At 60.0% G+C, this 56,370-nt stretch carries 52 protein-coding genes and 2 tRNA genes (1 of these 54 only partly in view); 19 read left to right on the forward strand and 35 right to left on the reverse strand.

Going from position 1 to position 56,370, the window contains the following annotated elements:
• Positions 1-257 precede the first annotated feature (257 nt).
• The 13 genes from BMH52_RS04910 to BMH52_RS04975 form a co-directional block, all read right to left on the reverse strand.
• Positions 258-1,559: an STY4528 family pathogenicity island replication protein gene (locus BMH52_RS04910; protein ID WP_019816979.1), complete on the reverse strand. Its 1,302-nt coding sequence runs from the start codon at positions 1,557-1,559 to the stop codon at positions 258-260.
• A complete protein-coding gene (locus BMH52_RS04915; protein WP_008437329.1) occupies positions 1,556-2,251 on the reverse strand; it encodes a DUF2857 domain-containing protein in 696 nt (231 codons plus the stop codon). The genes BMH52_RS04910 and BMH52_RS04915 overlap by 4 nt, the downstream gene beginning before the upstream one ends.
• Positions 2,252-2,279: 28 nt before the next feature.
• Entirely contained in the window at positions 2,280-4,046 is a 1,767-nt protein-coding gene (locus tag BMH52_RS04920) for a ParB family protein (RefSeq protein WP_008437328.1), read from the reverse strand.
• A complete protein-coding gene (locus BMH52_RS29830; protein WP_008437327.1) occupies positions 4,043-4,279 on the reverse strand; it encodes an Arc family DNA-binding protein in 237 nt (78 codons plus the stop codon). The genes BMH52_RS04920 and BMH52_RS29830 overlap by 4 nt, the downstream gene beginning before the upstream one ends.
• Positions 4,280-4,312: 33 nt before the next feature.
• Positions 4,313-5,314, reverse strand: a complete 1,002-nt coding sequence (gene yejK / locus BMH52_RS04930; RefSeq protein WP_008437326.1) for a nucleoid-associated protein YejK — start codon at positions 5,312-5,314, stop codon at positions 4,313-4,315.
• On the reverse strand, positions 5,314-5,553 hold the full coding sequence (locus tag BMH52_RS29490) for a type II toxin-antitoxin system HicA family toxin (protein WP_008437325.1): 240 nt from the start codon (positions 5,551-5,553) through the stop codon (positions 5,314-5,316). Before BMH52_RS29490 ends, yejK begins: the two co-directional genes overlap by 1 nt.
• Positions 5,550-6,071, reverse strand: a complete 522-nt coding sequence (locus BMH52_RS04940) for a hypothetical protein (RefSeq protein WP_008437321.1) — start codon at positions 6,069-6,071, stop codon at positions 5,550-5,552. The genes BMH52_RS29490 and BMH52_RS04940 overlap by 4 nt, the downstream gene beginning before the upstream one ends.
• Before the next feature lie 180 nt (positions 6,072-6,251).
• The gene (gene dnaB, locus BMH52_RS04950) at positions 6,252-7,601 is read right to left on the reverse strand and encodes a replicative DNA helicase (RefSeq protein WP_008437319.1); all 1,350 of its coding nucleotides are present in this window, start codon (positions 7,599-7,601) and stop codon (positions 6,252-6,254) included.
• Complete coding sequence (locus tag BMH52_RS04955; protein WP_008437317.1) at positions 7,598-7,816, reverse strand: hypothetical protein; 219 nt, start codon at positions 7,814-7,816, stop codon at positions 7,598-7,600. The genes dnaB and BMH52_RS04955 overlap by 4 nt, the downstream gene beginning before the upstream one ends.
• On the reverse strand, positions 7,800-8,519 hold the full coding sequence (locus BMH52_RS04960; RefSeq protein WP_020301295.1) for an HNH endonuclease signature motif containing protein: 720 nt from the start codon (positions 8,517-8,519) through the stop codon (positions 7,800-7,802). Before BMH52_RS04960 ends, BMH52_RS04955 begins: the two co-directional genes overlap by 17 nt.
• Entirely contained in the window at positions 8,516-9,217 is a 702-nt protein-coding gene (locus BMH52_RS04965; RefSeq protein WP_008437315.1) for a DUF2786 domain-containing protein, read from the reverse strand. The genes BMH52_RS04960 and BMH52_RS04965 overlap by 4 nt, the downstream gene beginning before the upstream one ends.
• The gene (locus BMH52_RS04970) at positions 9,214-9,972 is read right to left on the reverse strand and encodes a hypothetical protein (protein WP_008437314.1); all 759 of its coding nucleotides are present in this window, start codon (positions 9,970-9,972) and stop codon (positions 9,214-9,216) included. Before BMH52_RS04970 ends, BMH52_RS04965 begins: the two co-directional genes overlap by 4 nt.
• A gap of 1 nt (position 9,973) precedes the next feature.
• Positions 9,974-10,834 (reverse strand): ParA family protein, encoded by an 861-nt coding sequence (locus BMH52_RS04975; protein WP_073843070.1) that lies wholly within the window; start codon positions 10,832-10,834, stop codon positions 9,974-9,976.
• A 242-nt stretch (positions 10,835-11,076) separates the two neighbouring features.
• On the opposite strand from BMH52_RS04975, the gene BMH52_RS04980 reads away from it, so the two are divergent.
• Positions 11,077-11,153: transfer RNA gene (locus BMH52_RS04980), tRNA-Pro, on the forward strand.
• Between the two features lie 188 nt (positions 11,154-11,341).
• Here the strand turns inward: BMH52_RS04980 and BMH52_RS04985 are convergent.
• The 3 genes from BMH52_RS04985 to BMH52_RS04995 are packed head-to-tail and all read right to left on the reverse strand — an operon-like array spanning position 11,342 to position 13,558.
• Complete coding sequence (locus BMH52_RS04985; protein ID WP_014716868.1) at positions 11,342-12,640, reverse strand: NAD(P)/FAD-dependent oxidoreductase; 1,299 nt, start codon at positions 12,638-12,640, stop codon at positions 11,342-11,344.
• A 60-nt stretch (positions 12,641-12,700) separates the two neighbouring features.
• The gene (locus BMH52_RS04990) at positions 12,701-12,874 is read right to left on the reverse strand and encodes a DUF3094 family protein (RefSeq protein ID WP_014716869.1); all 174 of its coding nucleotides are present in this window, start codon (positions 12,872-12,874) and stop codon (positions 12,701-12,703) included.
• A 54-nt stretch (positions 12,875-12,928) separates the two neighbouring features.
• A complete protein-coding gene (locus BMH52_RS04995) occupies positions 12,929-13,558 on the reverse strand; it encodes a DUF1780 domain-containing protein (RefSeq protein WP_003188431.1) in 630 nt (209 codons plus the stop codon).
• 129 nt (positions 13,559-13,687) lie between these two features.
• On the opposite strand from BMH52_RS04995, the gene BMH52_RS05000 reads away from it, so the two are divergent.
• Both BMH52_RS05000 and BMH52_RS05005 read left to right on the forward strand, forming a co-directional pair.
• Positions 13,688-14,377 carry an energy-coupling factor ABC transporter permease gene (locus BMH52_RS05000; RefSeq protein ID WP_038448869.1) on the forward strand — a complete coding sequence of 230 codons (690 nt, stop codon included), beginning with the start codon at positions 13,688-13,690 and terminating at the stop codon, positions 14,375-14,377.
• A gap of 64 nt (positions 14,378-14,441) precedes the next feature.
• A complete protein-coding gene (locus tag BMH52_RS05005; RefSeq protein ID WP_003171680.1) occupies positions 14,442-14,657 on the forward strand; it encodes a hypothetical protein in 216 nt (71 codons plus the stop codon).
• On the opposite strand, the gene yacG is transcribed toward BMH52_RS05005, so the two are convergent.
• The 4 genes from yacG to BMH52_RS05025 are packed head-to-tail and all read right to left on the reverse strand — an operon-like array spanning position 14,654 to position 17,542.
• Positions 14,654-14,854: a DNA gyrase inhibitor YacG gene (gene yacG, locus BMH52_RS05010; RefSeq protein ID WP_003188437.1), complete on the reverse strand. Its 201-nt coding sequence runs from the start codon at positions 14,852-14,854 to the stop codon at positions 14,654-14,656. The genes BMH52_RS05005 and yacG overlap by 4 nt on opposite strands.
• Positions 14,851-15,474: a dephospho-CoA kinase gene (coaE, locus tag BMH52_RS05015; RefSeq protein WP_032903992.1), complete on the reverse strand. Its 624-nt coding sequence runs from the start codon at positions 15,472-15,474 to the stop codon at positions 14,851-14,853. Before coaE ends, yacG begins: the two co-directional genes overlap by 4 nt.
• The gene (locus tag BMH52_RS05020; RefSeq protein ID WP_020301293.1) at positions 15,471-16,337 is read right to left on the reverse strand and encodes an A24 family peptidase; all 867 of its coding nucleotides are present in this window, start codon (positions 16,335-16,337) and stop codon (positions 15,471-15,473) included. The genes coaE and BMH52_RS05020 overlap by 4 nt, the downstream gene beginning before the upstream one ends.
• Positions 16,334-17,542 (reverse strand): type II secretion system F family protein, encoded by a 1,209-nt coding sequence (locus BMH52_RS05025; RefSeq protein WP_020301292.1) that lies wholly within the window; start codon positions 17,540-17,542, stop codon positions 16,334-16,336. The genes BMH52_RS05020 and BMH52_RS05025 overlap by 4 nt, the downstream gene beginning before the upstream one ends.
• Positions 17,543-17,743: 201 nt before the next feature.
• Between BMH52_RS05025 and BMH52_RS05030 the strand changes: the two genes are divergently transcribed.
• The 3 genes from BMH52_RS05030 (at position 17,744) to BMH52_RS05040 (ending at position 18,752) form a co-directional block, all read left to right on the forward strand.
• On the forward strand, positions 17,744-18,157 hold the full coding sequence (locus BMH52_RS05030; protein WP_014716874.1) for a pilin: 414 nt from the start codon (positions 17,744-17,746) through the stop codon (positions 18,155-18,157).
• A gap of 64 nt (positions 18,158-18,221) precedes the next feature.
• Positions 18,222-18,297 (forward strand) — tRNA-Thr (locus BMH52_RS05035).
• A gap of 149 nt (positions 18,298-18,446) precedes the next feature.
• Positions 18,447-18,752: a DUF6388 family protein gene (locus BMH52_RS05040; protein WP_014716875.1), complete on the forward strand. Its 306-nt coding sequence runs from the start codon at positions 18,447-18,449 to the stop codon at positions 18,750-18,752.
• A gap of 49 nt (positions 18,753-18,801) precedes the next feature.
• Here BMH52_RS05040 and nadC read toward each other — a convergent pair whose 3' ends face one another.
• Positions 18,802-19,650 (reverse strand): carboxylating nicotinate-nucleotide diphosphorylase, encoded by an 849-nt coding sequence (nadC, locus tag BMH52_RS05045; RefSeq protein WP_014716876.1) that lies wholly within the window; start codon positions 19,648-19,650, stop codon positions 18,802-18,804.
• A 245-nt stretch (positions 19,651-19,895) separates the two neighbouring features.
• On the opposite strand from nadC, the gene BMH52_RS05050 reads away from it, so the two are divergent.
• The 5 genes from BMH52_RS05050 (at position 19,896) to BMH52_RS05070 (ending at position 26,237) form a co-directional block, all read left to right on the forward strand.
• Positions 19,896-22,043, forward strand: a complete 2,148-nt coding sequence (locus tag BMH52_RS05050; protein ID WP_073843073.1) for a DUF1631 domain-containing protein — start codon at positions 19,896-19,898, stop codon at positions 22,041-22,043.
• 61 nt (positions 22,044-22,104) lie between these two features.
• A complete protein-coding gene (gene ampD, locus BMH52_RS05055) occupies positions 22,105-22,668 on the forward strand; it encodes a 1,6-anhydro-N-acetylmuramyl-L-alanine amidase AmpD (RefSeq protein ID WP_014716878.1) in 564 nt (187 codons plus the stop codon).
• Positions 22,665-23,501, forward strand: coding sequence for a regulatory signaling modulator protein AmpE (gene ampE, locus BMH52_RS05060; RefSeq protein WP_014716879.1), 837 nt, complete (start codon positions 22,665-22,667; stop codon positions 23,499-23,501). The genes ampD and ampE overlap by 4 nt, the downstream gene beginning before the upstream one ends.
• A gap of 1,477 nt (positions 23,502-24,978) precedes the next feature.
• Positions 24,979-25,683, forward strand: a complete 705-nt coding sequence (locus BMH52_RS29925) for a methyl-accepting chemotaxis protein (protein ID WP_370694795.1) — start codon at positions 24,979-24,981, stop codon at positions 25,681-25,683.
• 125 nt (positions 25,684-25,808) lie between these two features.
• Positions 25,809-26,237: a hypothetical protein gene (locus tag BMH52_RS05070; protein ID WP_019816973.1), complete on the forward strand. Its 429-nt coding sequence runs from the start codon at positions 25,809-25,811 to the stop codon at positions 26,235-26,237.
• Here the strand turns inward: BMH52_RS05070 and BMH52_RS05075 are convergent.
• Both BMH52_RS05075 and cra read right to left on the reverse strand, forming a co-directional pair.
• Complete coding sequence (locus tag BMH52_RS05075) at positions 26,184-26,960, reverse strand: TatD family hydrolase (protein WP_073843075.1); 777 nt, start codon at positions 26,958-26,960, stop codon at positions 26,184-26,186. The two genes, BMH52_RS05070 and BMH52_RS05075, sit on opposite strands and share 54 nt — an antisense overlap.
• A gap of 2 nt (positions 26,961-26,962) precedes the next feature.
• Entirely contained in the window at positions 26,963-27,958 is a 996-nt protein-coding gene (gene cra, locus BMH52_RS05080) for a catabolite repressor/activator (RefSeq protein WP_072434167.1), read from the reverse strand.
• A gap of 284 nt (positions 27,959-28,242) precedes the next feature.
• Here cra and ptsP point away from each other — a divergent pair, with 284 nt between their 5' ends.
• The 4 genes from ptsP to BMH52_RS05100 all read left to right on the forward strand — a co-directional run bounded on the left by ptsP (position 28,243) and on the right by BMH52_RS05100 (position 35,475).
• The gene (gene ptsP, locus BMH52_RS05085; RefSeq protein ID WP_073843077.1) at positions 28,243-31,101 is read left to right on the forward strand and encodes a phosphoenolpyruvate--protein phosphotransferase; all 2,859 of its coding nucleotides are present in this window, start codon (positions 28,243-28,245) and stop codon (positions 31,099-31,101) included.
• A complete protein-coding gene (gene pfkB / locus BMH52_RS05090) occupies positions 31,102-32,022 on the forward strand; it encodes a 1-phosphofructokinase (RefSeq protein ID WP_073843079.1) in 921 nt (306 codons plus the stop codon).
• Between the two features lie 11 nt (positions 32,023-32,033).
• On the forward strand, positions 32,034-33,743 hold the full coding sequence (locus BMH52_RS05095) for a PTS fructose-like transporter subunit IIB (protein WP_073843081.1): 1,710 nt from the start codon (positions 32,034-32,036) through the stop codon (positions 33,741-33,743).
• 190 nt (positions 33,744-33,933) lie between these two features.
• Positions 33,934-35,475, forward strand: a complete 1,542-nt coding sequence (locus BMH52_RS05100; RefSeq protein ID WP_073843083.1) for an alkaline phosphatase — start codon at positions 33,934-33,936, stop codon at positions 35,473-35,475.
• A 117-nt stretch (positions 35,476-35,592) separates the two neighbouring features.
• On the opposite strand, the gene BMH52_RS05105 is transcribed toward BMH52_RS05100, so the two are convergent.
• Together BMH52_RS05105 and BMH52_RS05110 are read right to left on the reverse strand one after the other, a co-directional pair.
• Entirely contained in the window at positions 35,593-38,118 is a 2,526-nt protein-coding gene (locus BMH52_RS05105) for a sulfite reductase flavoprotein subunit alpha (RefSeq protein WP_073843085.1), read from the reverse strand.
• A gap of 123 nt (positions 38,119-38,241) precedes the next feature.
• Positions 38,242-40,527: a TonB-dependent siderophore receptor gene (locus tag BMH52_RS05110; RefSeq protein ID WP_073843087.1), complete on the reverse strand. Its 2,286-nt coding sequence runs from the start codon at positions 40,525-40,527 to the stop codon at positions 38,242-38,244.
• 205 nt (positions 40,528-40,732) lie between these two features.
• Here BMH52_RS05110 and BMH52_RS05115 point away from each other — a divergent pair, with 205 nt between their 5' ends.
• Both BMH52_RS05115 and BMH52_RS05120 read left to right on the forward strand, forming a co-directional pair.
• Entirely contained in the window at positions 40,733-41,413 is a 681-nt protein-coding gene (locus tag BMH52_RS05115) for a Fe2+-dependent dioxygenase (protein WP_003188464.1), read from the forward strand.
• Positions 41,414-41,415: 2 nt separating this feature from the next.
• Complete coding sequence (locus BMH52_RS05120) at positions 41,416-42,159, forward strand: tetratricopeptide repeat protein (RefSeq protein ID WP_032904005.1); 744 nt, start codon at positions 41,416-41,418, stop codon at positions 42,157-42,159.
• Between the two features lie 121 nt (positions 42,160-42,280).
• Here the strand turns inward: BMH52_RS05120 and BMH52_RS05125 are convergent, their stop codons facing one another.
• From BMH52_RS05125 to BMH52_RS05145, 5 genes are all read right to left on the reverse strand, one after another.
• Positions 42,281-43,444, reverse strand: coding sequence for a type III PLP-dependent enzyme (locus BMH52_RS05125; protein WP_014716890.1), 1,164 nt, complete (start codon positions 43,442-43,444; stop codon positions 42,281-42,283).
• 444 nt (positions 43,445-43,888) lie between these two features.
• Positions 43,889-45,046, reverse strand: a complete 1,158-nt coding sequence (locus tag BMH52_RS05130) for a betaine/proline/choline family ABC transporter ATP-binding protein (RefSeq protein WP_014716891.1) — start codon at positions 45,044-45,046, stop codon at positions 43,889-43,891.
• Positions 45,043-45,696: an ABC transporter permease gene (locus tag BMH52_RS05135; protein ID WP_003188473.1), complete on the reverse strand. Its 654-nt coding sequence runs from the start codon at positions 45,694-45,696 to the stop codon at positions 45,043-45,045. Before BMH52_RS05135 ends, BMH52_RS05130 begins: the two co-directional genes overlap by 4 nt.
• 12 nt (positions 45,697-45,708) lie before the next feature.
• Complete coding sequence (locus BMH52_RS05140) at positions 45,709-46,602, reverse strand: glycine betaine ABC transporter substrate-binding protein (RefSeq protein WP_073843089.1); 894 nt, start codon at positions 46,600-46,602, stop codon at positions 45,709-45,711.
• 19 nt (positions 46,603-46,621) lie between these two features.
• Entirely contained in the window at positions 46,622-47,338 is a 717-nt protein-coding gene (locus BMH52_RS05145; protein ID WP_003188475.1) for an ABC transporter permease, read from the reverse strand.
• A 331-nt stretch (positions 47,339-47,669) separates the two neighbouring features.
• On the opposite strand from BMH52_RS05145, the gene BMH52_RS05150 reads away from it, so the two are divergent.
• Together BMH52_RS05150 and BMH52_RS05155 are read left to right on the forward strand one after the other, a co-directional pair.
• Positions 47,670-49,253 carry a peptide chain release factor 3 gene (locus BMH52_RS05150; protein ID WP_003188476.1) on the forward strand — a complete coding sequence of 528 codons (1,584 nt, stop codon included), beginning with the start codon at positions 47,670-47,672 and terminating at the stop codon, positions 49,251-49,253.
• 279 nt (positions 49,254-49,532) lie between these two features.
• Positions 49,533-49,793, forward strand: coding sequence for a hypothetical protein (locus BMH52_RS05155; RefSeq protein WP_032904007.1), 261 nt, complete (start codon positions 49,533-49,535; stop codon positions 49,791-49,793).
• Between the two features lie 73 nt (positions 49,794-49,866).
• Here the strand turns inward: BMH52_RS05155 and BMH52_RS05160 are convergent, their stop codons facing one another.
• From BMH52_RS05160 to BMH52_RS05180, 5 genes are all read right to left on the reverse strand, one after another.
• Complete coding sequence (locus BMH52_RS05160; RefSeq protein ID WP_072434173.1) at positions 49,867-52,125, reverse strand: TonB-dependent siderophore receptor; 2,259 nt, start codon at positions 52,123-52,125, stop codon at positions 49,867-49,869.
• 392 nt (positions 52,126-52,517) lie between these two features.
• Positions 52,518-53,489 (reverse strand): peptide ABC transporter ATP-binding protein, encoded by a 972-nt coding sequence (locus BMH52_RS05165; protein WP_014716895.1) that lies wholly within the window; start codon positions 53,487-53,489, stop codon positions 52,518-52,520.
• A complete protein-coding gene (locus tag BMH52_RS05170) occupies positions 53,489-54,457 on the reverse strand; it encodes an ABC transporter ATP-binding protein (RefSeq protein WP_014716896.1) in 969 nt (322 codons plus the stop codon). The genes BMH52_RS05165 and BMH52_RS05170 overlap by 1 nt, the downstream gene beginning before the upstream one ends.
• A gap of 10 nt (positions 54,458-54,467) precedes the next feature.
• On the reverse strand, positions 54,468-55,379 hold the full coding sequence (locus BMH52_RS05175) for an ABC transporter permease subunit (protein ID WP_003188486.1): 912 nt from the start codon (positions 55,377-55,379) through the stop codon (positions 54,468-54,470).
• Between the two features lie 10 nt (positions 55,380-55,389).
• A protein-coding gene (locus BMH52_RS05180; protein WP_003171721.1) for an ABC transporter permease subunit crosses the window boundary here: on the reverse strand, positions 55,390-56,370 show its 3' portion. 30 nt of this gene lie beyond the right edge of the window; 981 of the gene's 1,011 nt are visible here — the last part of the coding sequence; its start codon lies off the right edge, out of view; the stop codon is at positions 55,390-55,392.

The following is a 56,370-nucleotide window of genomic DNA, read 5'->3' on the forward strand; positions in this document are numbered from 1 at the left end:
ACTTATATGGCGGCCACCTCCGGTGCCGGATGCTGTCAGGGTGTTGTGGGCCACAACACTTGCCGTGTCGCTGGCACGAATGCCGGATCCTGGGCAAGTGATTTGGGCCGAGTCACTTGCGTGGCGGCCGCGGCGTATTTCGGTTCCTGTCAGGGTGTTGCGGGCCGCAACACTTGCTGTGTAGCTGGCACAGATTCCGGTCACGACCGCTTCGCTCTGGGCCGCGTTACCACGATATTCTGGTTGTCCACCTGACATCATGGATGTGTACCCCGATTAGGCTTCAGCAGATGCAGCATTCCGCTGAGTGTGTGTTTTGCGGTTTGTATCGACTCAGGGCTACGCGTCTGCGTTAGCGTCTTCGTCGGCTGCTCTGCGCCCTCTGGCGGGGCTGAAGCGTCTTGACGCTCGGGGCTCGCTTTTGCCTTGTCGTCAGGGTTCCATTGGCTGTTGAAATCGCCGCGAACGGCCATGCCGACGAGCGTCATTAAGTATCCAAGCGGGTTTCGGACCCCTCCCGAGTCACAGCGGTGGACCCATTGTTTGATGAGCGCGGTTTTCAACTCTGCTGGAACCTTTTGCAGCGCCAGGACCGCGTTCTGTTTTTGCTCGACCGGTAGTCGATGCAGTGCACCGAGCAAATCGGCAGCGATGTCGTTTGGTGTGGGCGGTACATGTACAGAGCTTTTACAAACATCTTTGTGTGTATCTGTATACGTACTATATGAGTTCGGATGCCGAACTAAGTCCGAACTCAGTGATTTACGGCTGAGTTCGGCATCCGAACTCTGCTCCAAAGCGATTCGCTCTTCGCCTTTTTCACTGAGTTCGGTATCCGAACTCAGTGGAGATAGAGCTATATTTTGCTGAGTTCGGATTCCGAACTCAGTCGCTTTAAGAACGACTGGAGCCTGCGCTTTGGTCCAGGCCTGGCTATTCATGCGGGATTCGATGATGTCCAGCCTGCTAGGTAAGCGTTGGCCAACATCAGGATCAGCTGCAAATTCCTTCCAGGCAATTTCTGCCACTTCGCGAATCACCTTGGTCTGGTGCTGCATTGACTGCGCGAGTAGCTGCAAGTAGTCCTTGTCGAACTCTATAGCTTCGGCCGGTGTGACCGGTTCGTCGTGAAGCAGGTAGACGTTGCCTTGCACTTGTCCACTCAGATCATTGCGCACCCGTCGCCCCAGGCTAAGCCAACGGGTGAGACGTAAGGTCACTAATGCTTTTGATACAGTTTCACGCGAGGCAGGCCTACCGGGTTGCATACCCAAATATGGCCGCAGTTGGTCATAGGTAGGGAACGCCGTAAGGCCGTCGTCATTGATCAGTAGGCGAAATACCTGCCAGGTGTTTCTTTCAAGCGGGGTTAAGCGATCATCCAAAAGCAATCGGCGAGGAACCGTTTCGTGTGGGTTCCCGCTGAAAATAATTCCGGAGTAGGGGGAAGACCCTTCAATCCCCGGAGGCGCCGACTCTTTTTTCTGAAGCAAATGAGCTTCAAGGTGACCCGAGGCCGAGTCTAAAAGCGTCGACAAGGGAAGCCGAGACAACCTCATAATACAGAGTCACCTTCCACCGATGTCGCTGCAGGCTGTGCAAGTCGTTGAGAAGACACAAGCTGTAGCCTTCTCGGAAGGCCAGGGTTTGCAGGAGGGTAAAGCCCTTCCTTTATCCAGGACTGAATGCGATGCCAGATGATGGCCAGGCTGAGGTTTTCGTGGGTCTCATCTGGGCTAGTATCCTGTGGAGCATTGAGTTCCTCGGCGACCAACATGGCGATGTCCAGCAACGCGAGACTGTCGCCAAGCTCTACCTGATGCTCTTGCATTAGGTGCGTCCATCGGTACCAAAGCTGAGCGTCCATCTCCTCACTGAATTCGCGCCAACGGCCACGACGTGCCGTCACGCCGATCATTAGGCGTTGAAGGGCCACATCCTGCGGAGACAGCCCGAAGAACTGTTGCAGCATTTGAGTGGTCGCGCCAAGTCGCAGCGCACGTTCAATCATGCGCACTTCTTCATCAGAACGCTGCGCGCCTGACAGTAGTTTTTTTACCATGTCCCCATCAATGGTGACGTTGCACCAAGACACGGGAGTGTTAAGCAGCAAGCTCAGTACTGAAGGTTGTTGGAGCTGAGCCAATATCTCTGGCTCCAGGCCCATTTCGATGCAGCGCCGAAGTTGGCCATTACGCATGTGATGAAGCACCTGTGACAGGATTGCTTCATTTATTGGTGTCTTGGACATGACGACTCCCCCTTGTAGAGTCCGTGTGTTAACTGGCTGAATTCGGACCGTTGTTGGCGACTGACTGGATTTCCAGGTCAATCAAACGTCTTGCGAGACGAATAATGCGGAACAGCTTCACTAGAGCGCCGTCGCTGAGACGGCATTCACTTTCAGGGGGCTGATCTTTTGTGTGAGGCTGGCCCAGTAAGATCTGGCCCAGTCCGGCTGCGAACTCAAAGTCAGCCAACGCGTCGATTTGAAGCTTGGGTTGCTGCTGAATCATTTTCAGTACGATGGCCATCGAGCCGCTCAAAGACTGGAGCAGCGTCAAGGTATGTTGGGCTGTGGCAGTAATTTCGACTTCCGCTTCGGGGTGTCGGTAGCTGAACCCGACGCCACCATCGATATCGATAAATTGACCTGGGGCTTTGACCGAGCTGGCTATTTCGCGAGCCAATTGAGCGATGTGCTGACGCAGGGTCGCGGTATTGTCTATTTCGCGTTCGATGTACCAAAGGTCAGAAATGGGATTGAGTCCGCCAGCTTGAACAGGGATGGCCACCAAGGCATTGGAGGCGAAGTCGGGCAAGACCTCACCGTCAAGCGCAGCGAGCTCCCGTTTCATCTTGTCGACTCTGGGAGAAGTCTTCACAGGGCTCGCAACGTGCCCATCGATACGTGCTTGGCGCTCTTGTGGGCTCATTTGCTCCTGCGGAGTTGGGGCCAGTTGCTGTTGCACCCCTTGAGGTGAAGGACTCTCTTTGGAGGGCGTCGTCTTATGTGTGCTGCCCCCCGAAGTAGTAGGGGGTAGTTGTAGAGGGTTCTGATTAGCCTCAATGCCATTGTTCGAAACGTTAAGTTGAGTCCCCCCCTCAAATTGCGATGCAGGGTACTGTGGCAGCTCAAGAACCGGCGTAGACCGGCGCAATTGGTCCTGGTTCTGAGTGATTTCCAACAGTATTTGCTCGTAGCCGAGGTTCAGCGGCTTTTTAAGGTGATCTATCAGTTCGTCCTGAAATCGCTGGAATAGAAATTCTTCAGCGTCGCCCTCAAACTGGGACAGTACATCTTGGAAAAGCGTATCGAAATCAAGGTGCTGCTCCTGCTCTTGATAATTGCGATCCCAGCACTGAAGAGCTGTTTTGCGCAAAGACAGAAGCTTTATGATTCTGTCTACTCCCAGTCCAGAGTACAGCGCGCCTGGAATTGCTGGCAGTAAGTACCGAATGGTGTCGTGCATACGACTCAAGTGAGACGCGGAGACCGGGTAGCCATCCGCTGACAGCCGCCGTGAAAGCTCACGTAATGAGATAGACTCCCCTGCCTCTGTTTCATACAGCGCTCTCGCTTTGTCGACCCCAATAGCCCGCTCAATGAACAGGAGCTGGCCTTGGAGGTCGTTTTCAGCCAAGTGGCCGGTGAGCGAGATGATTTCGCCCCGAACGGCGTCCCAGGGTCGAAATAGGCAGTGAAACTTGAAGTACTTCTCGTCGCCGGTCTCACGATACAACTCGTTTAAAATTGCCAGGCGAGTGTTGCCGCCGTTGCGGATCCGGTACTTATCTTCCCCAGGTTTACGAGTGACGGGAGGTGGCGTATCGAGTCCCCGATTTCGTATCGACTCTTTAATTTCATCGTACTTCGGGTTACGAGTCGTCCTTGGGTTTTCGTCATACGGCAGCGTTTCGTCGAGAGTCAACAGCATGGGGGTATCGACGATGGGGTCGCTCATTCGCGCTGCCACCGGCGACTTCGATTCAAACGCCGGCAGCAACAGCTTATCTTTCATGGTTTGGGCCAAAGACGCTTTCATACTCTGGCTCCTGGCTGCTCATAAGCCGGGCTTGCCGCCAAAAGCTGGTCAATGATTTTCAAAGCACGATCCAGAGCAGCTTCAAGTTCGGCAGTTGTCTCCAGCCGATAAACAATTTCTGAGTTCATCGACCTGGCGTTTTCACGTGCTTCCAACGCGATGCGTTCGCGCATCCCGTCGGGCAGGCGAATAACGAATTTTTCTTCATGCAGACGCTGTGGTTTGTTACTCATGGTGGGCTCCGATGCCTAGGGTAGAAAGTGTGTTCAGCGACGTTTCAACTGATCAGTGAGTTGGGTAGGTAACCCCTTGATGACTAATGAATTGGACGCCTCGTCGTACTCGATCTTGTCCCCTAGCAGATGCGCTTCAAAACTGATGGACAAGCCTTCGGCACGGCCGGTGAACCGACGGAATTGGTTGAGAGTGCGTTTATCCAGGGGGATTTCCGGCGACAGGCCGTAGTCCTTATTGCGGATATGGTCGTAGAACGCCTTGGGGCGATCTTCATCGATCAAGCCTGACAGTTCCTCCAGGCCCATGGGTTCACCGAGCTTGGCCTGGCTGGTGGCGTAGTCCACCAGGGCCTTGGTTTTCTCGCGGGCCGATTCGTCTGGCAGGTCTTCGTTTTCAACGAAGTCGCTGAACGCCTTGAGGAGGGCGCGGGTTTCGCCCGGGCCGTCGACGCCTTCCATGCAGCCAATGAAGTCGCTGAAATACCCCGAGATCTTCTTACCGTTTTTGCCTTTGATGTACGAGATGTACTGCTTGGATTGCTTGTTGTTCTGCCACTCGGACAAGTTGATACGCGCTGCCAGGTGCAACTGGCCAACGTCCAGGTGGCGTGAAGGAGTGACGTCCAGATCGTCAGTAACCACCACGCCTTCACTGTGGTGGAGCAGGGCGACAGTTAGGTAGTCGGTCATGCCTTGCTGGTAATGGGCAAACAGTACGTGGCCACCGGTGGAGAGGTTGGACTCTTCCATCAGCTTTTGCAGATGCTCGACCGCCGTGTGGCTGAAGGCGGTGAAGTCCTGGTCACCTTCAAAGTACTGCTTTAACCAGCCGCTAAACGGGTGCGCGCCGGACTCGGCATGGAAGAAACCCCAGGCCTTGCCTTGTTTGGCGTTATAGCTCTCGTTGAGGTCGGCAAGCATGTTCTCGATGGCGACCGATTCGGATAGCTCCGAATCGCGTGCCTGGAGAACAGCAGGTGTGCCATCGGGTTTTTTGTCGATCAGGTGGACGATGCAATGACGGATAGGCATTAGATTGCCTCCTGCGAGTGTAGGGTTTGAGCTCGATCAGCACGACGAATACGGGCTTTGGCGTTGAGGCCTGAGCGGTAATCGCTTGCGGTTGATGAGGTGTAAATCGATCCAAGGCCAGATTTCGTGAACTTGATATGGCCACCTTGAGTGCGAGACACCGTCCAGCCATTCGCTTCAGCAAACTTCACGAGTACACGAAGGCTCTCGCTTTTTCCGCGTAGGAGATTGGTGGTCATAGCTCTGCATCCCTGTCTGCCAGAACGTTACCGGTCTGGATCGCGATGATTTCAGCCTGATCGCCAGGAAACTTGGTACCGAGCTCATGCAAAAAGTGACGCGTAGCCTCACGTGCTCCAGGCACGCGGAACACCACGCTGCAGTGCTGAACTTCCGCGGGGTGTTGCAGGTGAGACATGACGGCCACTTTCAGCGAGCAGCACTGGAGGTAGCGGGGCACCCAAACCGACCAGAAGTAGCTGGATAGCAAGGCGCCCGCACAGAGCAGTTCAACGGTAATTGTTGCGCTGGGCGTGTTGGTCAGCTCGACGTAGCCGAGCTTCTCAAACTCCAACAGATCCTCACGCATGCTCATTGGGACCACGGTGCTGTGGTCACGAGCAAGGCGGCCGATCGCTTGAGCTAATGCGTCGAGCTCCACCGGGTTGATCCCAGATTTATGGGCATGAGCCACAGCAGAGGCTTCGAACACGGCACCGGCATGGATACTAGGAAATAGCTCGGCGCTACTGTGCATCCGACACCTCCTGAAGCTCCTCGATGTCATAGCTATTGCAAGTAGGGCAAATAAGCTCGTCCACTTCACCGCCGGGTAAGGCTGGAGCGCCACTCACTTGATGTTTCGGGTGGTGGCTATCGCATTGAAGGCACCAGTGAGTGATGCGTACGAGAGTATTCATCGCTGAGGTGTGCTTTTTCATAGTTGAGCCCCTTGCCAGCCGGCGTTGGGACTGAGGTTGGCAAACCGGGTCTGATTGGCGATGAAGGCTGTTCGTACGGTCCCAGTTGGGCCGTTACGCGCCTTGCCGAGAATGATTTCTGCAATGCCTTTGTGTTCGCTCTGAGGGTGGTACACCTCGTCCCGGTAGACGAACATAATCAGGTCCGCGTCCTGTTCAATCGCACCGCTATCACGCAGGTCTGCGTTGATCGGACGCTTATTTGGCCGTCGCTCCAGTTCTCGGTTGAGCTGGGAAAGCGCAACCACCGGGCAATTCATCTCTTTCGCTAGGGCCTTGAGGGACTGGGATATAGCGCTGATCTCGTTGGCCCTGTTTTCCTGACCTGGGCAGCGCATGAGCTGCAGGTAATCGATCAGGATCAAGCTCGGGTGTCCGAAGCGACGAGCTGCTCGACGAGATTTAGCTCTGATTACTGCAGGCGTGAGCGCTGATGAGTCGTCGATGACCAGCCGCTCTCCATAGCCATTAATACGAGAAACCGCTGCAGTCAGCTTCGGCCAATCATCATCATCGAGCTTGCCCTTCAATAGCCTGCCCAGATCGATATGGCCTAGGATGCCCATCAATCGATACATCAGTGCTTTGGCCGGCATTTCCATGCTGAAAACCTGAACTGTACGATCAAGCTTTGCCTGCAGAGCCGTATCTATGAAGTTCAAGGCCAGAGAGGTCTTCCCCATAGACGGGCGCGCGCCGAGGATGATCAGGTCGGCTTCTTGAAAACCCGACGTCAGCTCGTCCAGGTCCTCCAGGCCTGAAGGCAGGCCGGTCACGGTGATATTGCCGTTGAAATGTTCGTCTATTTGTTCGACGACGTTCGTCAGGCATTGGTTGATATTGACGAATTCCGTTGCGCTCTTGCCTTCACCCAGAGCGAACAGTTGCTGTTCAATTGATTCTTGAACATCCTCCGCACTTGCCAACGGGTCTGTCGCCTCGCGAGAGCATTGGTATCCAAGGGACATGAGCTGTCTGAGCCGAGAGCGATTACGCACGATGGATGCGTAATGCTCGATGTTGGCTACAGACGGCGTGTTTTTGGCCAGCTCGCCCAGATAGCTCAGCCCTCCGGCTTCGTCTGGCTCCTCCAACGCGTTGTGGACGGTGACGATGTCGAACGGAATGGACTTGTCAGCAAGGCTTGCCATTGTCCGGAACAGCAACCGATGGTCGTGTCGGAAAAAATCAGAGGCATCCAGTTTGTCTGCGACGAGATCCCAGGTGTTGTTGTCGAGCAGTAGCCCACCTAACACACCTTGTTCAGCCTCTACGGAGTAGGGAGGTGAGAGGTCAAGGTGATTCATTTCCCAGACTCCTGGCCTATCTGAAGAAAACCACTCCCGTTGCGTGCCCCCAGGGCTTTGACCATGTCGACTTCAACCTTCGCTGAATTGATCATGACCTGAGCAACCTCGGCAACCGCTTTGGCCCGTTCGATTTCCATTGGTCTTTCTGGGTCCAGGAGGCTCTCGATCGCGACGAACAGGTGATTACGTAGATCTTCAATCTTGTTCTTCATGTTCAACCTCCCGGATGGTGCGTTTGAGTTTGCCGATAGCGCGTATTGCGGATTTCAGCTCTTCCGGATACCGATGAATGGTGTTCCGACGCATACGTTCTGCTCTCGTCAGCAACTCCAGGTTATTCAGGGCTATATGGGCCTTGTTGCCGTCCTTGAAGCACACGCACATGTTTATAGGGACTGGTCCGTGATGCTCCTCCCAAAGCAGTACATGCACGGCTTTCCAGTCAACGGGTGGGTAACCGGTATCGGTGATTTTCTTCTGCTGATAACCGTCAGGAGTTGTGCGCAGGCTGCCAATAGGCAGCCAGTTCCCCGGTTTATTGCCGGCCTTAAACTGCGTCTGAGTCATACGGCCAGAGGAGGGGAGCCCCTTAAGGCCCTTATTCCATGGGACGGATCCCTTGGGAAAGCGGAATTCTGCGCCCAACTTGCCGTCAAGCCGGCCACAGAGACTACTGCGAAGAAACTCGGCGCTTTTGCTCAAGCCCAGCCGTTTGGCTTTGGCATAGACCTGATAGACGCTGAGCCCCAATTCGGCGGCTAGGACCTGAGTCGGTTCATTGGGATAGCGGGCAATGAGCGAGCGCTCTTCTGCCTCACTCCAAACATGGTGTTTGTGAACCGGGGCAAGCCCAAGTTGGGATCTGGCTTGTTCCAGCGCCGCCATGGCCAAAGGTGAAAGCGAATGAGTTCTCATTGGCTCCCTCCATGCCCAAGGGCTCCTTGTGACTGCTGTCCGACACCACGATGCAGCCTGGCATGCTTGCCCTGGTCCCATCCCGCTTGCAAAGAGCGGGTGTCATGACCTTTGGCTTCGATGGGCTTGATAATGGCTAGCGTTAGTTTTGGATGATGCCATTCCAGGTAGGCTTGGATCTCCAGCGCAGTGTTTTCGTCTATCCCACCTGCAAACTGGTTCACCTTAGAGGCGACGGCATTGAGCCAGCCCTCGGCAAACAGTTGGCCGCGGTGACGTTTGGTTTTCAGTTGGCAGCGCTTCTGCTGGGCAACATGAGCTCGTCGGGCTGCGACAAGCTGGTGATGCAGCGTTGAATAGGTGTGAGCTGCCAGATCGGGTGAAATACCTTTCCCCAAGAACTTGAAGGACCAGCCAAGTAGCGGATTGAAATACGCCAAGTGGCTGCAATCGAAGGCTTGGGAACAGATTGAGGCCAGGTTGTGCAGCCAATCCTGCGGTGCCCGACGGGTTTTGGTACCCACAATGGATTCTTCGATTGTATGGGCAGCGACTTCGGTGTGTTCCAAGTTGTACTGATTCATCAAATGGCGAGCTTGACGAAGTGCAATTTCCACTTCGTTTGGGGCAGCGCCTTGTGACTTGGCCAGCGCCATGAGTTTGGCGACCTTGCTGAGGACTTTTTGCTTGTCCATCATTCACCCCCTTCCTGTTGGAGGCGGGGGGAGAGCGCCTCTGACCACAGGCGAAGTGTTTCTTCCTCATCAGCAGAGAGGTGAGTCCGGGCAAGGCAGTCCGCAACCTTCTGTTTCAGGGCATCAAGGCGGTCTTGAACACTTGACCCATCGTCGTAAGCAATCTCTTGCTCAACAGCTTGCACAACGTCATTACGAAGAGAGAGAACCGTGCTTATCCAAAAAGCACTTGGGCTGGTCCAGCCAATGAGCTTTCGAGTTCTGGCAGGCGACAGGTAATCACGGAGCCTGAGATTGAACTCCCTAGGGGAATAACCATTCCTGAAAACGTCTGCTCGATTAAGCGTCAGCGCTGTTTTAAGAATATCTAGAAGAGGGTCCAAAGCCGTTGGCTCAGGAGCAAAGGGTTCTAAATATGTTTCAGCTACCAGGCGTTTGGCTTCGGCATATCGACTTTGCTGACGGCGTTTGGCTTGGTTTTCGTCGCGGCCGCGCTTTTCCTTCGCGTGCTTAATGTTCGAGTTCACTGACTCGATAAGCTTCGCGGCGTCCTGCAAAAGCTGAAGCTGGTCAACGCTCAACTGAGCGCCAATCCGACCGGGTAATTGGTAACCGCTTGTCAGGGCTCGGATTTCTCGTGCGGTTCCACTGAGCTTGGCTTGCAAGCTGCGCAATTGCTGAGCGCTGTAGTACTTGCCAACCTCTAGGATGAGGTTTGCAGTAATACTGCGGGCGTCGGTAATGGAGGGCTTCGCCATTTCAACGACCCTCCCTCACCAAGTTAGCTACCTTTTCCTCGGTCATGGCCTCGAAGCGGTCACGCCATTCTGGAAAAAGCTCAATGGCCAATTGGCGGATCACGACAAGGGCTGCAGGGGATATGCGGTTGGAAGGCTGTCTGTATTCCAAGCGGTGTACTGGGACGCCCAGGGATGAACTGTTACGAAACACCACTGCGGAGGGGACGACGCATTCCAGAACGTTGATTTCGTCATTGTCCTGGAAAATATCCCGTACCGACTGCTCGATCATTTGCGCGTCGGTGGTTTGGTCGAGATTGTTGACGACGATCCGCACAGGAGGGATTTTCATGCCCAGGCGCCCATAGGCGCGCAGGCCGTCCAGCATCTGCATGGATCCCCGGCTGAACTCCCGTGCAGCGAGCATATTGGGCGGAAGTGGGGATATGACCAAATCAGAGGCTAGGACCACCATTTCGAGCATTGCCGACCTGGCGCCTTGGGTGTCAATCAGTACCAGGTCGAAATGATCTTTGAAGCCCGGCATCAGGTTGGCGAGTCGCAACCGTCCGTCAGGTGCTTGCAGGATCAGGCTGTTCAGTTGGTTGTTGATGTCGTTGGAAATGACAAGCGACAGGTTTGGTATCGTGGTGCTGGATATGATCTTGGCTGATTCGGTGATATTGAATGCCAGCAGGTCGTAGATGCCTCCTTGAGCTTCATCGACCAATTGGTAATACGAGGAGAGCGAAGGCTGTGCAGGATCTAGGTCGATCATGAGCACGCGCAGGCCTGCATCCGCACAAAAAGCGCCGAGGTTGGCCTCGATGGTAGTTTTGCCTACGCCGCCTTTGGTCGAAACGACCGCAGAGATTTTCATGGTTTGGAGCCTCTAATGTGGGTTCATTAGAGGCTGCGAGGCCACGGAAACAGCTATGTGTAGCGAACACGATCCTGGGCTATGAAGCACTAAAACCAATTGTCTTTTAACCAATTGGTCGTAGGTTCGAATCCCACACGACCCACCATTTTTGAGACCAGTTAACGCTGGAATCGAATCTTAAGATCAGAGGCCAAAAGCGCTGATCGGAGAAGGCGACTGAAAGGTCGCCTTTTTATTACCGGGGTATAGCGCAGTCCGGTAGCGCGCCTGCTTTGGGAGCAGGATGTCGGGAGTTCGAATCCCCCTACCCCGACCATATTAAAAATCCCCGTATCGAAAGATACGGGGATTTTTTTTGTGCTCGTAAATTCTGAACTCACCGCAAAATAAAGTGAGAGCGGGCTTGCTCGCGAATGCGGTGGTTCAGTCAAAAATGTACTGACTGACACAGCGCATTCGCGAGCAAGCCCGCACATTTGCCAGGCCTCCTTCGAGACCAGGTTGTTAGTGCAATTTAAGGCGTGGCTCGGTGCCGCGGCCGATCTTGCTGCCCAGCATCAGCATCGCCGTGCGGAAGAACCCATATAGCGCCATCTGGTGCATGCGGTACAGCGACACGTAGAACATCCGCGCCAGCCAGCCTTCCAGCATCACACTGCCCGTCAGATTGCCCATCAGGTTACCCACCGCGGAAAAGCGCGACAGCGAGATCAGCGAGCCGTAGTCGGTGTACTTGTAGGTCGGCAGCTCCTTGCCTTCGATTCGTAGCTTCAGCGACTTGGCGAGCAATGAGGCCTGTTGGTGAGCCGCTTGGGCCCGTGGCGGTACATTGCGGTCGGTGCCCGGCTGCGGGCAGGCGGCGCAATCACCAAAGGCGAAGATATTTTCGTCGCGGGTTGTTTGCAGGGTTTGCAGGACTTGCAGCTGGTTGATGCGGTTGGTTTCCAGGCCGTCGATGTCCTTGAGGAAACCGGGGGCGCGGATACCGGCCGCCCAGACCTTGAGGCTGGCCGGAATCACCTGGCCGCTGCTGGTGATCAAGGCGTCGGCAGTTACTTCACTGACCGCCGAGTTGGTCAGTACCGTCACCCCTAGTTTCTCCAGGGTCTTGTGCACTGGCCCACCGATCCGCTCCGGCAGTGCAGGCAATACCCGCGGGCCGGCTTCGATCAGGGTGATATGCATGTTTTCCGGCTTGATACGGTCCAGGCCATAGGCAGCCAGCTCATGGGCAGCGTTATGCAGCTCGGCGGCCAGCTCGACCCCGGTGGCACCGGCGCCCACGATGGCGACGCTGATCTGTTCAACGGCGTCGGTCTGCCCGGCATGGGCGCGCAGGTAGTGGTTGAGCAGTTGCTGATGGAAGCGCTCGGCCTGCTTGCGGGTATCGAGGAACAGGCAATGTTGCGCTGCGCCCTCAGTGCCGAAGTCGTTGGTAGTGCTGCCTACCGCAATCACCAGGCTGTCATAGCCCAGCACGCGGGCAGGCACCAGTTCGCGGCCTTCTTCGTCGAGGGTTGCGGCCAGCTGGATTTTTTTCTGCTCACGGTCAAGCCCGCTCATGCGCCCTAGCTGGAACTCGAAGTGGTTCCATTTCGCCTGGGCAACATAGTTGAGTTCGTCTTCAGAGGAGTTCAGTGAGCCGGCCGCCACTTCGTGCAGTAACGGCTTCCAGATGTGGGTCAGGTTGGTGTCGACCAGCGTGATGCTGGCCTTGCCACGCTTGCCCAGAGTCTTACCCAGGCGGGTAGCCAACTCCAGGCCGCCGGCACCGCCGCCGACGATAATAATACGATGGGTCATGGGGATATCTCGCAAGGCTAAAAGAAATCGGAGCAGTTACCTTCGCGAGCGCCAGGCGGCTCATAGCGTCAGGTAACTCAATAGGCGGCTCAGCGCACCGAGCCCGATTACCACGACCAGCACCACGCAGAGGAGCAGCCACGGCCGGAAAGGCTTGCGCTCGACTCTGTGCTGGGTAAGTCGCAGGTACTCTTCGACACGCTCTTGGTCATCGGGTTTCAGGCGGCTGGTCATAAAGGCCTCGTCAGGTAGACGTTGCAAAGGGGCGCCACGTTACAGCCAGGGGCATCAAAGGCTGATGCCGACATCAAACACTATGCTGCGGCCCAGGTTGTTGCGCAAGAAGTCCGGCGCGTCGGGATGTGCAAACAGCACCCTGGCAAAGGTTGGCCCCACCAGTGACAGCGAGCGCCAGCCTTGGCGCAGGTATTCGGTCGGCGGCGGAAAATGGCTGTTGAGGTCCAGCACTTCGCGTTTGAGGCTGGTAAACGCAATGAGGTCCAACTCCCCCAGGTCCATGCCGCGTTCTTTGTAGTTGTGGGCTTTTTTACGCAGTGTGGGGGCCAGGCGCAGCAGGAATTCATGGGCCGGAATGCGCCGTGGCTTGGCTTCGCGCCGTACCAGTTGGCTCAAGGAGAAAGCACTGCGCCTGCGCAGCAACTCATCGCGCCACTCGTCGTTCAGGCGACGGCCCTCGTCCAGCACAAAAAAGACCTCGAAGCTGGCGTCGCGAAACAACACGTCGGGCGGCTCCTGGCCCGCAGCGTGAAACTCTTCGACGCGGTAGGGCACGTTCAAGCCTTGCAGCAGGCGCTGGCAGACCCAACGCTCACGCTCCCACTTGCGGGCATTGGACAGAAACGCATTGGCTTGTTCGGCTGCTACGGTGAGCAGGCGCAAATAATCTGAGTCATCCATAGTCGCAGCTTAGCGTTCAAATGATGACCACAGGAAGTCTTGCCTTAAAAACGCGGGTGTAGAATGCTGATGTGGAGCAGGCCCAGGGACGAGGTGTGTGATGAGGTTTTTGGTAAAGGCAGAGCATCCGTGATCAGTGCAGCGGTTCTGGCACCCCAGACGCTCGGCCTCGGCTGGCTGGTGTATGCGCCCGTGTTGATGTGGGCGATGCTGCGCTCGCCATGGGTGGAGTTGTTTGCCGACCGTCGGCGCCAGCACTTGCTGTTCGGCACGGTGTTCGCGCTGTTCATGCTGTGGCTGGTGCGACGGGATTTCGATACCGGCGTGTCCTACCACTTTATCGGCATGACCGCCGTGACCTTGCTGCTGGATTGGCCGCTGGCAATCGTCGGTGGCTTTGCCGCCCAGCTTGGCTTGATGCTGTTGGGGCGCCAGGATCTGGCCGCGCTTGGCGTCAATGGCCTGCTGCTGATCGTGCTGCCGGTGCTGGTTACCGAAGGGTGCGCGCTGTTTGTAGAGCGGGCGCAGCCGCGAAACCCCTTTGTGTATATCTTCTGTTCGGGCTTTTTTGCTGCCGCCCTCTCGGCATTGCTATGCCTGTTGGCCGGCTTGGGCTTGTTGTGGTTCGACGGTCTTTTTGCGATGCCTGAGTGGTTGGAAGATTTTGTCGGTTACCTGTGGCTGATCATCTTTCCCGAAGCCTTTATCAACGGCATGGTCATCAGCGCGCTGGTGGTGTTTTGCCCGGAATGGCTGGAGACGTTCAACCGCACTCGCTACCTCTCGGCGCCGTGGAAGGACGACGATTCGCGGCGTTGATCCAGGTCAAATGCCAGGCCGCGGCGCGGGTCCATGCTCTGCAAAATTTTCAGGAGCACGGACAATGAGTGTGTACGAGTGGGCACGGCAGGAGTTGCGCAGAAGCCAGGATGCAGCGCAGGAAATCGGTTTTGACCCCGGCTTGACCTTGCGGGCCATGCTCAGTGCGGTCGTGCAGCAAAGCAAGGGTGTACGCAGTTTTGAAGACCTGGCCGACGAGTTGCAATACCTTGCAGAGAACCTCGACGACCAGCAGGAATATGCCTTTATGCGCCCTTAGTGGCGTGGCGGCAGGTCTTCGGAAAACAGTTCATCTTCGGCGTCAGGGGCCACGGGAATCTTGTGTTCTTCAGCGGCCCAGGCGCCCAGGTCTATAAGCTTGCAACGGTCCGAGCAGAACGGTCGGTTGAGGTTGGTCGCTTTCCATTCCACGGGTGCACCGCAGGTTGGGCAGTCGACGGTCAGGGGTTGGCTCATGATCGGCCTCCACGCAAAGTAAGGTAAAAGTGGTGCAGTCGCTCGACCTCGCCGTGCAGCCAGGCGAGGTCCTTATCGTTGACCAGCACGTCATCGGCATGGTTCAGGCGGTCTTCGCGGCTGGACTGGGCCTTGAGAATCGCCTGCACCTGTTGTTCGCTGATGCCGTCGCGCTGCAGGGTACGCTGAATCTGCAGTGATTGCGGCACGTCGATCACCAGGATGCGCTGGGTCATGCTGTACTGCCCGGACTCGATCAGCAGCGGCGACACCAGGATCGCGTAGGGCGATTGGGCGCGTGCCAGGTGGCTGCGAATTTCCTCGGCGATCAGCGGGTGCAGCAAGGCTTCCAGCCACAGGCGCTCTTGCGGGACCTCAAAGATCAGTTTGCGCAGCGCGGCACGGTCCAGTTGGCCGTCGGCTTGCAGCACGTCGCTGCCGAAGTGTTCGGCGATGCGTGCCAGGGCCGGGCGGCCAGGCTCGACCACCCAGCGCGCGGCGTGATCGGCATCCACCAGGTCGATGCCCAGCTTGATAAAGTGCTCGGCCGCAGCACTTTTGCCGCTGCCAATGCCGCCCGTGAGCCCAAGAATCCAGGGTGTTGCAACAGAAGTGGTCATCTGAAACCGACAGACTGCAAATAGAAGTCGGTTATTTGACCACCCCAGAGCAATGCAATCCAGCCGGCAATTGCCAGGCAGGGGCCAAACGGCATCGGCGCTGACACCTGGGCCTTACGCAAACGCAGCAGGATCAGCCCGGCAAGCACGCCCAGCAGCGAGGCCATCAGCAGGGTCATCGGCAGAATCTGCCAGCCGCCCCAGGCTCCCAGCAAGGCCAATAACTTGAAGTCGCCATGGCCCATGCCGTCTCTGCCGGTGGCCAGCTTGAACAGCCAGAACAGGCACCACAAGCTCATGTAGCCGATAACCGCGCCCCACACTGCATCGGGCAGTGGCGTCAACAGGTCAGCACTGTTGAGGATCAGCCCCAGCCATAGCAGCGGCAGCACCAGCACATCCGGCAGCAGTTGGTGGTCCAGATCAATCAGGCTCATGCCCAGCAAGCCCCAACTCAACAGCATCACCGCGCCGGCTTGCCAGCCGAAGCCGAAGTGCCAGGCGACAGCGGTTGAGATCAGCGCGCACGCGAGTTCGGTGAGGGGGTAACGCAGGCCGATGGGCTCACGGCAGTGGGCACAATGCCCCCGGAGCAACAGGTAGCTGAGCACCGGGATATTTTCCCAAGGCCGAATCGGTTGATTGCAGCGCGGGCAGCAGGAGTTCGGACGCATCAGGTTATAGGCCGGCCCACCGGGCTCGGCTGGCAAGTCGAGAATCTCATGGGCCTGGGCACGCCATTCCCGCTCGAGCATTTTGGGCAGGCGCCACGCCAGCACATTGAGGAAGCTACCGACGATCAGGCCCAACACCAGCGCCAGGCCAACAAACGCCCAGGGATGTTCGCTCAGCAGCAGGCTCAAAATGCCGTCCCCAATTGGAACACCGGCAGGTACATGGCCACTACCAGCGCGCCGACAATCCCTCCCAATACGACCATGATCAGCGGCTCCATCAGGCTGGTGAGGTTGTCGACCAAGGTATCCACGTCTGACTCGTAGTGGTTCGCGACTTTTTCCAGCATGCGGTCCAGGGTGCCGGACTCTTCCCCGATTGCGGTCATCTGGATCGCCATGCCTGGGAACAGGCCGCTGTTATGCATCGATTGATTCAACTGCATGCCTGTGGATACATCGTGGCGCATACGTTCGATTGCCTGTTTGAAGGGGCCATTGCCGACGGCGCCGGCCACCGAACCCAATGCCTGTACCAGAGGGACGCCCGCCGCAAAGGTGGTGGAAAGTGTACGAGCGTAGCGGGCGACCGCAGATTTGTGCAGCAGTTTGCCTGCCATGGGCACTTTCAACAAACCTGCTGCCCACCAATGGCGAAACCCCGGGTAAGTACGGTAGGCGTGGCGCCCCGCAACCAGCGCCGCGCCCACACCCAGCCCCAGCATCCACCACGCCTGTTGCAGCAGTTCCGACAGCGCGATGACCCCCAGGGTAAACCCCGGCAATTGGCCGTTGACCCCGGCGAACAAGTTCTGGAATTGCGGCACCACATGGATCAACAGCACTGTGCTCACCCCTGTGGCAATTACCAGTACCGCGAAAGGGTAGGTCATGGCTTTCTTGATCCTGGTTTTGAGCCGTTGGCTTTTTTCCAAATGAATCGCCACACGCTCCAGCAGGGTTTCCAGGGCGCCGGCCATTTCGCCAGCCGCCACCAGATTGCAGTACAGCTCATCGAAGTGGCGGGGATATTGACGCAGGGCAGCGGCCAACGGGTGGCCGCTGGCAATATGCTGTTTCAACGCCTTGACCAGTTCGCGCAGCTGTGGGTTTTCGACGCCTTCGCTGATGATGTCGAAGGCGTGCAGCAGCGGGATGCCGGCTTTGAGCAAGGTGGCCAACTGGCGAGTGAACAAGGCGATATCTGCAGGCGTTATTCGCGTCTTGAAGATGTGTAAACCATAAGATTTCTTGCGCACACGCTCAGGGCAGATCCCTTGCTGGCGCAGTTGCAGCTTGATCAGCGCAAGGTTATGGCCGGCGATTTGCCCGGACACCCGGCGCCCTTTGCGGTTGATGCCTTCCCAGGCATAAATTGTCGACGTGTCGTTCATGTGAGGTTGACGCACCCAGGTCGTGAAGAATTTATAGCTTAGTCAGGCGGCGGATTCGGACAGGCTGGCGCTAGGCGATAAAATGTCAGATTGTGCGTCTCGCAGGCGATGGACTGCGTGGGGATGAGTACACTGGCGCCGTTGCACACTACGGGGCGCAGGACGTGCCTTGTCATGGTTCTATTCTGGAGAGTGAAAGAGATGCGTCAAAAAGGTTTTACCTTGATCGAGTTATTGATCGTCGTGGCAATCATCGGCATTTTGGCCACCATTGGCCTGCCCATGTACACCAAGCACCAGGCCAAGGCCAAGTTCACCGCGGGGTTGGCTGAAATCAGCGCGTTAAAGGCCGGCTATGAGGACGTCATCAACCAGGGCACCACGCCGACCCTTTCCCTCATCGGGGGCACCAGCCCTACCGCCAACTGCGCGATCGAGGTGACAGGCGATGTGGCCTCGGGCGCAGGCACCCTGCGTTGTGAAATCCTCGATGCACCCGCGCCCGTGCTCGGCAAGACCATCACCTTGACCCGCAGCGCCACCACCGGCTGGAGCTGTGCCACCACGGTAGAGCCGCAGTACGCTGCCAAGGGCTGCGGCGCCAACGGCGCGTGACAGTCGCCGGGCGGTGAGCGAGCAAGTTGCTGCATGCCCAATGCAGTGCTAGCTTTAGCCCACCGCCCGTGTAGCTCAGCCGGTAGAGCAGCGCACTCGTAACGCGAAGGTCGCAGGTTCGATTCCTGTCTCGGGCACCACAGGCACCACTGTTTCAACGGCAATGTTTTCAGATGATCCCAGAATGGTTCTGAAGGCCAGGTGAGCCGGGCATTTGCGCCCGCTCTTTTGTAACTGCGCAACCTTGAAGACCCAGATGCATTCCCATTCCTCGATCTAAGAGAACAATATGACCACGACCGAAATGACCCAGGCCGCTCGGCACGAACAAGCACTCAAGCACTACCTTGAGGACACGCCGCAGCTTAAAGAAGAGATCAAGGACCTGAGTGCCGACGATCAGCGCGACCAGATTCAGTGGGCATTCGAAGATGAGGCCGAGAGTCAGGGCTACCAGCCTTGGGAGCTGACCCTCAAGTACACCTCGACACCACAAGAGTTCGAAGCTGCGCGGTTGGCCTTGCACAAAGAGGCGGCCGAGGTGCTGGGTGTCGATTGGGAAGAGTACTGCGAGATGAATAATCTTGTAGTTTAAAAGCAGCCTGTAGGAGCGAGCTTGCTCGCTCCTACAGTTACGGCATCTTTCAGATACTGAGGCGCATCGACAGGTCCACCGCCTTCACATCCTTGGTCATCGCACCGATGGAGATGTAGTCCACGCCGGTTTCAGCGATAGGCAGCAAGGTGGTTTCATTGATCCCGCCGCTGGCTTCCAGTTTGGCCTTGCCGGCGTTCAGGCGCACGGCTTCGCGCATGTCGTCCAGGCTCAGTTCATCCAGCATGATGATGTCGGCACCCGCCGACAGGGCTTCACGCAACTCCTCCAGGTTTTCCACTTCGATTTCCACGGGCTTGCCCGGCGCGATCTTGTGGGCGGCGGTGATTGCTTGGGCAATACCACCGCAGGCGGCGATATGGTTTTCCTTGATCAGGAACGCGTCATACAGCCCGATGCGGTGGTTGTGGCAACCGCCGCAGGTCACCGCATACTTCTGCGCCAAACGCAGGCCGGGCAATGTCTTGCGGGTGTCCAGCAGCTTGACCTGGGTGCTGGCGACAAAGTCCGCCAAAAATTGCGCACGGGTGGCAACCCCTGACAGCAATTGCAGAAAATTCAACGCGCAACGTTCACCACTGAGCAGCGAGCGGGCAGGGCCCTCAAGGTGGAACAACGCCTGGTTGGGGCTCACCCGTTCACCGTCAGCCACCTGCCAGTGCACGGCAACCCGAGGGTCCAGTTGACGAAACACTGCGTCCACCCACGCCGTGCCGGCGATAACAGCCGCCTCACGGGTAATGATCGTGGCCTTGGCCAGCCGTTCGGCCGGGATCAACTGCGCGGTGATGTCACCACTGCCGATGTCTTCCAGCAGTGCGCGGCGCACGTTGGCTTCGATTTCGGCGGTGAGGTCGGCAAGACGGAGGTTCGGCATAACAGGCTCCACAAACAAAGTGCCTCGATTATAGGGCCAGCGTGCGTTCTAACCCAGGCTCGCCACTCATTTACCGCACAAAGTCAGAGTGTGCTGGCGCAACTGCCCTCGTTTGCAAGATAATCTCGCGCCTTGCAATTGGCGTCATAGCTTTGACGTCTTGGTGGTGATCGGGTATTTGCAGTGCCTGCCGGGCCTGCGCTCCGTCTCTCCACCTCTCAAAACCGCCGTTTCAGGAGGCCAGGATGCACAATGACGGGAAGGTGGTGCCTATCAACAGGGCGCAGGCCACGCCATCGCCGCTCGCGCGCCTGCCGGTGGTGTTGCTGCAGGTGCGTGACAAGGCTGCGCAACAGCTGCAGCAAGGCTTGCAGGAACTGTTCGATAACGCCGACGACACCCTGTTCGAAATGGCCGAAAAGGCCCGTAGCACCGTCGACCATCATATTTTTTTCGAGGCCATGCGCGACCTGCGCCTCAAGCGCAAGAACTTCGAGCGCGTGTTCATGGAGCAGCTGTTCGTGGCGTTCGCCAACCTTGGCCAGGCCCGGTGCAGCGGGGCACACCTGGTGCCGGTGGTGTCTTATGAGGAGGTCCCCGGCACCGGCGCCGATGACGTGGAAAAAGCCGTGGCCCTGGAGGCGATGCTCGGTCGTGTGCATCACCGTGATGGTTTGGCGCTGGGGCAGTTGAACGCGCGCGTAAGTGCATTGCTCGGCAGGCGCCTGGACGATCCTGAAAACCCATTGGGCCCGGCGCGGTTGTGCGAGTTTTTCCTGCAAGCAGGGCGCAGCCTGGGGGTGGAAATCCGCGTCAAGCTGGTCATGCTCAAGCTATTTGAGAAATACGTGCTCAGTGACGCAGACTTGTTGTATGGCGAGGCCAACCAATTACTGATCGCCACTGGCGTATTGCCGGAACTCAAGGCGCTCCCATCCCGTCGAGCCGGCGGACGTGCGGCCCGGGAGCACCAGCATTGCACCGGCCAGGCGATGGCCGACCCGCCGCTGGATAAAAGCGGCCAGCAAGCGTTCAGTGCCTTGCAGAAGTTGCTGGTAGCCGTGCGTGGCAGCGTGGCCCCGACCCTTGAAGCCAGCGCCGAACCGCAACCTGTTGTCAGCCGCGATCTGCTGCGTCTGCTGTCGCATCTGCAGCAATATGTACCGGAGCCGGCGTGCGAGGACGATTTCGACCTGCGCAACCAGCTGGAACAGCTGCTCACCCGGGTCAGTGTCAAAAGTGGCAAGTCGCGGGTGTTAGAAGAAGCAGACGAAGATGTGATCAATCTGGTCGCCATGCTGTTCGAGTTCATGCTCGATGACAGCAGTGTGCCGGACGCTTTCAAGGCGCTGATCGCTCGCTTGCAGATCCCGCTGCTGAAAGTGGCGGTGCTGGACAAAAGTCTGTTCAGTTGCGCGGAGCATCCCGCGCGGCGCTTGCTCAATGATATCGCGAGCGCCGTCATCGGCTGGAGTTCGCCCCATGACCACACACGGGACAACCTCTACCTGTGTATCGAGCAACTCGTACAGCGCTTGCTGAATGAGTTCGTCGAAGACCCGACGATTTTCTCCCAGTTACTCACCACCTTCAGCGAATTCATAGCCCAAGAGCGCAAGCGCAGCGAACGCCTTGAGCGATATACCCGTGACGTCGAGCAAGAGCATCTGCATATCAAGGTGGCGCGCCAGCGTGTGGCGCACGTGCTCAATCGACGGCTCGTGGGCGAAACCTTGCCGCAATCGGTGCTGCAATTTGTACAGCAGGCCTGGAGCCAGGTGCTGTTAGTGGCCGTTCTCAAGCACGGTGAACACTCGCTGCAGTGGCAGACGGCGCTGCGCACCCTGGATGAATTGGTCTGGAGCGTCGGCCTGCGTGAAGACACCGAAGCGGGCCGGCGTTTGCTCGAGCAATTACCCGGGCTGCTCAAGGCATTGCGTAGTGGGTTGGCCGATGCGGCGTTCGATCCTTTCAGTACCCGCGAGTTCTTCCTGCGGTTGCAGGCCATGCATGTTGAGCCGCTCGACAGTGAGGCGCTGGTTGAAGTCCGTGAGCCTTTTGCCCTGTGGGCTGGCCCGCCGGCTGCCGACGAACCACTGCCCCCTGATGACCCCGACCTGCTCAAGGCCCAGCAGTTGCGCGTCGGTGACTGGGTAGCGTTGCTGCAAAATGAAGCCGGTAACCTGCGCTGCAAGTTGACCGCAATCATGCCGCCCGCCGATACCTATATTTTTGTCAGCCAAGCGGGTCTTAAGGTGCTGGAGAAAAGCGCGGGCCAGTTAGCCTTGGCGTTCAAGCAGGGCGCCCTGCATACCTTGAATGATGGCCCGCTGTTCGAACGTGCACTGGCCGCCGTGGTGGGCGACCTGCGGCAACTCAATCGCGGCAAGTGATCGCAACCGCAGGGTGGAACGCGGCATACTGGTCACACCTCGTCTCACTCAAGGAGCCTGTATGCAGTTGGACCCCGCCAGCGGTTGGTGCCAGGGCATTCGTCATTGCCCTTCGCCCAACTTCAACGAGCGCCCTGAAGGCGAAATCTCGCTGTTGGTGGTGCATAACATCAGTTTGCCTCCGGCGCAGTTCAACACCGGTAAGGTGCAGGAGTTTTTCCAGAACCGCCTGGATATCTCAGAACATCCCTACTTTGAAGGGATTGCCAGCCTACGGGTGTCTGCGCATTTTCTGATTGAACGTGACGGCACTGTGACGCAATTTGTTTCGTGCCGTGACCGGGCCTGGCATGCCGGTATTTCCGTCTTTGAGGGGCGCGAGATCTGCAACGATTTTTCTCTGGGAATCGAGCTGGAAGGTACGGATGACCTACCGTTCACCGATGCCCAGTATGCGGCGTTGATCGACTTGGCACGCCAACTGTTGGCCGCTTACCCCGCGATCACCCATCAACGTATTTGTGGTCACAGCGACATCGCTCCGGGTCGCAAGACCGACCCGGGCCCCGCTTTTGATTGGATGCGCTTTCGCAGCGCCCTGCAGGATGGAGGACACGAACGATGAGTTTCCTGGTGTTGGTGCTGGCGGTATGGATCGAGAAGTTCTCGGCCTTGCGCCTGCGGTTGCAGCGCGACGGTGGATGGCTGCGTGAGCTGGCCAAGCTGGAATCGAGCCCGCGCATGGGCAAGCGGCCCTGGTTGATCCTGCTGGTATTGGTGCTGCTGCCGGTGGCGTTGCTGGCGTTGTTGTTGCTGGTCCTGGAGCCAGTGGCCTATGGCCTGTTGGCATTGCCGGTGCACTTGCTGGTGGTGATCTACAGCCTGGGCCGTGGCGATCTATTGGCCGGGCTGGGGCCGTTTCGCGATGCCTGGCGGCGCGGTGACCTGCAAGCGGCCGAGCATGTGGCCGAACGCGACCTCAAGCTTGGCGCCGACAGTGGCGAGCAACTGCTGGAGCGTGTTCAGGGCTACCTGCTGTGGCAGGCGTATCAAAGCTTTTTCGCGGTGATTTTCTGGTATTTCCTGCTGGGCCCGGTGGCCGCCCTGGCGTACCGCCTGTTGGCGCTGGCCAGCGAAAACAGCCAGAACCCCTTGGTGGCCGAGCGCGCCACGCAATTGCGCCACGCGTTTGACTGGTTGCCGGTACGCCTGCTGGCGGCCAGCTTTGCCTTGGTGGGCAATTTCGTCGGGGTCAGCCGGGTGATGCTCCACGAACTGCTGAGCTGGGACATCAGCGCTGCCCAACTGATGGAAAAAGTCGGCCTGGCCGCCGCGGAAATTCCTCCCCCCGTGGTGGGGGCCGATGGCATCAACAGCCTGGATCGCCTGTGGGAGCTGCTGCTACGTGCGGCAGTGCTGTGGTATGCCGGGTTTGCCATCTGGACGGTGTTGCCCTGAGTAATAGCGGCGGGGTGCATCCATCACTCCCGCCGTTAACCTTACGTTACAAAACTCCCTTTCGAATTGAGCTATACAGATAGAGCGCCAAATAGTGGCTATCTGCCGTCGCCCTGCGCCTCAATAAAAATAAAAGAAGGGGAGGTCACCTGTGAAGAGCTTGCTTTATCCCGCCGTCGCGCTGATGAACCGCCTGAGCTTCGGCATGAAGTTCAGCCTGATCAGCGTGCTGTTCCTGCTGCCGATGCTGGCGACCAACTATTACCTGGTGCGCGACTCGTGGCGCGAATACCAGGGCACCCGCGTCGAACTGCAAAGCCTTGACCTGCTCGGCAGCAGTCTGGCGTTGCGTCGGGAGTTGGAAACCCTCAACAACCAGGTACAGATCAACGCCACCCTCGGCCAGTCAGGCAAAGCGGCAGACCTGGAGGCCAGGATCAGCGCCTTGGAAGCCAGTGTAGTGGAGCGCTTGCAGGGCTTGCACGCGATCGCGACCCAGCCCGAGCACGTTGCCGTCTTCGACAGTAAGCGCGATGAGTTGATCGCTGCGTTCAAGGCTCAGCAACAGGAAACCTCGTTGCTCAACAAAGCAGCGTTGATCGGCAAGTTACTCAACCAGGCCCAGATGTTCAGCCAGATTATTGCCAGCCAGGCCGGCTTGAACCGTGATCCGCAAAGTGATCTGCGCCAGCTCAGCGACTTGGTCACCACCGTCACCCCTCAGGTCACCCAGGCCTTGGGTGAAGGCCGTGCGATGGGCGCGTACTCCCTGGGGCAGGGCTTTATCAATTCGTCCTCCAGTACCCGTTTTGACGAACTGCTGCAGCAGTTGGAAAAACTCCATGGTGAATATGGCCTGAAGCTGCAGGACGCGCTGGGCGCCAGCAAGGCCGCGCACGCCGCCCTCGAGGTGTCGGCGCAAGCCAGCCAGGCGAGCCTCAAGCAAGGCAGTGAGTTTTTCGAAGAGCAGGTGGTGATGGCCGAAACCCTCGACGCGCCTTGGCAGGGGTTTTATGACGGCGTCAGCCAACTAATGGCCAAGACCTATCAATTGGATGACGCCACCCTGGCGTTCCTCGGGCAGCAGTTGCAGCAGCGCCTGGCGCAGAACCGTCTGCACATGGTGTTGCTGGTCACGGCCCTGGCGACGGTGTTTGCGCTGATTTTCTATCTCTATGCCGGTTTCTTTGTTTCCACTCGCACCACCTTGCGCCGCCTGGGGGCGATGATGGACAAAGTGGCGGCGGGCGATATGACCGTCACTTTCGTTGCGCAAAGCCGTGACGAATTGGGCGACCTGGGCCAGGTGTTCAATGGCACCGTGGCCAAGATTCATGACCTGATCGAGCGCGTTGGGCATACGGTCAGCCAGGTGGAGTTGCAGGCCGGCCAGGTGCAGGCGGTGTCGGCACAGAGTAACCAGGCGGTGTCCGGCCAGCGCAGCCAGATCGAACAAGTAGCGACGGCGATGAACCAGATGTCCGCCACCGCCCAAGAGGTGGCGCGCAGCGCGGCGGCGGCGGTCAGCAGTGCCCAGAGCGTCAATGATGAAACGGTCAGCGGGCGTGCGCTGGTGCAATCCCAGCAAGGCGGCATCGCACGCCTGGCGGCGGAGATCGACGATTCGGTGCGGGTGATCAACCAGCTGGCAGCCGACAGCCAGTCCATCAGCAGCGTTTTGGAAGTGATCAAGAGCATTGCCGAGCAGACCAACCTGCTGGCGCTCAACGCGGCCATCGAAGCCGCGCGCGCCGGTGACCAAGGGCGCGGGTTTGCGGTGGTGGCCGACGAGGTGCGCACTCTGGCTCGGCGCACCCAGCACTCTACCGAGGAAATCGAGCAGATGATCAGCCGCTTGCACAGCGGCGTCGGCGCGGCGGTGAAGGCTATGGGCAGCAGCCATGAGATGGCCAATGGCACGGTGGGGCAGTCGGAAAAAGTCCAGCAAGCCCTGGAAAATATCCTGGGAGCGGTAGGGATGATCGTCGACCAGAACCAGCAGATCGCCGCCGCCGTGGAACAGCAAACGGCGGTCGCCCACGACATCGACCAGAACATTGTCGAAATCAACCGTGCTGGCGAGCATGCAGCGCAAGGCGCCCAGCACACGGAAGCGGCCAGTCGGCAGTTGGCAATCCAGGTGGTTGAGTTGAAGCAATTGATTGGTGCGTTTCGGGTGTAGGGAGGTTCTGAAGGATGTAGCTACCGACCCTGTGGCCGATGTCTTGATTTGCCTGGGCGTGTTTTATCGCGGCGTGAATAGGTGAAAATTTATTTCATCCGTCACGGTCACGAGGAGACACGACGATGGCCGCTGCAATCGGTATCAAAGGGCATTGCGCCCAGTGCGACATGACGTTTGAACTCAAGCCTTGGCAACTGAATGCCATTGCCATTGATGTGCCTTTTGACTGTACGTATTGCCACTCGGGGTTGCAGTTGGGGTGCGCCAAGCAGTTGCGGCAGTTCAGGGCCCTGGACCAATGGGCGCTGGTGCGGCCGAGCATGATCATGCTGACATGCGCGACCTTGCTGGTGGCCTTGTTCGCTGAATGGTTGGGGCTGCTCAGTGTGATCGGGCAACTGAACGTTTCGCTGGTCGCCGTGCTGATCCATTTGCTGGTGGTGCGCTATGCCCGGCATCGACAGACAATGATCTTGAAGTTGCAGGTGATCAGTCCGCTACCAGTTGAACAGCTCGCACGCATTGCGTGTGCTCGTCTCAGCGAGCGATAGAGGGCTGATACCCATGCGCTCGGCCAGGGCCGTGCAGATATCTGGCAGATGCTGCGGGCTATTGCGCTGGTTGGGGTACATGGCCGGAGCCATATCCGGCGCATCGGTTTCCAGCACCACGGCGTCGAGTGGCAACTGCGCCAGTACCCGGTGCATGCGCAGCGCCTGGGGCCAGGTGGCAGCGCCACCCAGGCCCAGTTTGAACCCCAGCTTGATGTACTCGCGCGCCTCTTCAGCGCTGCCAGCGAACGCGTGGATGATGCCGCCTCTGGGCACGCGGATGCGCTTGAGGGTGGCAATCACGGCGGCGTGGCTGCGGCGAACGTGGAGCAAGGCCGGCAGTTGGAAATCCACCGCGAGTTTCAGTTGGGCTTCAAATAACTGTTGCTGGCGCTGGTGGTCCAACTGTTCGAGAAAGTAATCCAGGCCAATTTCGCCCACGGCGCACAGTTGCCGGTGGCCATGCAGGCGCGTCAACCAGTCGCCCAGCTCCAGCAGGTCGGCGGGGCGATGCTCATCGAGATACACCGGGTGCAAGCCGAAGGCGGCGAACAAGCCTTCGTCCTGTTGCACCAAGTCCCACAGCCGCTGCCAATTTTTCTGGTACACCCCCAGCACCACCAGGCGCCGCACGCCGAGTTCACGGCTGTGGGCAAGGACGTGCGAGCGATCCTGGTCGAAGTCCTCGAAGTCCAGGTGCGTGTGGGTGTCGATCAGCTCCACGCTCAGGCCTCGTGGATACGCTGCTTGAAGGTCCGGCCAATCGCATGCACGCCGGGTTGGTACTGTTCTTCTTCAATGGCGGCCAGGGCCAGGCGCAGGGCGGTCTCGGCAATCAATTGATGTTGCTGGGCCATGGCGTTGACCGGCAGCGGGAGGAAATCCAGCAACTGGGTATCGCCGAAGGTGCCCAGGCGCAGGGGACGTGACTTGAGGGGGAAGTCATGCAGCGCATCAAACACGCCTTGCAGCAGTACGTAGGAGGTGGTTACCAGCGCGTCCGGCAAATGCCCCAGGCGTTGCAGCAGTTGCTCCATCAGCTCTCGGCCGCAGTCACGACTGAAGGCTTCGCCCTGTTCGATAATCTCTTCGCCCGTAAAGCCTTGCAGCGCATCACGGAAACCGGCGGTACGTGCCTGGCTGATGCTCAGCTCGGGCCGCGCGCCAATCAGTGCGATCTGCTTGGGCAACGGTTGCAGCAGGCTGCTGGTGAGTTGCCTGCAGGCCTGGTGGTCGTCGCTGACCACGGAGCAGAACTGGTTCGGCTCCATCTCCCGGTCGATGGCAATCACCGGCAGCCCCTTGGCCTGCAGCTCGCGATAGCTGTCATCGCTGGCTGGCAGGCAACTGGCGACGAACAACGCATCGCAACGCCGCGCCCGGAACAGTTGCAGCAGTTGGCGTTCGCTGTCCGCTTCATCATCGGAGCTGGCGATCAGCAACTGATAGCCCCGCGCCCGTGCCCCTTGTTCCAGCAGTTTGGCGATGCGTGCGTAGCTGGGGTTTTCCAGGTCTGGCAGGATGAACCCCAAGGTTCGCGTATGCCGACTGCGCAGCCCGGCGGCTTGAGGGTTGGGGGTAAAGCCATGGGCTTGGACCACGGCACGCACACGCTCAACGGTTGCGTTGCTGATGCGCTGCTGTTCGGCCTTGCCGTTGATGACATAGCTGGCGGTGGTAACGGACACACCGGCCAGACGTGCGATATCACTGAGTTTCAAACCGGGATTTCCTTGTTTTTTGGCGCTCGCCCCGACATTTTGTCCAATCGTAACCGATTCCAGCATTCGACCAATGTCCCACAGCAAGCGCCGAGTGGCCCTTCAAGCTTGCGCAATTAACGCGTAATCTGCCATAAATTCTAGATTAAACGTTTCAGCAAGCGTATTTTTACGATGTTCGCCACTGAGTGACCACTGCCAATTGACCGCTCAGTCAGTTAATTTTGAACCTATTTACCTACAACAATACCTAGTGCGCCCGTCGCACTAACTAGGAGAACGGCATGCTTGAGCTCACTGTAGAGCAGATATCCATGGGCCAGGTGGCTGTGGATAAATCTGCTGCCTTGCACCTGCTCGCTGACAAACTGGTGGCCGATGGCCTGGTTGCCGAAGGTTATCTCAGTGGCCTGCAAGCCCGTGAAGCCCAAGGCTCGACCTTTCTCGGCCAAGGCATCGCTATTCCCCACGGCACGCCAGAAACCCGCGAGCAGGTGTTTTCCACTGGTGTGCGCCTGCTGCAGTTCCCGGAAGGGGTGGACTGGGGCGATGGCCAGATCGTCTACCTGGCGATTGGCATCGCGGCTAAATCCGATGAACACCTGCGCCTGTTGCAACTGCTCACCCGTGCCCTCGGCGAAACCGACCTGGGCCAGGCGTTGCGCCGTGCCGGCAGCGCCGAAGCGCTGTTGAAACTGTTGCAAGGCGCGCCCCAGGAACTGGCGCTGGATGCGCAGATGATCAGCCTGGGCGTGTCGGCCGATGATTTTGAAGAGTTGGTGTGGCGCGGTGCGCGCCTGCTGCGCCAGGCCGACTGCGTGAGCAATGGCTTTGCAGCCGTATTGCAGCAGGTCGACGCGCTGCCCCTGGGCGATGGCCTGTGGTGGTTGCACAGCGAGCAGACGGTCAAGCGTCCGGGCCTGGCCTTTGTGACGCCGGACAAACCCATGCGTTACCTCGGCCAGCCCCTGCACGGCCTGTTCTGCCTGGCGAGCCTCGGTGAAGCGCACCAGACCCTGCTTGAACGCCTGTGTGCCTTGCTCATTGAAGGGCGCGGCCAGGAGTTGGGGCGCGCCACCAGCAGCCGCGCGGTGCTGGAAGTGCTGGGCGGTGAACTGCCGCCGGACTGGCCCAGCGCCCGTATTACCCTGGCCAACGCCCACGGCCTGCACGCGCGCCCGGCCAAGATCCTGGCGCAATTGGCGAAAAGTTTTGATGGCGATATCCGCGTGCGCATCGTCGATGGCGCGGTGGGCGCCGTGTCGGTCAAAAGCCTGAGCAAGTTGCTCAGCCTCGGCGCACGTCGTGGCCAGGTGCTGGAGTTTGTGGCCGAGCCGACGGTGGCCGGTGATGCACTGCCCGCCCTCTTGGCCGCCGTGCAAGAGGGCCTTGGCGAAGAGGTCGAGCCCTTGCCCACCGTGAGCGCACAGCCAGCACAGGTCGATATCGAACCGTTGCTCAGCGCGCCACTGAGCGGTAGCCAACTCCAGGCCATTGCCGCCGCACCGGGTATCGCCATCGGCCCGGCCCATATCCAGGTGCCGCAAGTGTTCGATTACCCGTTGCGCGGTGAGTCCGCCGCCGCCGAACGCCAGCGTCTGCACACGGCCTTGAGCGAGGTGCGCACGGATATCCAGGGCTTGATCGAGCGTAGCCAGGCCAAGGCCATCCGCGAGATTTTCATCACGCACCAGGAAATGCTCGACGACCCGGAACTCACCGACGAGGTCGACACCCGCCTCAAGCAAGGCGAAAGCGCCGAAGCCGCCTGGATGAGCGTGATCGAAGCCGCCGCCAAACAGCAGGAAGCCTTGCAGGATGCCTTGCTGGCCGAGCGTGCTGCCGACTTGCGCGACATCGGCCGCCGCGTGCTGGCCCAGTTGTGCGGCGTCCAAAGCGTGCAGGAACCGAGCGAGCCCTACATCCTGGTGATGGAAGAGGTCGGCCCTTCGGACGTGGCGCGCCTGGACCCGGCCCGCGTTGCCGGCATTCTCACCGCCCGGGGCGGCGCCACCGCTCACAGCGCCATTGTCGCCCGCGCTTTGGGCATTCCGGCCTTGGTCGGCGCTGGCGCTGCCGTGTTATTGCTCAACGCGGGCACGCCGCTGTTGCTCGATGGCCAGCGCGGCCGCCTTCATGTGGACCCCGACGCCGCCACCCTGCAACGGGCCACCGTGGAGCGCGACAGCCGCGAGCAGCGCTTGCAAGCCGCTTCGGCCCAACGCCATGAACCGGCGCTGACCCGCGACGGACACGCCGTGGAAGTGTTCGCCAACATTGGCGAAAGCGCCGGGGTGGCCAGTGCCGTGGAGCAGGGCGCCGAAGGCATTGGCCTGCTGCGCACCGAACTGATTTTCATGGCCCACCCCCAGGCGCCGGACGAGGCCACCCAGGAGGCCGAATACCGTCGCGTACTCGACGGCCTCAATGGTCGCCCGTTGGTGGTGCGCACCCTGGATGTGGGCGGCGACAAGCCTTTGCCCTATTGGCCGATCGCCGAAGAGGAAAACCCCTTCCTGGGTGTGCGCGGCATTCGCCTGACGTTGCAACGCCCGCAGATCATGGAAGCGCAACTGCGGGCGCTGCTGCGTGCTGCGGATAACCGCCCGCTGCGCATCATGTTCCCCATGGTCGGCAGCGTGGATGAGTGGCGCGCCGCCCGGGACATGACCGAGCGCCTGCGCCTGGAGATCCCGGTGGCGGACCTGCAACTGGGGATCATGATCGAAGTGCCTTCAGCCGCGTTGTTGGCGCCGGTCCTCGCCAAGGAAGTCGACTTCTTCAGCGTCGGCACCAACGACCTGACCCAATACACCCTGGCCATCGACCGCGGGCACCCGACCCTGTCGGCCCAGGCCGATGGCTTGCATCCGGCAGTCCTGCAACTGATCGACATCACCGTGCGCGCCGCCCATGCCCACGGCAAATGGGTAGGTGTGTGCGGCGAGTTGGCGGCGGACCCGCTGGCGGTGCCGGTGCTGGTCGGCCTGGGCGTGGATGAGTTGAGCGTGTCGGCCCGCAGCATTCCTGAAGTGAAGGCGCGGGTGCGTGAATTCAGTCTGAGCGAGGCCCAGGGCCTGGCGCAACAAGCACTGGCAGTGGGTTCGCCCGCCGAAGTGCGTGCCCTAGTGGAGGCCGTGTAGATGGCAAATATTCTGACCCTGACGCTGAACCCGGCGTTGGACCTCACGGTACGTCTGGCGCACCTGCAACCCGGTGAGGTCAATCGCAGTGAAGCGATGCTCACCCACGCGGCCGGCAAAGGCGTGAATGTGGCGCAAGTGCTGACGGACCTGGGCCATTACGTCAGCGTGGGCGGGTTCCTCGGCAGTGCCAACCCCCAGGCTTTCAATGCGCTGATCAAGCGCCGTGGGTTTGGCGATGCCTTCATCCGGGTTCCCGGCGAAACCCGGAGCAATATCAAGATTGCCGAACAGGATGGGCGTGTCACCGACATCAATGCACCGGGGCCGCTGGTGACTGAAGAGGCGCTAAAAGCGCTGCTCAAGATGGTCGCGATCATTGGCCCGGAGTTCGATGCGGTCGTGGTGGCCGGTAGCTTGCCGCGCGGCGTCAGCCCGCAGTGGTTTAAAGGTTTGCTGGAGGCGTTGAAAGACCTCGGTTTGAAAATCGCCCTGGACACAAGCGGCGAAGCGCTGCGCCTGGGGTTGGAGGTTGGCCCGTGGCTGGTCAAACCCAATACCGAAGAGTTGGCCGAGGCCTTGGGTAACGCCACCGATGCCATCAGCCGCCTGCATCAGCAAGGCGTCGAACATGTGGTGGTCTCCGACGGGGCCGCAGGTGTGACCTGGTACCGCCCGGGTGCGGCGCTGCATGCCACGCCGCCCAAGGTGGCAGTGGCCAGTACCGTGGGTGCCGGCGACTCGCTGCTAGCCGGGATGCTCCACGGTTTGCTCAGTGGCGACACGCCGGAGCACACCCTGCGCCGGGCCACGGCGATTGCCGCGATGGCGGTGACACAGATCGGTTTTGGCATCAGCGATGACGCCCAGTTGGCGCATCTCGAAAGCGGCGTCGAAGTACGCACGCTGACAGAACAATAAGAGGGTTTGTGATGAAGTTAGCCATTGTTACCGCCTGCCCGAACGGCATGGTCACCAGTGTGCTGTGCGCCCGCTTGTTGGACGCCGCCGCCCAGCGCATGGGCTTGCACACCAGTGTTGAAGTCGTCGATGTGCAGCGTCCGGAGCGCCAGTTGTCCCAGGCGACGATTGATGATGCCGAGTGGGTGCTGCTGGTCAGCAGTACCCCGGTGGATATGCAGCGGTTTGTCGGCAAGCGTGTGTTCCAGAGCACGCCGGCCCAGGCGTTGGCGGATGTCGAAGGCGTACTGCGCCGGGGCGCCGAAGAAGCCCAGGTGTATGTCGCCGACGCCGCCCCGGTGGCGGCCAAGGCTGCGCCGCGTATCGTCGCGATTACCGCGTGCCCCACCGGTGTGGCCCACACGTTCATGGCCGCCGAAGCCTTGCAGCAGACTGCTCAGCGCCTGGGTTATGACCTGCAGGTCGAAACCCAGGGCTCGGTGGGCGCTCGCACCCCGTTGAGCTCGCAAGCGATTGCCGATGCCGATGTGGTGTTGCTCGCGGCGGATATCGAAGTGGCCACCGAGCGTTTCGCCGGCAAGAAGATTTACCGCTGTGGCACCGGCATTGCCCTCAAGCAATCCGAAGCCATCCTCAACAAAGCCCTGGCCGAAGGCGCGGTGGAAAGCGCGGCCGGCGGTGCACCGGCCAAGGCGGAGAAAACCGGCGTCTACAAACACCTGCTCACCGGCGTGTCGTATATGTTGCCGATGGTGGTGGCGGGGGGCTTGCTGATCGCCTTGTCGTTTGTGTTCGGCATCCATGCTTTCGAGCAGCCCGGCACCTTGGCGGCGGCGCTCAAATCCGTGGGTGACCAGGCGTTCCTGTTGATGGTGCCGCTGCTGGCGGGCTACATCGCCTACTCGATTGCCGACCGTCCTGGCCTTGCGCCCGGCATGATCGGCGGGCTGCTGGCGGGGACGCTGGGGGCTGGGTTTATCGGCGGCATCCTGGCCGGTTTCGTCGCCGGATATTGCGTCAAGCTGATCAGCCGCACGGTGCAACTGCCTCAGAGCCTGGAAGCGCTCAAGCCGATCCTGATCATCCCGTTATTGGCGAGCCTGTTTACCGGCTTGGTGATGATCTACCTGGTGGGCCCACCGGTCGCCCGCTTGCTCACGGGCCTGACGGATTTCCTCAGCACCATGGGTACCACCAACGCGGTGCTGCTGGGCATTCTGCTCGGCGGCATGATGTGTGTGGATTTGGGCGGGCCGATCAACAAGGCGGCCTATGCGTTCTCGGTTGGCCTGCTGGCCGCGTCGAGCGGCGCGCCGATGGCCGCGACCATGGCCGCCGGCATGGTGCCGCCGATTGGCATGGGCATCGCCACGTTGCTGGCCCGGCGCAAGTTCGCCCAGACCGAGCGCGAGGCCGGCAAGGCGGCGATGATCCTGGGGCTGTGCTTTATCTCTGAAGGCGCGATTCCCTTCGCCGCCAAAGACCCGCTGCGCGTCATTCCGGCCAGCATCGCCGGTGGCGCGTTGACCGGTGCGCTGTCGATGTACTTCGGCTGCAAACTCGCCGCGCCCCATGGCGGGTTGTTTGTGCTGGTGATTCCGAATGCGATGAACCATGCGTTGTTGTACTTGTTGGCGATTGTGGCGGGCAGTGTGTTGACCGGTTTGGTGTATGCCGTGCTCAAGCGACCGGAAGCGGCTGAACTGGCCGTGACTGCCTGACACTGGCAGAAAATGTGGGAGCTGGCTTGCCTGCGATAGCCTCGACGGGGTTTGCCTGATACACCGAGGTGTTTGCATCGCAGGCAAGCCAGCTCCCACAGGTGAACTCGACCGTTCTGCTAATCGGTGTCACATCCGCTTCATCCCATCATGCTTTAGTGGCCCTTTTGATACTCAAGAGGGCACCTGCATGAGCCACTTCGATCTCGGTCGCCGCCGTGTGATGCAAGCCGTGGGCGCTGGCCTGTTGTTGCCGGGCCTGGCGCCGGCGGTGATCGCTTCGGTGAAGGACCGACCCCAACTCACTGACGGCGTGCAATCGGGCGACCTGCAGGGCGATCGCGCAATGATCTGGAGCCGCAGTGACCGCCCGGCGAAGATGGTGGTGGAGTGGGATACCCGCAGCGTGTTCAGCAACCCGCGCCGATTCGTCTCGCCCCTGGCCGACAGCCGCACCGACTTTACCGCCCGTGTCGAGCTCACCGGGCTGCCGGTCGACCAGGCGATTTTCTACCGCGTGCATTTCGAAGACGCCCAGACCGGCATTGCCAGTGAACCCTGGTTCGGCCACTTGCGTAGCGTGCCGCAACAGCGGCGTGACATCCGTTTTGTGTGGAGCGGCGACACTGTCGGCCAAGGCTTCGGCATCAACCCGGACATCGGTGGCATGCGCATCTATGAAGCCATGCGCCTGCGCCTGCCGGACTTTTTTATCCACAGCGGCGACACCATCTATGCCGACGGCCCGGTCCCCGCGCAGCTCACCACTGAAGGCGGGCGCATCTGGCGCAACATTACCACTGAAGCCAAAAGCAAAGTCGCGGAAACCCTCGATGAATATCGCGGTAATTACCGCTACAACCTGCTGGATGAAAACGTGCGCCGCTTCAATGCCGAGGTACCGCAGATCTGGCAGTGGGACGATCACGAGGTGATCAACAACTGGTCATCGAGCAAGCAGTTGGATGAGCGTTACCAGACCCGCGACATCAATACCTTGGTGGGCCGTGCCCGCCAGGCCTGGCTGGAATATTCACCCATGCGCCGACAGAGCGCCGACGGTGGCGGGCGCATTTATCGCAAGCTCAGTTATGGGCCGCTGCTGGATGTGTTTGTGTTGGATATGCGCAGCTATCGTGGGCCGAATGATGACAACCTGGGCGCGGAAAAGCCCTTCCTCGGGCGGGAACAGTTGGACTGGCTCAAACGCGGGCTCAAGGCCTCGCAAGCGCAGTGGAAGGTGGTCGCCGCCGACATGCCCATCGGTCTGGGCGTGCCCGACGGTGAAGTCAGCCCCGGCGTGGCGCGTTGGGAAGCTATCGCCAATGGCGACCCTGGCCCGGCGCAAGGGCGTGAGCTGGAGATCGCCGAACTGCTGGGGTTCCTGCATGAGCATAAGGTGCGCAACCACGTGTGGCTGACGGCCGATGTGCATTACTGTGCAGCGCATCACTATCACCCTGACCGTGCGACGTTCCAGGATTTTGAGCCGTTCTGGGAGTTTGTGGCAGGGCCGTTGAATGCTGGGAGTTTCGGGCCCAACCCACTGGATAAAACCTTTGGCCCGCACGTGGTGTTCCAGAAGGCGCCACCGGCGCAGAATACCTCGCCGTTTGCGGGCTTTCAGTTTTTTGGTGAAGTGCAGATAGATGGGCAGACGGCGGAGTTGACGGTGATGCTACGGGACTTGGACGGGGTTTCAGTGCTCGAGCAAAAACTGCAACCGGCCTGATCGTTCCCACGCTCTGCGTGGGAACGCATCCTGTGACGCTCCGCGTCACGCCGTCAAGAGCGGACGCGGAGCGTCCAGGGGCGGCATTCCCACGCGGAGCGTGGGAACGATCAAATATCAATAAACATCCCTGCGATAGCGACCCTGTTCGATCAGGCGCTCCAGCGCCTCCTTGCCCACGATGTCTGCCAGTGCCTGATCCACCCCCGTCGCCATCCCCTGCAAGCTGCCACACACATAAATCGCTGCGCCGTCCGCGAGCCATTTGCGCAGCACATCCGCTGACTCGCGCAGGCGATCCTGTACGTAGATCTTCTCCTCTTGATCGCGGGAAAATGCCAGGTCCAGCAGGGCCAGGTCTCCACTGGCGAGCCAGCCTTGCAGTTCGTCCTGGCACAGGTAGTCGTGGGCGATATTGCGCTCGCCGAACAGCAGCCAGTTTCGCTGCTGGCCGCCGGCAATACGCGCCTTGAGCAAGCTACGCAGGCCCGCCAGGCCGGTGCCGTTGCCCAGCAGAATCAGTGGCACAGGCGCGTCGGGCAAATGGAAGCCGCTGTTGCGCCGCAGGCGCAGGCTGATGGCCGAGCCGAGGGCGGCGTGTTCAGTCAGCCAGCCAGAGCCAAGCCCCAGGCTGCCGTCGGGGTGGCGTTCCTGGCGCACGATCAACTCCACCACGCCGTCGCTGGCAATCGAGGCGATGGAGTATTCGCGCATGCCCAGTGGGACCAGCGCGTCCACCAACGCCTGGGCGTGCAGGCCGACCAGGTGCGTGCGGTTGTCCGGCAGTTGGCGCGTGGCCAGGGCCTGATCAAGGGTGTGGGCCACGCCGTCGATCACCACACCGTCGCTGCCGACCAAGCCCAGGCCGGCCAGGAAGTGTTCGATGGCCCAGGGGCAATTGCGCGGCAGGACTTCCACCAGGTCGCCGGCCAGCCAGCTGTGTGCAGACGTGGATGTGAGGCCCAGCAGGTAGACGGGCGAGCCGACACTGTCGGGGTTGAGCAGGGTGCGTTGGCTCAGGGTCCAGTTTTCGTACTGGGCCGTCGGCCAGGCCGCTGCCGGCGCATGCCCGGTGAGCTGGCCCAGTTGCTGTTGCCAGGTGTGCAGGGCCACTGCGTCGCCGCTGTCGACTTCCACCGGGGCAAACAGCGGGGTGCCGCCCTGGTTGGTCAGCCAGAAATGCAGGCGCCGGGCAAAGCCGCAAAAATGTTCGTACTGCCGGTCACCCAGGGCCAGCACCGAGTAGTTCAAGCCTGTGAGGGGCAGCGAATGGCCGAGCACGCTGCGCTCGAAACCTCGGGCGCTGTCGGGGGCTTCGCCGTCGCCAAAGGTACTGACCACAAACAGCGCGTTCTGTGATTGGCTGAGGTCGTCGCGGCTGACACTGCCCAGGGGCTGCACCTTCACCGCCAGGCCCGCAGCCTGCAGTTGCCCGGCCGTTTGCCAGGCCAGTTGTTCGGCAAAGCCGCTCTGGCTGGCGAAGCCGATCAGCCAGGCCGGGGCATTGCTGTGGTTATCTGTCAAACCTTTGCGGGCATCGCGGACCTGGCGCTTTTTGCGGCGTCGGTCGAGGTACAGCAGCCAGCCCGTGATGAAAAACAGCGGCATAAGCAGTGAGCTGACGGTGAGGACGATGCGCCCGACCAGGCCGAAATAGCTGCCGGTGTGCAGCGCATACACACTGGTCAGCAACTGCGCCTTGAGGCTTTTGCTGGCGTAGCGCTCGTGGGATTTGACCTCGCCGGTGGCCGGGTCCAGGTTGATCTGGTTCAGCGCACGGTCATGGGGCGATGAAGTGAGCAGGTAATACACGGTGGCCGGTTGCCCGGCGACCGCGGGCATCCGAATGTTGTAGGCGCTCAAGTCGGGGCCGGCGTTGCTGTAGATGCTGCTCCAGATCGCGTCATAGTTGGCCACCGGAGCCGGGCCTGAGGGCGGGGGACCGCGCTTGCGCATGCGCTCGTTCTGCGGCGCGTCGGACAGCAGTTTGGTCACGCCACGGTTGTACCAGTCGTAGGACCAATACAGCCCGGTCAGCGCCGCCAAAAGATAAAACAGCAGGCACCAGGTGCCGAATACCGAGTGCAGGTCCCAATTGAAGCTGCGGCCCTTTTTGCGCCAGTCCAGGGTCAGCCAGACGCGCCAGCTTTTCACCTGGCGCGGCCAGCGCAGGTACAGGCCGGAGAGGCAGAAGAACAGCAGGATCAGGGTGCAGGCGCCGGTGATATTGCGCCCGGTGTCACCGATGGCGAGGAAGCGGTGCAATTGCAGGATAAAACCGAACAGGTCCTGGCCGACCGCGTCACCCATGTAGTCGCCGGTGTACGGGTCAAAGTAGCGCATCTGGCCACGGCGCTCGCCCGGTGGCGGGGTGAAGGACACGCGGCCGGCGTTGCCGCTCTCGCTTTCTACCCACAGCATAGCCACGGTCTTGCCTTCGGCCGCTTCCAATTTGCGTACCAGCTCGGCGGGCGGCAGTACACCGGCCTCGCGTTTCTGCACGCTCAACACGGTGGGGTTGAGCGCCCGCAGGATCTCGTCCTGAAACGAGTACGCTGCCCCGGTGACCCCCATCAAGGCCAGCACCAGCCCGGCAGTGATGCCGAAGAACCAATGCAACTGGAACAGGGTTTTCTTCAACACGTCGGAGCGCCTCGCTTAGCTGGATATCTGATCACGGCGCGCATTATGCCGTGAGTTGCCGGGAAACACGCAAAAGCCCCACGCATCCGATGTGTGGGGCTTCTGGCTGGAACTTTACCGCTTTTAGAAGTGGAAGCTGGTGGTCAACAACGCCGTACGACCGGCCGCCTGGTTGGCGAAATGCGTGGAGAAGGCCTTGTCGTAGTAGGTCTTGTCGGTAAGGTTCTGCACGTTCAATTGCAGGTCGACGTTCTTGGTCAGCTTGTAGCTGGCCATGGCGTCGTAGCGGGTGTAGGAGGGTACATACACCGTGTTGCCGACATCACCGTAAACCTCATCGACGTAGAAGGCGCCGCCGCCGATGGTCAGCTTGGGCGTGATCTCGTAGGTGGTCCACAGGCTGAAGGAGTTCTTCGGCGTGTTGGGCATCTGATTGCCTTTGTTGGAGCCCGCACTCACGACACCGTTACGCCCGTTGAGGCCGGATTTGACCAGTTCGCTGTCCAGATAGCTGTAGCCCGCAAACACCTGCCATTGTTCGGTGATTTTGCCGCTGGCGGACAACTCGATGCCGTCGACCTGAGATTCACCGGCGTTCTGGTAGGTGAGTGCATCCACCAGGATGCGGGTGTTTTTCTTCTCGGTGCGGAACACGGCTGCGGTCAGGGACAGGCGGTCGTGGAACAGGTCCCACTTGGTGCCCAGTTCGTAGTTGACGGTTTCTTCTGGCTGCAAGTCGCTGGTGGCGGCACCGGCAGACAGCGGGTTGCCGTCGGATCCTTCGCCTATCAGGCCACCGGCTGGCGTGGCCGATGTGGCGTAAGAGGCGTAGATGCTGGCGTTCTCCACCGGCTTCCACACCAGGCCGGCCTGCCAGTTGAAGAACTGACTGTCGTCCTTGATCTTGGTGCGCCCGGCGACGGCGTTGGTGTTGGCTTCGGTGTCAAAGGTGTCGTAGCGCAACCCCACGTTCAGCAGCCATTTAGGATCGAGCTCGATGGTGTCGAACACGTACGCGGCGCGGCTGGTGGCCTTGGTGTTGGTACCGTTGTAGTTGCGCGCGATGCTGCCGTTCCAGGCGTCGTCCGGGTTCGGGTTGCTCAGTGAGGTGCACTGGCCGCCCAGGCTGCCCTTGGCCGTTGTGCACACCGGGTTGGCGTTAGGGCTGACGGTGTAGCCGCTGACACGGGTTTCTTCGCCGGTAAATTCCAGGCCGGTGGAGTAAGTGTGCTTGAAGCCCAAGGCCTGGAAGCTGCCAAACAGATCGGTCTGGTTGGTGGTTGTGGTCGTGGTCGAGACACGGCTGTTGGCGCGACGCCAGACGGTGCCGTAGCGGTTGACGTTGAACTTGCTGTCATCCGGCTGGGTGAGCACATAGTCCTGGCCTGTGCTGCCGTGGCGCAGGGTGTTCTTGAGCGTCATGTTGTCGTTCAGGTCGTGCTCGATGGAGACCGTGCTGATGTCGGCGCGGGTCTTGCGGAAGTCACGGCTTTTCAAACCGTAGAAGTTGTTGCTGTCGCCGCCGTCGTTGGGTTTGTCATGCGCGTGGGCCGTGGCGGTCGCTGAGCCATAGCCATACGGAATCCCCGAATCCGGCAGGTCATCGCTTTCCATATGGTAATAGCTGAGGTTGACACGGGTCGGCGTGCCCAGGCCAAACGTCAGCGACGGTGCCACGCCCCAACGGTCGTAGTTCACCGCATCGCGGCCGGCGACGTTTTGTTCGTGGCTCATCAGGTTCAGGCGGAATGCCGCGCTGTCGTCCAGGAACTGGCGGTTCACGTCGAGCACATAGCGGCGGGTCTGGTCGGAGCCATAGGTAAAGCCGCCGTTGGTGAAGTCCCGCGCTTGTGGGGTCTTGCTCACCAGGTTGAGGCTGCCACCGGCCGAACCACGACCACCGAACGAAGAGTTCGGGCCTTTGCTGACTTCGATGGACTCGATGTCGAAGATCTCGCGGCTCTGGCCGCCGGTATCGCGTACGCCATCGAGGTAGGTATCGCCCTGGGCATCAAAACCACGGATGAACGGACGGTCGCCCTGAGGATTGCCACCTTCACCGGCACCGAAGGTGATACCCGGTACGGTGCGCAAGGCGTCCTGCAACGAGGTGGCGGCGGTGTCCTTGAGGACTTGTTGCGGCACCACGGTGACCGAACGCGGCGTGTCCACCAGCGGCGCGGTGTACTTCTGCGACGAGGCTTTCTCTACCTGGTAGGAGGTGTTGTCCTGCTCTTGGCCGGTGATGTTGGTGGCGCCGAGGGAGATAGGGTTGCGCTCGCCTGTTGGCTCGGTATTTTCAGCGGCCTGTGCCAGGTGGGCGGCGGAGCCGGCACTCAGGGCAACGCCAATGGCGGAGGCCAGCATGCGTGGTGAACTGGCCGGTATTTTTAGAATAGTGCGCGACATGACGTGTCCCTTCCCCAAGGTTGTGAGGCCGCGGAATATAGGGCCAACAAGACTTTGTATCAATTGCGAGATATTGCTATTCGCATCGAATTTACATTCTTTACACTTTTTTGTTACGGATTTTGCGCTCTCGTTCGTCCCCGTGTTTTACAGGGAGGATAAGAATCAATACCATTGGCGCCTCTCTGATCGCAGGTATTGCCTCATGTTGCTGCACATTCCCGGCCTGTTCTCTCGCGAGGAGGTGCTGCGCATTCGCCAAGCCCTGGAAGAGACCGAATGGGCTGACGGCAAAATCACCGCCGGGCACCAGTCGGCCAAGGCCAAGCACAACCTGCAATTACCCGAAGGCCACCCCCTGGCCAAGGAAATCGGCGCGGCGATGCTGGAGCGGTTGTGGAGCAACCCGCTGTTCATGTCGGCCGCGCTGCCGCATAAAGTCTTCCCGCCACTGCTCAACTGCTACACCGCTGGCGGCAGTTTCGACTTTCATATCGACAACGCGGTGCGCCAACCCAAAGGCAGCCATGAGCGCGTGCGCACCGACCTTTCGTCCACGTTGTTCTTCAGCGACCCCGACGACTACGACGGTGGGGAACTGGAGATCCAGGACACGTTCGGCCTGCAGCGGGTCAAGCTACCCGCCGGCGACATGGTGCTGTACCCCGGCTCCAGCCTGCACAAAGTCAACGCGGTGACCCGTGGCGCGCGTTATGCCTCGTTCTTCTGGACCCAAAGCCTGGTGCGCGAAGACAGCCAGCGCACCTTGCTGTTTGAAATGGACGGCGCGATCCAGCAACTGACCCGCGACGTGCCCGACCACCCTGCGCTGATCCAGCTCACCGGCACCTACCACAACCTGTTGCGCCGCTGGGTCGAGGTCTGAGCATGGGCTTTTTATTGCGCCGCGAAGAAGTGCTCAATGTCGAACAATTGCAGAGCATGCTCGATGACTCCCCGGTGCGCGCCGCCCAGGCCATTCTGATCGCGGCCAAGGCAGGCGTGGTCGATGCCCAGGCCCTGCTCGGGCAAATTCTGCTGGAAGGGCGCGGCATCGCACGCGATGAAGCATTGGCGCTGCGCTGGTTCCAGATTGCCGCGCAGGGCGGGCACCTGATGGCGCGCAATATGATCGGGCGTTGCCGCGAGCATGGCTGGGGCTGCGCTGTCGATGAAGCCGCCGCAGCACGGGAATATCGTCTGGCGGCACACGCCGGGTTGGATTGGGGGCAGTACAACTACGCCAACCTCTTGGCTACCGGCCGTGGCGTTGTTGAAGACCAGGCGCAAGCACTGGCGCTGTATCGCCAGGCTGCCGAACAGGGCCATGCCAAGTCGATGAACCTGCTCGGGCGTTACCTGGAAGACGGGCAGCATTGCCCCAAGGATGTTGAGGCGGCCGTTGAGTGGTACCGCCGCTCAGCCGAGGCAGGTGATTTTCGTGGGCAGTTTAGCCATGCGGCGGTGCTGGCAGACAGCGGCCAGGTCGACGCGGCGCTGGAGTGGTTGCACAAGGCGCTGGCAGGCGGGAATCTCAAGTTTCTGCAAACGGCACACAAGGCGCTGGCACGGGCGGATGACCCGCGAATTCGCGCCATGGCCGAGTTGTACCAGCAACGAGCTACGAGCTGATCGTTCCCACGCTCCGCGTGGGAATGCCGCCCTGGACGCTCCGCGTCCGCACTTGAGCGCGTAACGCAGAGCGTCACAGGAGGCGTTCCCACGCAGAGCGTGGGAACGATCGGGGGAGGGGTTAAACGTAGAAGGATTTCAGCGGCGGGAACCCATTGAACTCAACCGCGCTGTAGCTGGTGGTGTAGGCACCGGTCGACAACCAGTACAGACGATCACCAATGGCCAGGTTCAATGGCAGGCCGTACTTGTAGTTTTCGTACATGATGTCGGCGCTGTCGCAGGTCGGGCCGGCGATGACCACTTCTTCCATCTCGCCTTTCTTCTCGGTCCAGATCGGGAACTTGATGGCTTCGTCCATGGTTTCGATCAGGCCGGAGAACTTGCCCACATCCGTGTACACCCAGCGCTCGACGGCGGTACGGGACTTGCGCGCCACCAGCACCACTTCGCTGACCAGGATGCCGGCGTTGGCGATCAGCGAACGGCCAGGCTCCAGGATGATTTCCGGCAGGTCGTCACCGAAGTCTTCTTTAAGGAAACGGATGATTTCTTCGGCGTAGGTTTCCAGGCTGTTGGTGCGGGTGATGTAGTTGGCCGGGAAGCCACCGCCCATGTTGATCAGCTTCAGGTGGATGCCGTCTTCTTCTTTGAGGCGTTCGAAGATCACCTTGACCTTGGCGATGGCTGCGTCCCACACGCTGATGTCGCGCTGTTGCGAGCCGACGTGGAACGAGATGCCGTAAGGCACCAGGCCCAGGTCGCGGGCGAGGATCAGCAGGTCCATGGCCATGTCGGTCTGGCAGCCGAATTTACGCGACAACGGCCAGTCAGCAGTGGTCGAGCCTTCGGTGAGGATACGCACATACACTTTCGAACCCGGCGCGGCCTTGGCGATGTTGCGAAGGTCGGCTTCGGAGTCGGTGGAGAACAGACGCACGCCCTTCTCATAGAAGTAGCGGATGTCCTTGGATTTCTTGATGGTGTTGCCGTAGCTGATACGGTCGGCGCTGACGCCGCGGTCCATGACCTTGTCCAGCTCATAGATCGAGGCGATGTCGAAGCTCGAACCCTTGTCTTTCAACAGGTCGATGATCTCAACGGCCGGGTTGGCCTTGACGGCGTAATACACCTTGGCGAATTCGAAACCGGCGCGCAGGTCGTCGTAGGCCTGGCTGATCATCGCGGTGTCGATCACCACGAACGGGGTTTCTTGCTTGTCGGCGAACGCCTTCATTTTGTCAAAAGTGGCGCGCGCGAAATAATCTTCGACGTTGATCGACATGCTGGGAACTCCTAAGGGCAAACTAATTTGATCAATGGGTGCAAATGAACGTCCTCCGTATCCCCACTTTGGTTCGCCTACTTCCCAAGGCATGTCGCCGAAAGCAAAAAGGCCATGGGGTAAGCTGCCCTTGGCCTTGCTGTCTCGTCGTCAGTACTTGAGCCGGATGGATCGTTTCCAGCATGGACGTTCGGCGCGAACTTTAGGGCTTGGCGGGCGTGGGATCAACTAAAAATGTCGCGTTTTTGCACGCGTTCGTCGCGCGGCCGCGTGCAGCTACTTATGTAACCGACCGGTGTGACGGATTGATGTTCCCCGGATGGGGCCAATCAGATGGATTTGCGGTGTATTCATCGCAGGCAAGCCAGCTCCCACATTTGAACTGCATTCTTATGCTGGAATGCATTCCCCTGTGGGAGCTGGCTTGCCTGCGATAGCGATCTATCAAGCCAAAGCAGTTTCGGCAGGCGAGACAATGCTGGTCTTGCCGCCACGGGATTTACCGGAACTCAGGTATTCGGCAATCGACTCCTGAGTCACCTCACCCAAGAACACCCGCTCCGCATCCATCACCGGCAACCACGAACGGTTGAACTCGTACATGCGCGACAGCAGGATGCGCAAATGCTCGTCGTACGCCGCCGTGGCATTGAACTCGCGCAGGTACTGGCCGCAGGTGCCGGCCTGGCGGTGCAGGTCGCGACGGCGTACGTAGCCCAGCGCCTTGTTCTCCGAACAGGTGACCACCACATAGCGGCGGTCATGCTCGTCCATCAGTTCCAAGGCATCGGCCACGGGTGTTTCCGGGCTCACCGACGGGGCGTTGTCCGCCGCGTCTTCGGCTTTTACCAGCAGCAGGCGCTTGAGGGTGCTGTCCTGGCCCACGAAATTGCTGACGAACTCGTCGGCCGGGTGCGCCAGCAGCGTGTCCGGGTGGTCGATCTGCAGCAGCTTGCCGGCGCGGAAGATGGCGATCTTGTCACCCAGCTTGATGGCTTCGTCGATGTCATGGCTGACCATGATCACGGTCTTGTTCAGCGCGCGCTGCATCTCGAAGAATTCGTTCTGGATCATCTCGCGGTTGATCGGGTCGACCGCGCCGAACGGCTCGTCCATCAGCAGCAGCGGCGCATCCGCCGCCAGGGCGCGGATCACTCCGATGCGCTGTTGCTGCCCACCCGACAATTCACGCGGGTAGCGATGCAGGTACTGCTTGGGCTCCAGCTTGATCATGCTCATCAATTCGCGGGCGCGGTCGTGGCATTTTTGCTTGTCCCAGCCGAGCAGCTTGGGCACCACCACGATGTTCTCTTCGATGGTCATGTTGGGGAACAGGCCGATCTGCTGGATCACGTAGCCGATGTTGCGACGCAGGGTCACCTCGTCGAGGTCGGTGGTGTCTTCGCCGTTGATCAGGATCTTGCCCGAGGAGGGCTTGATCAGGCGGTTGATCATCTTCAGCGTGGTGCTCTTGCCGCAGCCCGAGGGCCCCAGGAATACGCAAATTTCGCCTTCGTTGACGGTCAGGCTTACATCGTTGACGGCGGTGACGGTCTTGCCGTTGCTTTGAAAAGTCTTGGACAGGTTTTGAAGTTCGATCATTTGAGCAATCCTTTTGGAGTCAGCGAGCGTTGCAGCCATTGCAGAAGCAGGTCGGCGAAGATGGCCAGGAGACTGACCAGCACGGCGCCGACGATCAGCATCGACATATCGCTGCGGCTGATGGAAGCCAGAATAAGTACACCCAGGCCACCGGCACCGATGGTGGCGGCGATGGTCATCACACCGATATTCATCACCACGGCGGTACGCACGCCAGCGAGAATCACCGGCACCGCAATCGGCAGTTCGACCATGCGCAGGCGCTGGCCGAAGGTCATGCCAATGCCGCGTGCGGCTTCGCGAATGCCTGGCTCAACGCCGGTGAGGGCCAGGTAGGTGTTACGCATGATTGGCAGCAGGGAGTAAAGGAACACGGCGGTGATCGCCGGCATTGGCCCCAGGCCCTGGCCGAACTTGGAGTAGAACGGCAGCAGCAGGCCGAACAGCGCGATGGATGGCACGGTCAGCAACACTGTGGCGCTGGCTTGCAACGGGCCGGCCAGGGTCGGGAAGCGCGTCATCAGAATGCCCAGGGGCACGCCGATGAAGATCGCGAGGATCACTGCGATGCCGACCAGGGTGATGTGCTGCCAGGTCAGGTGCAGGACCTGGGCCCAATCAAGATGGGAAAAGGCGTTCAAAAATTCCATGTCTTCTCCTTTTTAGTTGATTGGATGTTGGCGCAGGAAATCGGCGGCAACGGCGGACGGGCTTTCATGGTCGACGTCGACCCGTGCATTGAGCTGGCGCATGGTTTCGTCGTCGAACAGGTGGGCCAAAGGCTTGAGTTCGGCGGCCAGTTGCGGGTGCTTGTCGAGGTACTCCTTGCGGATCACCGGGGCTGCGGTGTAGTCCGGGAAGTAGTGCTTGTCGTCTTCCAGCAGCTTCAACTTAAAGGCGTTGAGGCGCCCGTCGGTGGTGTAGACCAAACCGGCAAACACCTGGCCGTTACGCAGTGCGGTGTAGACCAGGCCGGCGTCCATTTGCCGGGTGTTCTTGCGTGTCAGGTTCATGTCGTACAGCTTGACCATGCCGGCCAGGCCATCGGAGCGGTTGGCGAACTCGGTGTCCAGGGCGACCAGGCGCTGTTCCTTGATGTCCTCGGCCATGGCTTTGGTGAGATCGCTGATGCTGTTGATCTCGGGATGTTCCTCAGCAACTTTCTCCGGCAGTGCCAGGGCGTAGGTGTTGCTGAAACGCGACGGCGACAGCCAGACCAAGCCTTTTTTCGCATCGAGTTCTTTGACCCGAGCGTAGGACTGTTCGCTGTCGAGTTTCTCGTCGATATGGTTGTAGGCCACCAGCGACACGCCGGTGTATTCCCATATCAGGTCCAGTTGCCCGCTTTCCTGGGCACTGCGCGCCAGGTTGCTGCCCAGGCCGCCGGTCACGCGGGCGTCGTAGCCCTTGGTGCGCAGGTATTGGGAAGTGATTTCGGCGAGCAGGGTCTGCTCGGTGAACACCCGGGCGCCGATGCGGATCACGGGTTTTTCGGCGGCTTGCGCAATACCTGCAAGCAGCAGGACGCAGCCTAATATCAAGCTCAGTTTTTTCATGTGAATTCCTTTACCGGGCTTAAGACGGGCGTAACCCGCGTTCCAGCCAGAGGCGGCTAGCCATGGTCACCAGGCCATCAAGCAGCAATGCCAGCAGCGCGGTACACGCGGCGCCGAGCAACAGTTGCGGCTGATTGTTCAGGGCGATGCCGGGGAAGATCAGGCTGCCCAGGCTGTTGGCGCCAATCAGGAACGCCAGCGGTGCGGTACCGACGTTGATCGCCAGGGCCACGCGCACACCGCCGATGATGATCGGCACGGCGTTGGGCAGCTCCACGCGAAACAGCACCTGGCGCGGGGTCATGCCGATGCCGGTGGCGGCTTCCTTGAGGGAGCCCTGAACGTTTTTCAGGCCTTCGTAGGTGTTACGCACGATGGGCAGGAGCGAGGCGAGGAACAGCGCGAAGATGGCCGGGCCGCTGCCGATGCCGAGGACGCCGAGGGCGATGGCCAGTACGGCCAGGGGAGGGACGGTGTTGCCGATGTTGAAGATCTGCATGAAACGTTCTGCGCGCCCGACCATGTTGGGTCGGCTGAGCAGGATACCGGCGGGGATGCCCACAATCAGGGCCGCCAGCATGGAGACTAAAACCAGAATCAGATGAGCTTGCAGGTAAAACAACAAATCGTCGCGGTACAGTTCGATCGTGTTGATGCCGATCCAGTGGACCAGCAGGGCCAGGAGAGCGACGACAACCACTGCTCCTATCAGCCCTTTGCCATAGCGAATAGCCACAGGCGGACTCCTTTTTTTCTTTTGTCGGCGAACACATTTCCGAGCGGCAATGCCATTCCTGGCTGCCTCTGATGAGTTCGCGAAAAGCAACTCGCCGATACTGGCAATGCAGTATGCGATCGAGCCATGAGCGCAGCCTCGTCAGGCTAACTTGCTGATATTTCAGCCCCTGTTCCGAGTGCGATAGCAGGGGAGTGGACGTCTCGACCTTTTAAAAGGTTCCACACTTGGGCGCATTTAGCCACCCCCAATGGGCTCAACGGTGGTCCGTACCCTCGCGTTTGCGCTATACTCGCCGCCCTTTTTTGACTCACCTGCCAGGCGATTTCCCATGACCCACCAGGCCGCCGAAGTCGCGAAACGCCGCACTTTCGCCATTATTTCCCACCCCGATGCCGGTAAGACCACCATCACCGAAAAGCTGTTGCTGATGGGCAAGGCGATCGCGGTGGCCGGCACGGTGAAATCGCGCAAATCCGACCGCCATGCCACCTCCGACTGGATGGAAATGGAAAAACAACGGGGTATTTCCATTACCACGTCGGTCATGCAGTTCCCGTATCGCGAGCACATGATCAACCTGCTCGACACCCCGGGGCACGAAGACTTCTCCGAAGATACCTACCGCACCCTCACCGCGGTGGACTCGGCGCTGATGGTCCTCGACGGCGGTAAAGGCGTCGAACCGCGTACCATCGCGTTGATGGACGTGTGCCGTCTGCGTGACACGCCGATTGTCAGTTTCATCAACAAACTCGACCGCGATATCCGCGACCCCATCGAGTTGCTGGATGAAATCGAAGCCGTCTTGAAGATCAAAGCCGCGCCGATCACCTGGCCGATTGGTTGCTACCGCGACTTCAAGGGCGTGTACCACCTGGCCGACGACTACATCATTGTCTACACCGCCGGCCACGGCCATGAACGCACCGAAACCAAGATCATCGAGAAGCTCGACTCCGACGAAGCCCGTGCCCACCTGGGCGACGAGTACGATCGTTTCGTCGACCAGCTGGAACTGGTGCAGGGCGCCTGCCATGAGTTCAACCAGCAGGAATTCCTCGACGGCCAACTGACGCCGGTGTTCTTCGGTACCGCGCTGGGCAACTTCGGTGTCGACCACGTGCTCGACGCCGTCGTGGACTGGGCGCCAAAACCCCTGGCCCGCGTTGCCAACGAGCGCACCGTGGAACCGGTGGAAGAGAAATTCACCGGCTTCGTGTTCAAGATCCAGGCGAACATGGACCCGAAACACCGCGACCGTATCGCCTTTATGCGCATCTGCTCCGGCAAGTACGAAAAAGGCATGAAGATGCGCCACGTGCGCACCGGCAAGGACGTACGCATCGGCGACGCCCTGACGTTCTTCTCCTCCGAGCGTGAACAGCTGGAAGAGGCGTTTGCCGGCGACATCATCGGCCTGCACAACCACGGCACCATCCAGATCGGCGACACCTTTACCGAAGGCGAAGCCCTGGGCTTCACCGGCATTCCGCATTTCGCCCCGGAACTGTTCCGCCGCGTGCGCCTGCGTGACCCGCTCAAGTCCAAGCAACTGCGCCAAGGCTTGCAGCAATTGGCCGAAGAGGGCGCCACCCAGGTGTTCTTCCCCGAGCGCAGCAACGACATCATCCTCGGCGCGGTGGGTGTGCTGCAGTTCGACGTGGTCGCCAGCCGCTTGAAAGAGGAATACAAGGTGGAGTGCTCCTACGAGCCGATCACCGTGTATTCGGCGCGCTGGATTGATTGCAGCGATAAGAAGAAGTTGGAAGAGTTCTCCAACAAGGCCGTGGAAAACCTGGCAATCGACGGCGGTGGTCACCTGACCTACCTGGCGCCGACCCGCGTCAACCTGGCGCTGATGGAAGAGCGTTGGCCGGATGTGAAATTCCGCGCGACCCGCGAACACCACTAAGGTTTGAGCGGTAGAGAGAAGGGCGAAGCTGTGATGGCTTCGCCCTTTTTTATGGTTGCCCGAAGGCTAAGTGTGGGAGCGGGCTTGCTCGCGAAGGCGGTGGATCAGCCGACGCATCTGTTGAATGACGCCCCGCATTCGCGAGCAAGCCCGCTCCCACAGTTAATCTCGATTTAACCAGAAATTGGCGCAAACCCTTGATCAGAACTAGTTTCAAAGACTGGCGATGGTAATGGGTCTGTCGCGTGGGCTATACCTACTGACTGGACGGAATCGATCATGAGTATTTTTCAACGAATAGTGCTGTTGATGAAAGTGCTGGTGCTGTTGTCGTTGGGGATGTCGACGGCCTGGGCGCATAACCCGGTGCCGAGCGCAGCGGTGGTGACCAGTGGTCAGGCATCGCACTTGCAGTTGGCCAAGTCCGAAGCCGAACCAGGCGATCAGGGCCAGGGCGGCAGCGAGGGTGATGATGACTCTACTACCGACGAGCCCGACAGCGACGACGCAGACGCAGACGAAGGCGATAGCCAAACGTAGGCTCGCTAGAAAGAAAGCGCCTCCCGCCAGTCTATAGCTGGTGGGAGGCGCTTTTCAGACCTCAAACAATGCCTTAGAACGATGTAGTCACCGACGCGAAGTAAGCGCGGCCCGGTTCATTGTAGGTCTGGGCACCGGCGTCGTCGGCGTTACCTTTGCGAGACAGGCGCTTGTCCAGGAGGTTGTTGATGCCCACGCGTACGCTCAGGTTTTTGCTGAATTCGTAGCCGCTGCTCAGGCCCATCAACCCGTACGGGTCGACGTCCTGCTGGGCGCTGCGCTCGTAACTGCTGGCGCTGCGTGAGTTGAGCGTCGGTGCTTCTTGTTTGCCGTAATAGGTGCCGCTGACCTGGAAAGACAGCTTGTCAGTGGCTTGCCAGTCCAGCGTGGTGTTGACGGTGTACTTGGGGATGATGCTCAACGGCTCGCCGGTGTCCTTGTCCTTGGAGTCGATCATGTAGGTCAGGTTGGTATTCAAGTTCAAGTCATCGCGCAGGCTGATGAACAGGTTGCCTTCAACGCCCTGCACCAAGGCGGGCCCGCTGTTTTCCCACTCCAGCACGCGGCGACCGTTGCCCAGGCGGAAGGCCGCCTCGTTACTGGCGTTGATCTTGTTCTTGTAGTCATTACGGAAGTACGTCGCACTGGTACGCCAGGTGCCCTTGTCGAAAGCCAGGCCGATTTCCTTGTTGACGCTGATTTCCGGCTTCAGGTCGCGATTACCCACCAGGTAGCAACCGCCCATGTTGGCTTCGCTGGCGTTGCAGCCATTGCCACGGCTGTACAGCAAATAGTTCGGGTTGGACTGGTACAGGTTGGGTGTTTTATAGGCGCGGGCGATGCCACCCTTGATGCTCAATTCATCGGTCAACTGGTGCGAGGCGTTGAAGCTGGGGCTCCAGTTGCCGCCGTATTCCTCATGGTCGTCGAAGCGCAAGCCAGGCGTGATGACAGTCTTGCTGCCCAGCTCGATGTTGTCTTCGGCAAACAAGGCGTAGCTCGAGGCGGTGGTCTTGGTGCTGTTGCGGCTCACGCCCGGGATGGCGGGGACGCCGCCGGTGCCTGGGTCATAGCTTTGCGGGCGCAACGAGCCTGGGTCGTTCATCGACTCGTAGAGGTACTCGCTGCCCAGGGTCAGCACCTGTTCGGCACCGACGCTCAGGGGCAGGTTGACCTCGGCGGTGGCCCGAGTGTTGCGCAAGCGCGACTCGAAACGGCCTGCGCTGGCAGACGGTGCACCCTCGCCAGAACCGGCCAGGCCTTCATTGAGGCGTTCGTTGCGGGTCAGGTCGTGGGTTAGCGAAGCCAGGGTCGAGCCCCAGTCGAACTCGCCGCGGTGCGTGGCCGAAAAGCTGCTGCGTTGAATCACACTGGTTTCCTTGCCCACCAGGCTTTCCACGAACGCGCCACCGCCGTTGAGCATGGTATCGCCGGCGAAAATATTGCCCTGGCGGCTGTAGCTGGCTTCCAGGTCGAGGGTTTGCTCGGGGGTGAACTGCCAGCTCAGCAAGCCGTTCACGTCTTTATTGCGCACGCCCTCGCGGCCGGCCACCAGCGAGTCTGGGGTCGCCTGTGCTGCGCGGTTGATGTCGGCGTCATCGGCGTCGGTCTTGTTCAGGCCGCCATAGACGCGGAACGCCAGTGTGTCGGTCAACGGGCCGCTGAGGTTGAAGTTGGTGCGTTTGCTCGCGCCTTCGGCATCGTTTTCGGGGAAGGCGGTGTAGGCGGTCAGCGAGCCGTGCAGTTGGTCGGTGGGGCGTTTGGTGATGATGTTGATGACACCGCCCATGGCACCGGAGCCATAACGGGCGGCGGCCGGGCCGCGCAGGATTTCAATGCGTTCGACTTCTTCGGCCGGCACCCAATTGGTTTCGCCACGGGTATCGCGGTCGCCGCTCCAGCCATAACGCACGGCGTTGCGGGAGGTGGACGGCTTGCCATCGATCAGGATCAGGGTGTTTTCCGGGCCCATGCCGCGCAGGTCGATTTGGCGGTTGTTGCCACGGCTGCCGCTGGAACTGTTGCCGGTCAGGTTCACGCCCGGCTCGCGGCGGATGATCTCCGACAGGTCGTTGGTGGGCGGGCGTTTCTTGATGTCTTCGGCGGTGATGATCGACACACCGGGCGCCTGCTTGAGTTCTTCGGCAGCGGTGCCCAATACACGCGTTTCGCCCAGCACCAGGGCTTGGGGCGTGCCATCCACCGGCAGGTCTGTCGCTTGGATCGGCACTTTATCGCGCTCTTTTTCCACACTCTGCGCCAGCAGCGCGGGGGACGAAAGGGTAGCGATAAACGCCAGCGAGAGATGGCTGAGCCTGAATTGAGACGACATGTCCACAAAGTCCTTTAGGAGGGGCGATTGAACGAGAGGCGTCTGAATTTTTGTCGTGCATCCAGCGCTCTCCGTGCGCCGTAATGGTATTGATTCTCAAACAGAAGTAAATTGCATTTACAATCTATACACTTTTCGAAACGCTCTGGCTCAATGTTTTCAGGGCTTTTGGCATGGGTTCAAACGGTATGTTTTTTGTTACAACCACGCAAAAAAAAGCCCCTCCAGCCAGACTGATGCGCAATCTGGCGGGAAGGGCGATGGAACTCGATATTACGCATTACCCCTGTGGGGCGGGCTTGCTCGCGAAGACGGTGTGTCAGCAACCCATCTGTAGCTGAACCCACGCATTCGCGAGCAAGCCCGCTCCCACAGAGGGAAACAATGTTGCTTCAGGCCACGAATTGCTCCGCGTAGTGACAAGCCACCTGCCGGTTATCCAACGGCCGCAACAGCGGCTCCTCACTGCTGCAGCGCTCGGTCGCATACGGGCAGCGCTTGTGGAACGCGCAACCCGGCGGCGGGTTCAGTGGGTTGGGCAGTTCGCCGACGATCTTGATCTTTGGCTTGCTCGGGTCCGGGTGAATGGTCGGCGTGGCCGACAGCAGCGCCTGGGTGTAAGGGTGCAGCGGGCGTGCGTAGATGTCTTCCTTGGGGCCCACCTCAACCGGGCGGCCGAGGTACATCACCATCACATCGTCAGCTACGTGCTGTACCACCGCCAGGTTGTGGGAAATGAACACGTAGGCGGTGTTGAATTCCTGCTGCAGATCCATGAACAGGTTAAGCACCTGTGCCTGGATCGACACGTCCAGCGCCGAGGTCGGTTCGTCCGCCACCAGCACCTTGGGTTGCAGCATCATTGCGCGAGCCAGGGCGATACGCTGGCGCTGACCACCGGAGAACATGTGCGGGTAGCGCTGATAATGCTCAGGGCGCAGGCCCACTTGCTTCATCATCGCCTGCACTTTTTCGCGGCGCTCGGCAGCGGACAGGTGGGTGTTGATCAGCAGCGGTTCGGCCAGTTGATCACCGACTTTCTGGCGTGGGTTCAACGAGGCATAGGGGCTCTGGAACACCATCTGCACGTCTTTGCGCAATTGCTTGCGCTGAGCCTTGTTGGCGCCGGCCACTTCTTGCCCGGCGATTTTCAACGAGCCCGACGAGGGCTCTTCAATCAGCGTCAGGGCGCGGGCCAGGGTGGATTTGCCACAGCCCGACTCGCCTACCACGGCGAGGGTCTTGCCGGCTTCCAGCTCAAAAGACACACCATTAAGAGCACGCACGGTGGCATGGCCCTTGAACAGGCCACGGGACACTTCGTAGTGACGGGTGAGGTCGCGGGCGGTAAGTACGACGGCCATTACGCCACCTCCTGGTTCAACGGGTAGAAGCAGCGGGCAAGGCTGTTGCTTTTCGGATCGAGGCCCGGCCGCTGGGCGCGGCAGGAGTCCTGCACATACGGGCAGCGCGGCGACAGCAGGCAACCCTGCGGACGGTCATAGCGGCCCGGCACGATGCCCGGCAGCGTGGCCAGGCGCGTGGCACCCAGGCTGTGCTCGGGAATCGCCTTGAGCAACGCTTCGCTGTACGGGTGTGCCGGAATGTCGAACAACTGCGGCACCTGGCCGACTTCCACTGCCTGACCTGCGTACATTACGCAAACGCGCTGGGCGGTTTCAGCCACTACCGCGAGGTCATGAGTGATCAGCACCAGGCCCATGTTCTGCTCTTTTTGCAGGGCCAACAGCAGCTCCATGATCTGCGCCTGGATGGTCACGTCCAACGCAGTGGTCGGTTCATCGGCGATCAGCAGTTTCGGTTCGCCGGCAATCGCCATGGCGATTGCCACGCGTTGGCTCATACCGCCGGACAATTGGTGCGGGTAGGCATCCATACGGCTGGCAGCGCCTGGGATCTCGACCTTTTCCAGCAGCTCGATGGCGCGTTTGCGTGCTTGTTTGCCGGACATTTTCAAATGCAGGCGCAGCACTTCTTCGATCTGGAAACCCACGGTGTAGCTGGGGTTCAACGCGGTCATCGGGTCCTGGAACACCATCGCCAGGTCTTTGCCGACGATCTGGCGGCGCTGGCGGTTGCTCAACTTGAGCATGTCCTTGCCGTCGAAGTTCAGCGCATCGGCGGTGACGATGCCGGGGTGCTCGATCAGGCCCATCAGCGCCATCATGGTCACGGATTTACCCGAGCCCGACTCGCCAACGATTGCCAGGACTTCGCCCTTGTCGACGGAAATGTCGAGGCCATCGACCACCGGCACGGCGGTCTTGTCGCCGAAGCGCACGTTGAGATTCTTGATTTCTAACAGTGACATGGGAATCTCCTCAGGCGGCGTTCTTGAGTTTCGGGTCCAGCGCATCGCGCAGGCCGTCACCCATCAAGTTGATTGCCAGCACGCTGAGCAAAATGGTCAAGCCAGGCAGGCTCACCACCCACCAGGCGCGTTCGATGTAGTCGCGGGCCGAAGCCAGCATGGTGCCCCACTCAGGGGTTGGCGGTTGTACGCCAAGGCCGAGGAAGCCCAGGGCCGCGGCATCGAGAATCGCCGAGGAAAAGCTCAAGGTCGCTTGTACGATCAGCGGCGCCATGCAGTTAGGCAGCACGGTGATGAACATCAGGCGTGGCAGGCCGGCGCCAGCGAGGCGGGCGGCAGTCACGTAGTCGCGGTTCAGTTCGCCCATCACGGCGGCGCGGGTCAGGCGCACATAGGATGGCAACGACACGATGGCGATGGCGATCACGGTGTTGATCAGGCCAGGGCCGAGGATGGCGACAATCGCCACGGCCAGCAGCAGCGATGGCAGGGCCAGCATGATGTCCATCAAGCGCATGATGGTCGGGCCGAGCAAGCGCGGGAAGAACCCAGCGAACAGGCCCAGCAGGATGCCCGGGATCAGCGACATCACCACCGACGATAAACCGATCAGCAACGACAGGCGCGAGCCCTGGATCAGGCGCGAGAGCAAGTCACGGCCCAGTTCGTCGGTGCCCAGCAGGAACTGCATCTGCCCGCCTTCCAGCCAGGCCGGTGGCGTGAGCAGGAAGTCTCGGTATTGCTCGCTGGGGTTATGCGGCGCAACCCACGGGGCGAAGATCGCGCAGAACACGATCAGCAACATGAACAGCAGGCCGGCAACCGCGCCTTTGTTCTTGGAGAAGGCTTGCCAGAATTCTTTGTACGGGGACGGGTACAGCAGGCTCTGATCGACTGCTGACACTTGAGTAGGTGTGGTCATGGTCATGATCTCAGCGCTGGTGACGGATGCGTGGGTTGGCGAAGCCGTAGAGGATATCCACCACGAAGTTCACCAGGATCACCAGGCAGGCGATCAGCAGAATGCCGTTTTGCACCACCGGGTAGTCCCGCGCGCCAATGGCTTCGATCAGCCATTTGCCGATGCCGGGCCACGAGAAGATGGTTTCGGTCAGTACCGCACCGGCCAGCAGCGTGCCGACTTGCAGGCCGACCACAGTGAGCACCGGGATCAGCGCGTTACGCAGGCCGTGCACGAACACCACGCGCGCCGGCGACAGGCCCTTGGCCTTGGCGGTACGGATGTAGTCCTCACGCAGCACTTCGAGCATCGACGAACGGGTCATGCGCGCGATCACCGCCAGCGGGATGGTGCCGAGCACGATGGCTGGCAGGATCAGGTGGTGCAACGCATCCCAGAACGCGTCCGGCTCGTCGGCCAGCAGGGTGTCGATCAGCATGAAGCCGGTGCGTGGCTCGATGTCGTAGAGCAGGTCGATACGCCCGGACACCGGGGTCCAGCCCAGGCTCACCGAGAAGAACATGATCAGGATCAGGCCCCACCAGAAGATCGGCATCGAATATCCCGCCAGGGAGATGCCCATCACCCCGTGGTCGAACAGGGATCCTCGTTTGAGTGCCGCGATCACCCCGGCCAACAGGCCCAGAATACCGGCGAACAACAGCGCGGCCATGGACAGTTCCAGGGTCGCGGGGAAGAGGGCGGTGAACTCGGTCCACACGCTGGTGCGAGTGCGCAACGATTCGCCAAGGTCGCCCTGCGCGAGCTTGCCGACGTAATCCAGGTATTGCGCATACAGCGGCTTGTTAAGGCCAAGGCGCTCCATTGCCTGGGCGTGCATTTCGGGGTCAACCCGTCGCTCGCCCATCATGACTTCTACGGGGTCGCCTGGAATCATGCGAATCAACGCAAAGGTCAGCAACGTGATGCCGAAGAACGTGGGGATCAATAA

This window comes from Pseudomonas sp. BTN1, from assembly GCF_001907715.1.
Classification (GTDB): domain Bacteria; phylum Pseudomonadota; class Gammaproteobacteria; order Pseudomonadales; family Pseudomonadaceae; genus Aquipseudomonas; species Aquipseudomonas paracarnis.

What these genes read in the sequence shown, in the direction of transcription:
- BMH52_RS05160 (WP_072434173.1), bottom strand. Translation starts at nt 52,125, where the DNA reads ATGTCGTCTCAATTCAGGCTCAGCCATCTCTCGCTGGCGTTTATCGCT.
- BMH52_RS05040 (WP_014716875.1), top strand. Translation starts at nt 18,447, where the DNA reads ATGACCACGACCGAAATGACCCAGGCCGCTCGGCACGAACAAGCACTC.
- BMH52_RS04960 (WP_020301295.1), bottom strand. Translation starts at nt 8,519, where the DNA reads ATGAGAACTCATTCGCTTTCACCTTTGGCCATGGCGGCGCTGGAACAA.
- ptsP (WP_073843077.1), top strand. Translation starts at nt 28,243, where the DNA reads ATGCTTGAGCTCACTGTAGAGCAGATATCCATGGGCCAGGTGGCTGTG.
- BMH52_RS05150 (WP_003188476.1), top strand. Translation starts at nt 47,670, where the DNA reads ATGACCCACCAGGCCGCCGAAGTCGCGAAACGCCGCACTTTCGCCATT.
- BMH52_RS04985 (WP_014716868.1), bottom strand. Translation starts at nt 12,640, where the DNA reads ATGACCCATCGTATTATTATCGTCGGCGGCGGTGCCGGCGGCCTGGAG.
- BMH52_RS04970 (WP_008437314.1), bottom strand. Translation starts at nt 9,972, where the DNA reads ATGGCGAAGCCCTCCATTACCGACGCCCGCAGTATTACTGCAAACCTC.
- BMH52_RS05175 (WP_003188486.1), bottom strand. Translation starts at nt 55,379, where the DNA reads ATGACCACACCTACTCAAGTGTCAGCAGTCGATCAGAGCCTGCTGTAC.
- BMH52_RS04940 (WP_008437321.1), bottom strand. Translation starts at nt 6,071, where the DNA reads ATGCACAGTAGCGCCGAGCTATTTCCTAGTATCCATGCCGGTGCCGTG.
- pfkB (WP_073843079.1), top strand. Translation starts at nt 31,102, where the DNA reads ATGGCAAATATTCTGACCCTGACGCTGAACCCGGCGTTGGACCTCACG.
- ampD (WP_014716878.1), top strand. Translation starts at nt 22,105, where the DNA reads ATGCAGTTGGACCCCGCCAGCGGTTGGTGCCAGGGCATTCGTCATTGC.
- BMH52_RS05025 (WP_020301292.1), bottom strand. Translation starts at nt 17,542, where the DNA reads ATGAACGACACGTCGACAATTTATGCCTGGGAAGGCATCAACCGCAAA.
- BMH52_RS04995 (WP_003188431.1), bottom strand. Translation starts at nt 13,558, where the DNA reads ATGGATGACTCAGATTATTTGCGCCTGCTCACCGTAGCAGCCGAACAA.
- BMH52_RS04965 (WP_008437315.1), bottom strand. Translation starts at nt 9,217, where the DNA reads ATGATGGACAAGCAAAAAGTCCTCAGCAAGGTCGCCAAACTCATGGCG.
- BMH52_RS05120 (WP_032904005.1), top strand. Translation starts at nt 41,416, where the DNA reads ATGGGCTTTTTATTGCGCCGCGAAGAAGTGCTCAATGTCGAACAATTG.
- BMH52_RS05165 (WP_014716895.1), bottom strand. Translation starts at nt 53,489, where the DNA reads ATGGCCGTCGTACTTACCGCCCGCGACCTCACCCGTCACTACGAAGTG.
- BMH52_RS05135 (WP_003188473.1), bottom strand. Translation starts at nt 45,696, where the DNA reads ATGGAATTTTTGAACGCCTTTTCCCATCTTGATTGGGCCCAGGTCCTG.
- BMH52_RS29830 (WP_008437327.1), bottom strand. Translation starts at nt 4,279, where the DNA reads ATGAGTAACAAACCACAGCGTCTGCATGAAGAAAAATTCGTTATTCGC.
- BMH52_RS05070 (WP_019816973.1), top strand. Translation starts at nt 25,809, where the DNA reads ATGGCCGCTGCAATCGGTATCAAAGGGCATTGCGCCCAGTGCGACATG.
- dnaB (WP_008437319.1), bottom strand. Translation starts at nt 7,601, where the DNA reads ATGAATCACCTTGACCTCTCACCTCCCTACTCCGTAGAGGCTGAACAA.
- BMH52_RS05130 (WP_014716891.1), bottom strand. Translation starts at nt 45,046, where the DNA reads ATGATCGAACTTCAAAACCTGTCCAAGACTTTTCAAAGCAACGGCAAG.
- BMH52_RS05110 (WP_073843087.1), bottom strand. Translation starts at nt 40,527, where the DNA reads ATGTCGCGCACTATTCTAAAAATACCGGCCAGTTCACCACGCATGCTG.
- BMH52_RS04920 (WP_008437328.1), bottom strand. Translation starts at nt 4,046, where the DNA reads ATGAAAGCGTCTTTGGCCCAAACCATGAAAGATAAGCTGTTGCTGCCG.
- BMH52_RS05155 (WP_032904007.1), top strand. Translation starts at nt 49,533, where the DNA reads ATGAGTATTTTTCAACGAATAGTGCTGTTGATGAAAGTGCTGGTGCTG.
- BMH52_RS04910 (WP_019816979.1), bottom strand. Translation starts at nt 1,559, where the DNA reads ATGAGGTTGTCTCGGCTTCCCTTGTCGACGCTTTTAGACTCGGCCTCG.
- BMH52_RS05100 (WP_073843083.1), top strand. Translation starts at nt 33,934, where the DNA reads ATGAGCCACTTCGATCTCGGTCGCCGCCGTGTGATGCAAGCCGTGGGC.
- BMH52_RS05050 (WP_073843073.1), top strand. Translation starts at nt 19,896, where the DNA reads ATGCACAATGACGGGAAGGTGGTGCCTATCAACAGGGCGCAGGCCACG.
- BMH52_RS05005 (WP_003171680.1), top strand. Translation starts at nt 14,442, where the DNA reads ATGAGTGTGTACGAGTGGGCACGGCAGGAGTTGCGCAGAAGCCAGGAT.
- BMH52_RS05095 (WP_073843081.1), top strand. Translation starts at nt 32,034, where the DNA reads ATGAAGTTAGCCATTGTTACCGCCTGCCCGAACGGCATGGTCACCAGT.
- BMH52_RS05140 (WP_073843089.1), bottom strand. Translation starts at nt 46,602, where the DNA reads ATGAAAAAACTGAGCTTGATATTAGGCTGCGTCCTGCTGCTTGCAGGT.
- BMH52_RS04955 (WP_008437317.1), bottom strand. Translation starts at nt 7,816, where the DNA reads ATGAAGAACAAGATTGAAGATCTACGTAATCACCTGTTCGTCGCGATC.
- BMH52_RS05125 (WP_014716890.1), bottom strand. Translation starts at nt 43,444, where the DNA reads ATGTCGATCAACGTCGAAGATTATTTCGCGCGCGCCACTTTTGACAAA.
- BMH52_RS05170 (WP_014716896.1), bottom strand. Translation starts at nt 54,457, where the DNA reads ATGTCACTGTTAGAAATCAAGAATCTCAACGTGCGCTTCGGCGACAAG.
- BMH52_RS04915 (WP_008437329.1), bottom strand. Translation starts at nt 2,251, where the DNA reads ATGTCCAAGACACCAATAAATGAAGCAATCCTGTCACAGGTGCTTCAT.
- ampE (WP_014716879.1), top strand. Translation starts at nt 22,665, where the DNA reads ATGAGTTTCCTGGTGTTGGTGCTGGCGGTATGGATCGAGAAGTTCTCG.
- BMH52_RS29925 (WP_370694795.1), top strand. Translation starts at nt 24,979, where the DNA reads ATGTCCGCCACCGCCCAAGAGGTGGCGCGCAGCGCGGCGGCGGCGGTC.
- BMH52_RS05030 (WP_014716874.1), top strand. Translation starts at nt 17,744, where the DNA reads ATGCGTCAAAAAGGTTTTACCTTGATCGAGTTATTGATCGTCGTGGCA.
- BMH52_RS05115 (WP_003188464.1), top strand. Translation starts at nt 40,733, where the DNA reads ATGTTGCTGCACATTCCCGGCCTGTTCTCTCGCGAGGAGGTGCTGCGC.
- yacG (WP_003188437.1), bottom strand. Translation starts at nt 14,854, where the DNA reads ATGAGCCAACCCCTGACCGTCGACTGCCCAACCTGCGGTGCACCCGTG.
- BMH52_RS29490 (WP_008437325.1), bottom strand. Translation starts at nt 5,553, where the DNA reads ATGACCACCAATCTCCTACGCGGAAAAAGCGAGAGCCTTCGTGTACTC.
- yejK (WP_008437326.1), bottom strand. Translation starts at nt 5,314, where the DNA reads ATGCCTATCCGTCATTGCATCGTCCACCTGATCGACAAAAAACCCGAT.
- BMH52_RS04990 (WP_014716869.1), bottom strand. Translation starts at nt 12,874, where the DNA reads ATGACCAGCCGCCTGAAACCCGATGACCAAGAGCGTGTCGAAGAGTAC.
- coaE (WP_032903992.1), bottom strand. Translation starts at nt 15,474, where the DNA reads ATGACCACTTCTGTTGCAACACCCTGGATTCTTGGGCTCACGGGCGGC.
- nadC (WP_014716876.1), bottom strand. Translation starts at nt 19,650, where the DNA reads ATGCCGAACCTCCGTCTTGCCGACCTCACCGCCGAAATCGAAGCCAAC.
- BMH52_RS04975 (WP_073843070.1), bottom strand. Translation starts at nt 10,834, where the DNA reads ATGAAAATCTCTGCGGTCGTTTCGACCAAAGGCGGCGTAGGCAAAACT.